Annotated in this window: 54 protein-coding genes and 2 pseudogenes; 29 read left to right on the forward strand and 27 right to left on the reverse strand. The window is 71.6% G+C overall.

Features of this window, described 5'->3' with window-relative positions:
• Window positions 1-199: 199 nt before the first annotated feature.
• The 4 genes from BMZ92_RS20125 to BMZ92_RS20140 are packed head-to-tail and all read right to left on the reverse strand — an operon-like array spanning window position 200 to window position 5,721.
• A complete protein-coding gene (locus tag BMZ92_RS20125) occupies window positions 200-1,474 on the reverse strand; it encodes a cytochrome P450 (RefSeq protein ID WP_245783155.1) in 1,275 nt (424 codons plus the stop codon).
• The gene (locus BMZ92_RS20130) at window positions 1,471-2,379 is read right to left on the reverse strand and encodes an alpha/beta hydrolase (protein ID WP_245783156.1); all 909 of its coding nucleotides are present in this window, start codon (window positions 2,377-2,379) and stop codon (window positions 1,471-1,473) included. Before BMZ92_RS20130 ends, BMZ92_RS20125 begins: the two co-directional genes overlap by 4 nt.
• A gap of 30 nt (window positions 2,380-2,409) precedes the next feature.
• Window positions 2,410-4,434: a CocE/NonD family hydrolase gene (locus tag BMZ92_RS20135; RefSeq protein WP_091509906.1), complete on the reverse strand. Its 2,025-nt coding sequence runs from the start codon at window positions 4,432-4,434 to the stop codon at window positions 2,410-2,412.
• Between the two features lie 3 nt (window positions 4,435-4,437).
• On the reverse strand, window positions 4,438-5,721 hold the full coding sequence (locus tag BMZ92_RS20140) for an ATP-grasp domain-containing protein (RefSeq protein ID WP_091509909.1): 1,284 nt from the start codon (window positions 5,719-5,721) through the stop codon (window positions 4,438-4,440).
• A 141-nt stretch (window positions 5,722-5,862) separates the two neighbouring features.
• Here BMZ92_RS20140 and BMZ92_RS20145 point away from each other — a divergent pair, with 141 nt between their 5' ends.
• The 4 genes from BMZ92_RS20145 to BMZ92_RS20160 all read left to right on the forward strand — a co-directional run bounded on the left by BMZ92_RS20145 (window position 5,863) and on the right by BMZ92_RS20160 (window position 11,233).
• Window positions 5,863-6,888, forward strand: a complete 1,026-nt coding sequence (locus tag BMZ92_RS20145; protein ID WP_245783157.1) for a DNA polymerase ligase N-terminal domain-containing protein — start codon at window positions 5,863-5,865, stop codon at window positions 6,886-6,888.
• Window positions 6,889-7,674: 786 nt separating this feature from the next.
• Window positions 7,675-9,150: an FAD-dependent oxidoreductase gene (locus BMZ92_RS20150; protein WP_091509915.1), complete on the forward strand. Its 1,476-nt coding sequence runs from the start codon at window positions 7,675-7,677 to the stop codon at window positions 9,148-9,150.
• Entirely contained in the window at window positions 9,069-10,220 is a 1,152-nt protein-coding gene (locus tag BMZ92_RS20155; protein WP_091509919.1) for a carboxylate-amine ligase, read from the forward strand. Before BMZ92_RS20150 ends, BMZ92_RS20155 begins: the two co-directional genes overlap by 82 nt.
• Before the next feature lie 29 nt (window positions 10,221-10,249).
• Window positions 10,250-11,233, forward strand: coding sequence for an iron-containing redox enzyme family protein (locus BMZ92_RS20160; protein WP_091509920.1), 984 nt, complete (start codon window positions 10,250-10,252; stop codon window positions 11,231-11,233).
• A gap of 42 nt (window positions 11,234-11,275) precedes the next feature.
• Here the strand turns inward: BMZ92_RS20160 and BMZ92_RS20165 are convergent, their stop codons facing one another.
• The 6 genes from BMZ92_RS20165 to BMZ92_RS20190 are packed head-to-tail and all read right to left on the reverse strand — an operon-like array spanning window position 11,276 to window position 15,200.
• Entirely contained in the window at window positions 11,276-11,479 is a 204-nt protein-coding gene (locus BMZ92_RS20165) for a CDGSH iron-sulfur domain-containing protein (protein WP_091509923.1), read from the reverse strand.
• Window positions 11,457-12,107: a HemK2/MTQ2 family protein methyltransferase gene (locus tag BMZ92_RS20170; protein WP_245783158.1), complete on the reverse strand. Its 651-nt coding sequence runs from the start codon at window positions 12,105-12,107 to the stop codon at window positions 11,457-11,459. The genes BMZ92_RS20165 and BMZ92_RS20170 overlap by 23 nt, the downstream gene beginning before the upstream one ends.
• 28 nt (window positions 12,108-12,135) lie before the next feature.
• A complete protein-coding gene (locus BMZ92_RS20175; protein ID WP_091509928.1) occupies window positions 12,136-13,155 on the reverse strand; it encodes a DNA topoisomerase IB in 1,020 nt (339 codons plus the stop codon).
• Between the two features lie 18 nt (window positions 13,156-13,173).
• On the reverse strand, window positions 13,174-13,368 hold the full coding sequence (locus BMZ92_RS20180) for a DUF2795 domain-containing protein (RefSeq protein WP_091509930.1): 195 nt from the start codon (window positions 13,366-13,368) through the stop codon (window positions 13,174-13,176).
• Between the two features lie 39 nt (window positions 13,369-13,407).
• Complete coding sequence (locus BMZ92_RS20185; protein ID WP_091509933.1) at window positions 13,408-14,655, reverse strand: carotenoid oxygenase family protein; 1,248 nt, start codon at window positions 14,653-14,655, stop codon at window positions 13,408-13,410.
• Window positions 14,652-15,200, reverse strand: a complete 549-nt coding sequence (locus tag BMZ92_RS20190; protein ID WP_091509936.1) for a DUF3159 domain-containing protein — start codon at window positions 15,198-15,200, stop codon at window positions 14,652-14,654. The genes BMZ92_RS20185 and BMZ92_RS20190 overlap by 4 nt, the downstream gene beginning before the upstream one ends.
• Window positions 15,201-15,287: 87 nt before the next feature.
• Here BMZ92_RS20190 and BMZ92_RS20195 point away from each other — a divergent pair, with 87 nt between their 5' ends.
• The 3 genes from BMZ92_RS20195 to BMZ92_RS20205 are packed head-to-tail and all read left to right on the forward strand — an operon-like array spanning window position 15,288 to window position 17,262.
• The gene (locus BMZ92_RS20195) at window positions 15,288-15,803 is read left to right on the forward strand and encodes a PadR family transcriptional regulator (RefSeq protein WP_091509937.1); all 516 of its coding nucleotides are present in this window, start codon (window positions 15,288-15,290) and stop codon (window positions 15,801-15,803) included.
• Window positions 15,804-15,831: 28 nt separating this feature from the next.
• A complete protein-coding gene (locus BMZ92_RS20200) occupies window positions 15,832-16,542 on the forward strand; it encodes a DUF427 domain-containing protein (protein WP_091509940.1) in 711 nt (236 codons plus the stop codon).
• Between the two features lie 9 nt (window positions 16,543-16,551).
• On the forward strand, window positions 16,552-17,262 hold the full coding sequence (locus tag BMZ92_RS20205; RefSeq protein WP_091509941.1) for an MBL fold metallo-hydrolase: 711 nt from the start codon (window positions 16,552-16,554) through the stop codon (window positions 17,260-17,262).
• A gap of 7 nt (window positions 17,263-17,269) precedes the next feature.
• Here BMZ92_RS20205 and BMZ92_RS20210 read toward each other — a convergent pair whose 3' ends face one another.
• Entirely contained in the window at window positions 17,270-17,866 is a 597-nt protein-coding gene (locus tag BMZ92_RS20210; protein ID WP_091509944.1) for a TetR/AcrR family transcriptional regulator, read from the reverse strand.
• 82 nt (window positions 17,867-17,948) lie between these two features.
• Between BMZ92_RS20210 and BMZ92_RS20215 the strand changes: the two genes are divergently transcribed.
• On the forward strand, window positions 17,949-18,662 hold the full coding sequence (locus tag BMZ92_RS20215; protein ID WP_177228784.1) for an LLM class flavin-dependent oxidoreductase: 714 nt from the start codon (window positions 17,949-17,951) through the stop codon (window positions 18,660-18,662).
• A 22-nt stretch (window positions 18,663-18,684) separates the two neighbouring features.
• Here BMZ92_RS20215 and BMZ92_RS20220 read toward each other — a convergent pair whose 3' ends face one another.
• From BMZ92_RS20220 to BMZ92_RS20235, 4 genes are read right to left on the reverse strand one after another with little or no spacing between them, the layout of a single operon-like run.
• The gene (locus tag BMZ92_RS20220) at window positions 18,685-19,767 is read right to left on the reverse strand and encodes a glycerate kinase (RefSeq protein WP_091509948.1); all 1,083 of its coding nucleotides are present in this window, start codon (window positions 19,765-19,767) and stop codon (window positions 18,685-18,687) included.
• Window positions 19,752-20,900, reverse strand: coding sequence for a glutamate--cysteine ligase (locus BMZ92_RS20225; protein WP_091509951.1), 1,149 nt, complete (start codon window positions 20,898-20,900; stop codon window positions 19,752-19,754). Before BMZ92_RS20225 ends, BMZ92_RS20220 begins: the two co-directional genes overlap by 16 nt.
• Window positions 20,901-21,386, reverse strand: coding sequence for a hypothetical protein (locus BMZ92_RS20230; protein ID WP_091509953.1), 486 nt, complete (start codon window positions 21,384-21,386; stop codon window positions 20,901-20,903).
• A complete protein-coding gene (locus BMZ92_RS20235) occupies window positions 21,383-22,138 on the reverse strand; it encodes an alpha/beta hydrolase (protein ID WP_091509956.1) in 756 nt (251 codons plus the stop codon). Before BMZ92_RS20235 ends, BMZ92_RS20230 begins: the two co-directional genes overlap by 4 nt.
• A 181-nt stretch (window positions 22,139-22,319) precedes the next feature.
• On the opposite strand from BMZ92_RS20235, the gene BMZ92_RS20240 reads away from it, so the two are divergent.
• Both BMZ92_RS20240 and BMZ92_RS20245 read left to right on the forward strand, forming a co-directional pair.
• Window positions 22,320-23,078: a lysophospholipid acyltransferase family protein gene (locus BMZ92_RS20240; RefSeq protein WP_091509957.1), complete on the forward strand. Its 759-nt coding sequence runs from the start codon at window positions 22,320-22,322 to the stop codon at window positions 23,076-23,078.
• A 13-nt stretch (window positions 23,079-23,091) separates the two neighbouring features.
• Window positions 23,092-23,580 carry a polyadenylate-specific 3'-exoribonuclease AS gene (locus tag BMZ92_RS20245; RefSeq protein WP_091509960.1) on the forward strand — a complete coding sequence of 163 codons (489 nt, stop codon included), beginning with the start codon at window positions 23,092-23,094 and terminating at the stop codon, window positions 23,578-23,580.
• A 333-nt stretch (window positions 23,581-23,913) separates the two neighbouring features.
• On the opposite strand, the gene BMZ92_RS20250 is transcribed toward BMZ92_RS20245, so the two are convergent.
• Entirely contained in the window at window positions 23,914-24,996 is a 1,083-nt protein-coding gene (locus BMZ92_RS20250; protein ID WP_091509962.1) for a 3-deoxy-7-phosphoheptulonate synthase, read from the reverse strand.
• A gap of 261 nt (window positions 24,997-25,257) precedes the next feature.
• Between BMZ92_RS20250 and BMZ92_RS20255 the strand changes: the two genes are divergently transcribed.
• On the forward strand, window positions 25,258-26,283 hold the full coding sequence (locus BMZ92_RS20255; RefSeq protein WP_091509964.1) for a 6-phosphofructokinase: 1,026 nt from the start codon (window positions 25,258-25,260) through the stop codon (window positions 26,281-26,283).
• On the opposite strand, the gene BMZ92_RS20260 is transcribed toward BMZ92_RS20255, so the two are convergent.
• A complete protein-coding gene (locus BMZ92_RS20260) occupies window positions 26,253-26,726 on the reverse strand; it encodes a group II truncated hemoglobin (protein WP_091509966.1) in 474 nt (157 codons plus the stop codon). The genes BMZ92_RS20255 and BMZ92_RS20260 overlap by 31 nt on opposite strands.
• Here BMZ92_RS20260 and BMZ92_RS20265 point away from each other — a divergent pair.
• The gene (locus BMZ92_RS20265) at window positions 26,712-26,990 is read left to right on the forward strand and encodes a winged helix-turn-helix transcriptional regulator (protein ID WP_091509969.1); all 279 of its coding nucleotides are present in this window, start codon (window positions 26,712-26,714) and stop codon (window positions 26,988-26,990) included. The genes BMZ92_RS20260 and BMZ92_RS20265 overlap by 15 nt on opposite strands.
• A 98-nt stretch (window positions 26,991-27,088) precedes the next feature.
• Complete coding sequence (locus BMZ92_RS20270; RefSeq protein WP_091509970.1) at window positions 27,089-28,285, forward strand: glycoside hydrolase family 18 protein; 1,197 nt, start codon at window positions 27,089-27,091, stop codon at window positions 28,283-28,285.
• A gap of 64 nt (window positions 28,286-28,349) precedes the next feature.
• On the opposite strand, the gene BMZ92_RS20275 is transcribed toward BMZ92_RS20270, so the two are convergent.
• Entirely contained in the window at window positions 28,350-28,544 is a 195-nt protein-coding gene (locus tag BMZ92_RS20275) for an antitoxin (protein ID WP_091509973.1), read from the reverse strand.
• A gap of 112 nt (window positions 28,545-28,656) precedes the next feature.
• Between BMZ92_RS20275 and BMZ92_RS20280 the strand changes: the two genes are divergently transcribed.
• From BMZ92_RS20280 to tesB, 3 genes are all read left to right on the forward strand, one after another.
• Window positions 28,657-29,322 carry a DUF2461 domain-containing protein gene (locus tag BMZ92_RS20280; protein WP_091509976.1) on the forward strand — a complete coding sequence of 222 codons (666 nt, stop codon included), beginning with the start codon at window positions 28,657-28,659 and terminating at the stop codon, window positions 29,320-29,322.
• 56 nt (window positions 29,323-29,378) lie between these two features.
• On the forward strand, window positions 29,379-30,803 hold the full coding sequence (gene pyk, locus BMZ92_RS20285; RefSeq protein WP_091510343.1) for a pyruvate kinase: 1,425 nt from the start codon (window positions 29,379-29,381) through the stop codon (window positions 30,801-30,803).
• A 63-nt stretch (window positions 30,804-30,866) separates the two neighbouring features.
• On the forward strand, window positions 30,867-31,769 hold the full coding sequence (tesB, locus tag BMZ92_RS20290; protein WP_091509978.1) for an acyl-CoA thioesterase II: 903 nt from the start codon (window positions 30,867-30,869) through the stop codon (window positions 31,767-31,769).
• A gap of 6 nt (window positions 31,770-31,775) precedes the next feature.
• On the opposite strand, the gene BMZ92_RS20295 is transcribed toward tesB, so the two are convergent.
• Window positions 31,776-32,132 carry a hypothetical protein gene (locus BMZ92_RS20295; protein ID WP_091509980.1) on the reverse strand — a complete coding sequence of 119 codons (357 nt, stop codon included), beginning with the start codon at window positions 32,130-32,132 and terminating at the stop codon, window positions 31,776-31,778.
• 229 nt (window positions 32,133-32,361) lie between these two features.
• Here BMZ92_RS20295 and BMZ92_RS20300 point away from each other — a divergent pair, with 229 nt between their 5' ends.
• The 4 genes from BMZ92_RS20300 to BMZ92_RS20315 all read left to right on the forward strand — a co-directional run bounded on the left by BMZ92_RS20300 (window position 32,362) and on the right by BMZ92_RS20315 (window position 37,002).
• Window positions 32,362-33,213: a helix-turn-helix domain-containing protein gene (locus BMZ92_RS20300; protein WP_091509983.1), complete on the forward strand. Its 852-nt coding sequence runs from the start codon at window positions 32,362-32,364 to the stop codon at window positions 33,211-33,213.
• A 58-nt stretch (window positions 33,214-33,271) separates the two neighbouring features.
• Complete coding sequence (locus tag BMZ92_RS20305; RefSeq protein WP_091509985.1) at window positions 33,272-33,463, forward strand: DUF397 domain-containing protein; 192 nt, start codon at window positions 33,272-33,274, stop codon at window positions 33,461-33,463.
• Between the two features lie 153 nt (window positions 33,464-33,616).
• Window positions 33,617-33,811 carry a hypothetical protein gene (locus BMZ92_RS20310; RefSeq protein ID WP_091509988.1) on the forward strand — a complete coding sequence of 65 codons (195 nt, stop codon included), beginning with the start codon at window positions 33,617-33,619 and terminating at the stop codon, window positions 33,809-33,811.
• Between the two features lie 149 nt (window positions 33,812-33,960).
• Window positions 33,961-37,002, forward strand: a complete 3,042-nt coding sequence (locus BMZ92_RS20315) for a helix-turn-helix transcriptional regulator (RefSeq protein ID WP_091509990.1) — start codon at window positions 33,961-33,963, stop codon at window positions 37,000-37,002.
• A gap of 854 nt (window positions 37,003-37,856) precedes the next feature.
• Here BMZ92_RS20315 and BMZ92_RS20320 read toward each other — a convergent pair.
• From BMZ92_RS20320 to BMZ92_RS20330, 3 genes are all read right to left on the reverse strand, one after another.
• The gene (locus BMZ92_RS20320) at window positions 37,857-39,461 is read right to left on the reverse strand and encodes a succinic semialdehyde dehydrogenase (RefSeq protein WP_091509992.1); all 1,605 of its coding nucleotides are present in this window, start codon (window positions 39,459-39,461) and stop codon (window positions 37,857-37,859) included.
• Window positions 39,462-39,527: 66 nt separating this feature from the next.
• On the reverse strand, window positions 39,528-40,289 hold the full coding sequence (locus tag BMZ92_RS20325) for a hypothetical protein (protein WP_091509994.1): 762 nt from the start codon (window positions 40,287-40,289) through the stop codon (window positions 39,528-39,530).
• Window positions 40,290-40,407: 118 nt separating this feature from the next.
• Entirely contained in the window at window positions 40,408-41,046 is a 639-nt protein-coding gene (locus tag BMZ92_RS20330; protein ID WP_091509996.1) for a TetR/AcrR family transcriptional regulator, read from the reverse strand.
• 70 nt (window positions 41,047-41,116) lie between these two features.
• Between BMZ92_RS20330 and BMZ92_RS20335 the strand changes: the two genes are divergently transcribed.
• The 7 genes from BMZ92_RS20335 (at window position 41,117) to BMZ92_RS20360 (ending at window position 46,469) form a co-directional block, all read left to right on the forward strand.
• Window positions 41,117-42,262: an acyl-CoA dehydrogenase family protein gene (locus tag BMZ92_RS20335; RefSeq protein ID WP_091509999.1), complete on the forward strand. Its 1,146-nt coding sequence runs from the start codon at window positions 41,117-41,119 to the stop codon at window positions 42,260-42,262.
• Window positions 42,263-42,273: 11 nt separating this feature from the next.
• Complete coding sequence (locus BMZ92_RS20340; protein WP_091510001.1) at window positions 42,274-43,416, forward strand: CaiB/BaiF CoA transferase family protein; 1,143 nt, start codon at window positions 42,274-42,276, stop codon at window positions 43,414-43,416.
• Window positions 43,417-43,623: 207 nt separating this feature from the next.
• Complete coding sequence (locus BMZ92_RS37455; RefSeq protein WP_177228787.1) at window positions 43,624-43,791, forward strand: hypothetical protein; 168 nt, start codon at window positions 43,624-43,626, stop codon at window positions 43,789-43,791.
• A gap of 294 nt (window positions 43,792-44,085) precedes the next feature.
• The gene (locus BMZ92_RS20345) at window positions 44,086-44,571 is read left to right on the forward strand and encodes a transcriptional regulator (protein ID WP_091510003.1); all 486 of its coding nucleotides are present in this window, start codon (window positions 44,086-44,088) and stop codon (window positions 44,569-44,571) included.
• Window positions 44,572-44,826: 255 nt separating this feature from the next.
• Entirely contained in the window at window positions 44,827-45,690 is an 864-nt protein-coding gene (locus BMZ92_RS20350; RefSeq protein ID WP_425425833.1) for a lysozyme family protein, read from the forward strand.
• A gap of 26 nt (window positions 45,691-45,716) precedes the next feature.
• Window positions 45,717-46,112: a hypothetical protein gene (locus tag BMZ92_RS20355; RefSeq protein WP_091510006.1), complete on the forward strand. Its 396-nt coding sequence runs from the start codon at window positions 45,717-45,719 to the stop codon at window positions 46,110-46,112.
• A 12-nt stretch (window positions 46,113-46,124) separates the two neighbouring features.
• Entirely contained in the window at window positions 46,125-46,469 is a 345-nt protein-coding gene (locus BMZ92_RS20360) for a DUF3817 domain-containing protein (RefSeq protein ID WP_091510009.1), read from the forward strand.
• Here BMZ92_RS20360 and BMZ92_RS20365 read toward each other — a convergent pair.
• The 5 genes and pseudogenes from BMZ92_RS20365 to BMZ92_RS20380 form a co-directional block, all read right to left on the reverse strand.
• Window positions 46,435-47,280 (reverse strand): annotated as a pseudogene (locus BMZ92_RS20365) (spermidine synthase); the annotation flags it as partial. The gene BMZ92_RS20360 and the pseudogene BMZ92_RS20365 sit on opposite strands and share 35 nt — an antisense overlap.
• A gap of 21 nt (window positions 47,281-47,301) precedes the next feature.
• Window positions 47,302-47,733, reverse strand: a pseudogene (speD, locus tag BMZ92_RS38225) (adenosylmethionine decarboxylase); the annotation flags it as partial.
• Window positions 47,633-48,739 carry a type III PLP-dependent enzyme gene (locus BMZ92_RS20370; RefSeq protein ID WP_091510014.1) on the reverse strand — a complete coding sequence of 369 codons (1,107 nt, stop codon included), beginning with the start codon at window positions 48,737-48,739 and terminating at the stop codon, window positions 47,633-47,635. The pseudogene speD and the gene BMZ92_RS20370, both read right to left, overlap by 101 nt.
• 13 nt (window positions 48,740-48,752) lie before the next feature.
• Window positions 48,753-50,351: a solute symporter family protein gene (locus tag BMZ92_RS20375; RefSeq protein ID WP_091510017.1), complete on the reverse strand. Its 1,599-nt coding sequence runs from the start codon at window positions 50,349-50,351 to the stop codon at window positions 48,753-48,755.
• Window positions 50,352-50,355: 4 nt separating this feature from the next.
• Window positions 50,356-50,655: a DUF485 domain-containing protein gene (locus tag BMZ92_RS20380; protein WP_425425835.1), complete on the reverse strand. Its 300-nt coding sequence runs from the start codon at window positions 50,653-50,655 to the stop codon at window positions 50,356-50,358.
• A gap of 901 nt (window positions 50,656-51,556) precedes the next feature.
• On the opposite strand from BMZ92_RS20380, the gene BMZ92_RS20385 reads away from it, so the two are divergent.
• The gene (locus tag BMZ92_RS20385; RefSeq protein ID WP_091510021.1) at window positions 51,557-55,819 is read left to right on the forward strand and encodes a sensor histidine kinase; all 4,263 of its coding nucleotides are present in this window, start codon (window positions 51,557-51,559) and stop codon (window positions 55,817-55,819) included.
• The gene (locus BMZ92_RS20390) at window positions 55,816-56,259 is read left to right on the forward strand and encodes a roadblock/LC7 domain-containing protein (RefSeq protein ID WP_091510023.1); all 444 of its coding nucleotides are present in this window, start codon (window positions 55,816-55,818) and stop codon (window positions 56,257-56,259) included. The genes BMZ92_RS20385 and BMZ92_RS20390 overlap by 4 nt, the downstream gene beginning before the upstream one ends.
• Window position 56,260: the final 1 nt, after the last annotated feature.

The following is a 56,260-nucleotide window of genomic DNA, read 5'->3' on the forward strand; positions in this document are numbered from 1 at the left end:
CTGCCTCAAACGCTACCTAGCCCGCGAAATCTACAACACCCTCCACCACCCCACCACCAGCACAAACATCCCTTGACAACCATAGGAGCATCCCGGTGAGCCAACCGCTAAGGCAGCTGGGGATCGGGGTCGGGGGAGGGCCGGGCGGTGGGCCTTTGCTCGCTTCGCATCGCCGGGTGTCTGTGGGTGCCGGGTGTCGCTATCGCTTCGGCCGCACCGAGAACGTCATGCCGAAGTTGTCCAGTGTGGACGGTAGGGGGGTGGCGGGGCCCAGTTGCTGTCCTGAGGTGAGCAGGTAGTCCCGCGTTTCCAGCATCTTCGCCAGGAAGACGCTCGTCACCATCAGCACCAGGTTCCGTGCGGGGCATTCGCCGGGGCCTGCGCTGAACGGGACCAGTGCCGGGTTCTCCTGCGCCCGCCCGTCGAGCCAGATGTCGGGGGCGAAGCTGTGTGCGTAGGGCAGGTTCTGGTCGTCCCGGTGGAAGAACGGGGCGAAGATCAGCAGGCCCGTGCCCTCCGGGAGGCCTTCGACCTCCTTCGTCGTGTCGCGGAGGATCGCTGGGGTTGTCGGCCACAGGCGGACCGTCTCCAGGACGCTCGCGCGCAGGTACGGGAGGTCTGGCGCGGACGGGACCTCCTCGAGCGCCAGCTGCCGGGCGTGCGGGTGCGTCGCCAGCATGCCGAGCGTGCGGAAGGTGACCATGCCCGCCGCGTCGAACGCGAACAGCCAGTGGCCGACCTGGTCGACTGCGTCTTCCTCCGTTGTCCCGGCCGCTTCGGCCAGGCTCCCGGCCTCGGCACGCGCGAGGTGGGCACGCACGCGTGCCAGTGTCCGCTCGCGCAGGCCCTTGTGCCTCGGCGAGAGGTAGGACCAGTTCGCCGACGACCGCAGCCGCCCCAGGAGTTCCGTCGTGGTGTCGTCGTCCCGTGCCGCGTCACCGAGGACGATGCGGCGCACCGCGCGCCACCAGACGCCCGCGAACTGGTTCCAGTCCAGCACCCCGGACGTGGGCAGCGCCGCGACCTCCTCCTGCACCTTCCGCAGCACGACCGGCGTGAGGTGGTGCAGCGGCTGCGGCGTCTCCAGCGCGCGCTCGGTGAACTCCCGCCGCCGGGCCCGCTCCGGTCCCTCCGAGATCAGCACGCCGTGCGGCTGGAACTTCTCCAGCGCCCGCCGCTTCTCCAGGTTCGCCGGGCTGAACGGCTCCGGCGACTCGGCCAGCACGTGCCCCACCTCGTCGGCGGACAGCACCAGCGCGAACGACCGCCCCGGCACCGCCAGCCGCACCAGCGGGGCCGCGTACTTCGCCCGCAGGTCCTGCAGGATCTGCACGGCCGAGGTGTCGGCCTGCGCCTTCTCCAGCAGCCCCATCACCTTCGGCCGCCGTTTGATGACCCCGCCGGCGAGCACCGGGCCGAGCACCCCGGTCGCCACTTTCAGGGTGTCGAGCCGGGAAGCGGTCGGTACCGTCACGTGCGTCCTCCTCTGACGACCAGGTCCGCGATCCGCCCCGAAGCCTGCTTCGCCTCGGGGAAGCTCGCGATCATCCAGGCGTGGAACATGTCCTCGTACTCCCAGTACTCCACCGGGACACCGTGTTCCTCCGCCTTCGCGCGGAACCGCCGCGCGTCCGACAGCAGCACGTCACGGGTACCGACGAACACGCTCAGCGAACCCAGCCCCGTCACGTCCCCGTTCAAGGGGCTGACCAGCGGGTCACTCGGATCCAGCCCGCCCGCGTACAGCCGTCCAGCCTCCAGCAGGCCGTTGATCGCCAGGTACGGGTCGTGCCGGTCGTACTCCTGCTGCGCCGGGTCGCTCATCGTGATGTCGAGCCACGGCGAAAGCAGCACGACCTCCTTCGGCTGCGGGCTGCCCTCGTCCCGCAGCGACTGCGCCAGCACCAGCGCGAGCCCGCCGCCCGCCGAGTCGCCCATGAGGATCTGGTCGTCGCCGGGCAGGCCGCTCAGCTTCTCCTTGTACACCGCCTTGACCATCGAGATCGTGTCGTCGTAGCGGTGGTCGGGCGCGAGCGGGTAGAGCGGTGCGGTCGCCGTGCAGCCCGTCGCGGTGACGAGTCGCGTGAGGAACGACCAGTGGTCCTTCTGGATCTGGTGCACGTACGCACCACCGTGGAAGTACAGCACGTGCCGCGAGGAGTAGCCCCGCCGCGGCCGCAGCGTGTAGACCGGGCGGTCGTGGATCTCCTGCTTCGTCACCAGGACCTGCTCCTGGACCGAGGCGGGCGGCTCCGCGTCCGCGGGCCGCTGCCTCGGCTCCAGGCTCTTGTGCAGCTTCGCGATGTCGGCAAACGTTTGCTTCCGCCGCGTCAGCCGCATCGCCGCGATCATCGCTCTGGCGTGCAAGCTCGGTTTCACAGCGGGTCGGGTACCCGAGCCCGCCGTCCGTCACACGTGGTCGCGCGGGAAGGTGTACCGCCAGTTCCGCGAGAACGCCCGGTGCGGGCCCTCGTACCCGTCCAGGCTCGCGTGCAGCACGAACTCCTCCGGCGTGCACGTGAGCAGGATCTTCGTGTCCGTCCTGGCCTCCCAGTCACCCCGCCGGAAGGTCATCGACCAGTCCGTCTGACCCGCCGGCGACGCGAAGTCGTCCGCCACCGACGTGTAGCGCTCGTACGCACGACGTGACACCTCCAGGTCGATGTCGTCGAACCGCTTGGTGCCCGAGTCCTTGAGGATCTCCAGCGTCTGCTCGTAGTTCACCAGGTCACGCGACACCTGCCACTTCTGCCTGCCGGGCCGGACCTGCGTCGTCGGCAGGGGCGGGGCGCCCTCCGGCTCGCCGAACACGTGCGCGCCCACCTCGTCGGCCTCGTTCGTCGGCCGGACCGGCAGGGTCAGGTTGCTCGACCCCGTGAACACCGTCAGCGTCGCGGCCTCCGGCGGCGGCCACGCGAGCGGCCAGTACGAAGTGGACAGTGACAGCCGGATGCGGTGGCCCTTGGGGAACCGTTGCGCCATCCCGTTCAAGGTCAGCTCGACGTGATAGCGCTTTCCGGGTTCCAGCGGCTGCGGGTCGTCGTGCCCGTCGCGGTGGGTCAGGTTGAGCAACCCGTACGTCACCCGCGTCGCGCGCCCGTCCGGCGCCACGTCGGACAGCCGCGCGGCCACCATCGCCACCGGCTTGTCCGCGCAGACGTCGAGGTGCACGACGGGTGCGCCGAGGATCTCACACGGTTCGGTCAGCTCGTCGGTGTCGAACACCAGCGAACCGCCGTCCTCCTCCCGCTGGTCGTAGGGCAGGTCCGGCGGGGCGTTGTAGGACGCCCACTTCCCGGCGAACTGGCCCACCGACAGCGGCGACTCGACGCTCAGCCCGCGTTCGGGGATCTCCTCGCCCGGCCGGGCGATCCGGTGCGGCGCCAGGCAGTACTTCTCCGGCTTGATGTGCGGTGACGGCCAGTGCGGCTCCCCGACCCAGCGGCCCGGCCGGTCCTCGTACGCGGTCGACGGCGGCACGCTGTCCTGCATCCAGGCCAGCAGCATCGGGCCGTCCAGCACGCCGTTGTCCGCGTCCTTGAGCCAGTGGTCCCACCAGCGCACGACCTCCTGCAGGTAGCCGATGGCCGGCCCGGGCTCGCCGAGGTGCGGGTACCGGTGCGACCACGGCCCGATCAGGCCCTTGCGCGGCACGTCGAGGTTCGCCAGCAGCCGGGTGACGGCGTTGGAGTAGCCGTCCGCCCAGCCGCTGGAGGCGAGCACGGGCACCTGGACGTCGGAGTAGTTCTCGCACACCGAGGCGTGCCGCCAGTAGTCGTCACGCCGCTGGTGCCGCAGCCATTCGTCGACCCACGGGCCGACCGCCTCGATCCGCTCGGCCCACATGTCGCGCCAGCGGTCCCCGACCAGCGCGGGGTCCGGCGGGAGCGTGCTGTAGGCGAACATCGTGCCGGCCTCGGCGAGGTTGTCCGACAGCATGCAGCCGCCCATGTAGTGGAAGTCGTCGTTGTACCGGTCGTCGGTGAACGACGAGATCACGATCGCCCGCAGGCTCGGCGGTTTGCGCGCGGCGACCTGGAGCGAGTTGAACCCGCCCCAGGAAATGCCCATCATGCCGGTCTTCCCGTCGCACCACGGCTGGTTCGCGATCCACTCCAGCACGTCCTCGGCGTCGCGCTGCTCCTGCTCCAGGTACTCGTCGACCAGCACGCCCTCGGACTCACCCGTGCCGCGGATGTCGACGCGCACGCACGCGTAGCCGTGCCCGGCGAGGTAGGGGTGGTGGATGGAGTCGCGCCCGGCGGTCAGATCCCTTTTGCGGTAAGGGATGTACTCCAGGATGCCGGGCACCGGCTGGTCGTCGGAGCAGACCGGCCGCCAGATCCGCGCGGCGAGGCGGGTGCCGTCCGAAACCGGTATCCAGACGTGCTCGGACTCGGCGATCTCGTACGGCAGTGAGCTGACCGCCCGCAAGTCTCAGACCTCCTCGAACTCGAAGTGCAGCGCGTCGACCGTCCGCTGGTACTTCTCCTTCAGTTCCGCCTCGCTGTCCGCGCCGACGTAGACGAACGCCAGCTCGTAGCTGTAGCTGTCCTGTGCGTCCATATCGGACAGTCGCTGACCCTCCCGCGGCACGAGGTCCACGACCACGCCGGGGATGTCACGCTGGATCCGCTCGATCTCCTCCCGCGTGGGCAGGCGGCGCACGATGCCGTCTTCGAACCGGCGGTGGTACCACTTGGCGCCGATCTTGTACTTCCCCTGCCCCCGCGGCATTTCCGGCAGGTTGCCCAGGCCCAGCTGCACCATGCAGTGGTGGTTGGGCACGCCGTCGACGAACTCGAACATCTCCGCGTGCGACTGCGAGTGCCGGGCGTTGACCTCCAGCACGTTCACCTCGCCGGTGTCGGGGCAGGCGAAGAACTCGATGGAGAAGGTGGAGTTGTTCATGCCGAGCTGCTCGATCACCTTCTTCGACACGTCGAGCATCTTGTCCACCACCTCCTCGGGCAGCTGCGAGGGGTACTGGTGGCGCAGGAAGCAGGGCGTGCCGGGGTAGTTTATCGAGTCGAGCGCCCCGTTGAGCACGACTTCGCCGTCGTGCACGTACCCCTCCGTCGCGGCCTGTTCGCCGACGAGCGATTCCTCGGCGAGGCACGCGAGCGCACCGGCGTCCGCGACCTCCGATGGCAGGTGCAGTTCCGGTGCGTGGTCGAGCACGTACTGGAACGGTTTGCCGACCCGGTCGATGCCCTCGCGGATCTTTTCCACGGCGTCGGCGAACTCCTGCTCGTCGTCGGCCTTGAAGGCCAGTTCGGAGGAGAACGACTTCACCGGCTTCAGCCACATCGGGAAGTCCAGGTCGGCGGGCGGTTTCTCGTCGCCGTCGAGGTCCACGAGCGCGAACTTCGGCAGGTTGTCGATCACCTTGGCCTGTTCGAGGCGGCTCCAGTACTTGTGCTCGGCGCGGATCACGCCTTCGAGGTCCGGGTGCGGCACGCCGTAGCGCTTGCTGAGGATGGGCACGATCGACGTGACGGGGAAGTCCCAGTAGCCGACGATCGCGTCGATGTCGCCGTCGAACTCGTCGAGCCGCTGGATGGCCTTGTCGATCAGTTCGGCGATGCGGATCTCCCCCTCCTGGATCTCCGACAACGTGAGCACCGGGTGGAACCGGTAGTTTTCGGCTCCCGGCACCCGCCGCAGCGTTCTCAGGTTGGGGTCGTCCAGGCCCACCACGAAAATGTTCTTGGTCTCCACTCGCTCCTCCTCCGTATCTCGGCCATTCGGGTCCCCGAGCGCGGAGAGGGATAAACCCTCCCCCCATTCGGTACTGTGCGTGCTGTGGCCGACCTCAGCGAGTACCGGAGGAAACGGAATCCCAGGCGGACTCCGGAACCGGTGCCTGCCGAAGAAGCTTTGCCACGCGGGAACGACGACACGTTCGTGATCCAGGAACACCACGCCCGGCGCCTGCACTGGGACGTGCGTTTCGAGCGTGAGGGCGTGCTGGTGTCGTTCGCCGTGCCGAAGGGGCTGCCGCCGCTGCCGGACACCCCGCGGCTCGCCGTGCACACCGAGGACCACCCGTTGGAGTACGCGACTTTCGAGGGCACGATCCCCGCCGGGGAGTACGGCGGCGGCGTGATGAAGATCTGGGACCGCGGGCACTACGAGACGCTGCACTGGGGAGACCACAAGGTCGAGGTGGTGTTGCACGGTTCGCGGGTGCGCGGCAAGTACGTGTTCGTGAACCGGCATTCGGCGGAGGAACAGCGGGACTGGATCGTCCGGCGCGTGGATCCGCCGCAGCGCAAGGACTTCGCCGCGTTACCCGTGTTCGTGCAGCCGATGCTGCCGCGCAAGGGCGGCCTGCCCCCGGATGACGACGGCTGGGCGTACGAGTTCCTCTGGGAGGGGGAGCGGGCGCAGGTCCGGGTGGAGGGCGGCCGGATCGAGGTGCGGCACGCCGACGGCCACGAGATCACCGACCTGTACCCGGAGTTGAAGGGGCTCGGCGAGGAACTGGGAGCCACCGAGGTGCTGCTGGACGGCGAACTGATCGCCATGGACGATGGCCGCCCCAGCCCCGACGCGCTGCGCCGCCGCACCGAGGCCCCGGACGCCCGCAGCGCGAAACGCCTGGTCAGCAGTGCCCCGGTGCTGTACCTGCCGTTCGACGTGCTGCACCTGGACGGGCGGTCGCAACTGGACCAGCCGTACTCGCGGCGGCGCCAGCGGCTGCGCAAGCTCCACCTGGAGGGCGAGAGCTGGCGCGTGCCGCAGCACTACGTCGGCGGCGGAGCAGACGTCCTGGCGGCGGCGCTGGACAACGGCCTCACCGGGGTGACCGCCAAGCGGCTGGATTCGGAGTACGAGCCAGGCAAGCGCAGCGCGAACTGGCGGGTGGTCAAACGCCGGAGGTGAGGCCGCGGTTGGCGGTGGGGCCGCGGCGCCGGGCGGGCCGCCCGCGGCGGCCGGGCCGCCGCGGAGTCCGGGCCGCAGCGTTCGCGCTGGGCTACGGCTGCTGGGCAGGGCGGGGTCTCGACGGCGCTGGGGGTGGGGCATGCCGCTGCGGAGGCCGGGTCTCGCCCGCACGGCTCGCGGTGGCCTGCCGCCGCCGGGCGGCGCGCGCGGAGGCGAGGCATGCCGCCGCGCGCGGGCCGGGTTCGGTCGCAGCGCTCGCCCTGGGCTACGCCGCTCCGGAGGCCAGGTCTGGCCCGTGCGGCTCGCCACGGGCTACCGCCGCTGGGCAGGGCGGGGGTCTCAGAGGCGCCCTGGTGAGGCCTGGCTCGCTGAGGCCGGGTCTCAGCCGCAGCCGTCCACGCTGGGCTACCACTGCCACAGAGGCCGGGGTTTCGGAGGCGCGGAGGCGAGGCATACCGCCGCGCAGGCGGGGGCGACGCCCGCCCTGGGCTACAGCCGGGCGAGCCGGAGGCGCCGAGACGAGGCGCGCCGCCCCGCGGCCCCCGCCCTGGGCTACCGCCCCCGGGCGGGCGAGGGCCTCGGAGGCGCCGAAGTCAGGCGCGCCGTCCCGGAGCCACCCCACCCGCCCTGAGCCCCCCGCCCCCCACCAAGACCCCACCCCACCGGCCCACCGGCCACCGAACCCACCCCACCCCACCGGCCGCCGAACCCACCCCCGCCCCGCGAACCCCCACCCCAGCCGCCCCGCCAGGTTTTCTCCCCTCCCGGCCTGGGCATTCCCCGGCCATGCAGCTGCCCCCGCCCCTGTCACTGTGGGTCGACACCGCCCCGTCGCCCGACCGGGCCACCCGGCCCCTGCCCACCGAGGTCGACGTGGTCGTCATCGGGGCCGGGATCGCCGGCCTGACCACGGCGTACGCGCTGCTCAACGCGGGCCGCTCGGTGCTCGTCGCCGAGGCGGGGCAGGTCGCGGGCGGCGTCTCCGGGCACACGACCGCCAAGGTCTCCGCCCAGCACGGCCTCAAGTACGCCACGCTCAAGTCCCGCAAGGGGACCGACGGCGCGCGCCAGTACGCCCGCAGCCAGTCCGACGCCATCGACTGGATCGAGCGCACCTCGGCGGAGCTGGGCATCGACTGCGACTTCGAGCGGCGGGACAGCTACGTCTACTCCACCCGGGACAAGCAGGTCGGCAAGCTCAAGGAGGAGGCCGACGCCGCACAGGAGGCCGGCCTGCCCGCGACCTTCGTGACGGACGTGGACCTGCCCGTCGACGTCGTGGGCGCCGTGCGCGTCACCGAGCAGGCGCAGTTCCACCCGCGCAAATGGCTGCTCGGCCTGGCCGCGGCGATCGAGGGCCTCGGCGGCACCATCCTGGAGCAGGCCCGGGTGCAGCGCGTCGACGAGCGCCCCGTGCCGACCGTCCACGTGCGCGGCGGCCAGGTGCGCGCCGCCGACGTCGTGATCGCCACGCACTACCCGATCCTCGACCGCGGGTTGTACTTCGCCCGCCTCGAACCGACGCGTGACCTCGTGGTGACGGGTGAGGGTGACCCGCCGCCCGGCATGTACCTGGACGCCGACACGCACCACTCCGTGCGTGGCTACGACGGCCTGCTGATCGTCGGCGGCGAGCACTACCGCACCGGCGAGCACGTGGACGTCGAGGCGCGGTACGAGACGCTCGCGGACGTGGCCACGCGCTTCGGCGTCCGCCGCGTGACGCACCGCTGGTCCGCGCACGATATGTCCACATTGGACTCCGTCCCGTACGTCGGTCGCTACCACCCGGGCACGCGCCACCTGTGGGTCGCGACGGGCTTCGGGCAGTGGGGGATGACCGGCGGCACGGCCGCGGGTCTGTTGCTGGACAAGGAGATCCGCGGCGAGGGTAGCGAGTACGCCGGCCTGTACGACCCCTACCGCTTCGACCTGCGGTCGTCGGTGAAGCTGGCGGAGAACAACGGCCAGGTGACCAAGCACCTCGTGACCGACCACCTGCGTGCCGTCACGTCGGGCGGGCTGCCGAGCGTCGGCGAGGGCAAGGTGACCCGGCGGGGCACCCAGTTCGTCGCCTCCTACCGCGACGAGGACGGCACCGTCCGCAGCGTCAACGCCCGGTGCACGCACCTGGGCTGCCTGGTGGCCTTCAACAACGCCGAAAGGACCTGGGACTGCCCATGTCACGGATCGCGGTTCGGCACGGACGGCTCGGTGGTCCAGGGCCCGGCGACGCGGGCGCTGCCGCCTGTGGCGGACTGACCCTCGGGGTCGAGGAGGAGTTCCTGCTCCTCGACCCCGCCACGGGCGCCACCGTGCCGCGTGCCGCCCGCGTGCTCGAAGGACATCCGCCGCTACCGGACGGCGCGAGCCTGCAACCCGAACTCCGTGCCACGCAAGTGGAATCCGCGACGGGGATCTGCACGACGGGACACGAACTCCGGGCGCAGCTCCGCCGCGGAAGGCGCTTTCTCCGCGAGGCCGCGAGCCTGCACGGCACCGCCGTCGCCGCCACCGGCACGTCCGTCCTTTCCGGACCCGCGGTGCTGGGCGCGAACGACGGCCGGTTCGCGCGCATCGACGAGCTGTACCGGGGGATGGTCGCCGACTACGAGGCGTGCGGCTGCCACGTGCACGTCGGGATGCCGGACCGGGAGACGGGTGTCGCGGTGCTCAACCACCTGCGCCCCTGGCTGCCCGCGCTGCTGGCGCTGTCGGCGAACTCGCCGTTCGACCACGGCCGCGACACCGGCTACGGCAGCTGGCGCATGGTGCAGCAGTCGCGCTTCCCGGGCTCGGGCGTGCCGCCCTACTTCGCCGACCTCGCCGCTTACGACGACGAAGTGGCGCGGCTGGTGGACTGCGGTGCACTGGTGGACGAGGCGATGTCGTTCTGGCTCGTCCGGTTGCCGAGCAGGCTGCCCACCATCGAGTTCCGCGTCGCGGACACCGCGCTGACCGTCGACGAGGCGGTCTTGCAGGCGCTGTTGTCCCGCGCGCTGGTGAGACGCGCGCTGGCCGACCTGGCGCAGGGGCTGGCCGCGCCCCGGCTGTCCGGACAGGTCGCCGCCGCGGCGGTGTGGACCGCGGCACGGGACGGCCTCGACGGCAGCGCCGTGCACCCGGCACTCGCCCAGCAGGTGCCCGTGGAGCGCGTCGTCGCGGCGTTGCTGGAGCACGTGCGGCCCGCGCTGGAGGACACCGGCGACCTGGAGTTCGTGCGCGAAGGGGTGCGGCGCCTGCTGCGGGACGGCACCGGCGCACGCCGGCAGCGCCACGCACTCGCCGCGGGGTTGCCCGCGTTGCTCACAATGCTGACGGGTGAGGCGTAGCAGCAGGAAAACGCGGGTATTCACCCGTTATGACGACTGCTGTTGCCGTGCTGCCCGAGGCCAGGGGCCCCTTGTCGGAAGCGGTGCTGGACTCGCTGCGCCGGGACGAGCGTGGCGACTTCCCGGAACTGCCCGTGACCGGCGACGCCGACCCGTTCGGCGAGGACCTGCAGCTGGCGCTGCACGTGTGCTACGAGCTGCACTACCAGGGCCTGCCAGGCGTGGACCCGGAGTGGGAGTGGGACCCGGAGCTGCTGCGGCTGCGCGGCGCGATGGAGCGCGTGTTCCTCGCCGGGCTGCGGGCGCACACCGCGGGCGGCGAGGACGTGCGCGGTGAACTCGACGAGCTGCTCGTCGAACCCATCGACGGCACCGGCATCAGCCACTTCCTCGCCGAGCAGGGCGAGTGGTGGCACATGCGGGAGTACCTGACCCTCCGCTCGATCTACCACCTCAAGGAGGCCGACCCGCACGCGTGGGTCATCCCGCGGCTGCGCGGCCGGGCGAAGGCCGCGCTGGTCGCCGTGGAGTTCGACGAGTTCGGCGGGGGCCGGGCGGAGCGCCTGCACTCCCGGCTGTACGCGGACCTGATGGACGCCGCCGGGCTGGACTCGGGCTACCTGCACTACCTGGACCAGGCGCCGGGCTGCATGCTGGCGGTCGTCAACCTGATGTCGTTGTTCGGGCTGCACCGGCGGCTGCGCGGCGCGCTGGTGGGCCACTTCGCGGCGGCCGAGATCACGACGGCGCCGAGCGCGATGCGCATGGAGAAGGCGCTGAACCGGCTGGCCGCGCCGGACGCGTGCAAGCTGTTCTTCACGGAGCACATCGAGGCCGACGCCGTGCACGAACAGGTCATGCGGCACGACGTGATCGGCGGCCTCCTCGCGGACGAACCGGAGCTCGCGGCGGACGTCGTGTTCGGCATCCAGGCCACGAACCTGGTCGAGGCCCGGTTCGCCACGCACGTCCTGTCGGCGTGGCACTCGGGCCGGTCGTCACTGCGGTCCTGAACGAAAGGAGGGGCCTCGCCGCAGTGGCGAGGCCCCGGACGGTCAACCGCGGACTTTCTTGCGGTGGCTGGTGTCGCAGAAGGGAAAGCGCTTGCTGCGGCGGCAGGCGCACACCGCCACGACGAACCGGTCCGAGGTCACCGTGGACCCGTCGGGCAGCCGCAGCTCCACCGGTCCCTCCACGAGCACCGGCCCGCCCTGTTCGATCGTGACGCGGCGTGGTTCAGCGTTCGATGCGGTCGGCACGGATCACCACCAGCTCTTCGGTCCGCTCGCCCGGTTCGATGAGGCCCGAGCTTTCCAGGTAGTCGATGCGGCTGCGCATCACGGGGCCGAACGGCTCCAGCGCACGCGCCACGACCGAGGACTTCAACCCCTTGTCCCGCAAGGATTCCAAGGTCATCGACACCCCGCACAGTGCGGAGTGGACGACGAGGAGGGTCCCGTTCGGCGCGAGCAGGTCCGCCGCCCGGTCACACAGCTCGTCGAGGCACCGGCGGCCGTCGAACCCCGCGTCCCAGGCCAGTGCCGCCCCGCGCGCGGGATCCGGCGACGCGCAGGGCACGTACGGCGGGTTCGCGGTGATGAGGTCGAACTGGCCCTCCACGGAGGACACCGAGCCGTGCCGCACCCGGACCGGCAGCCCGCGCATGCGCGCGTTGAACCGGGCGCTCAGCACGGCGGGCAGGTAGCGGTCCACCGCGGTCACCTGCCGGGCGCCGTGCCGCGCCGCGGCGATCGCCGCCACCCCGGACCCGGTGCACAGATCCAAAGCCCGGGCCGGCCGGCCCAGCCGGGCGTCCCGCAACGCGCTCAACAGCAACCGGGTGTCCGCCTGCGGGCGGTAGACACCGGGCAGTCTCAGCAACCACACCCGGCTGTGGTACCTCCGCCGGAGCGGGTCAAACATGGGGCCGCTTGTTCAGCAGCCGGATCACCGCGCGTTCCAGCACCTGCCGGTCCTCGTCGCCGTGGATGCCACGGTCACCCAGCCGGCGCAGGGCCGATTCCACGGTGAGGCCCTCCTCGTAGGCCTTCACCACCCGTGGATCCACATAGGATTTCCTCGCCACGGCAGGGGTGTTGCCGAGGTTCTCGGCGACCTCCCGCATGACCGCGGCCTGCGTGCGCTTGAGGCCACGCTGGGACTTCACCGGCCCCGCCGCCGCGAACGCCGCCGCCGCGAGCACGGTCGCGTGCCACGTGCGCAGGTCCTTCCCGGTGAACTCGTCCCCGGCCAGCTCCTTGAACCGCTCGTTGATGGCCTCGGCGTGCACCTCGTGCCAGCCGAGCCGGTCGCGGTAGACCAGCAGCCGGTCCGAACCGGACTTCACCCGCAGCAGCCCCCTGATGACCTTCGCCAGCTCGGGGTCGGTGATGCTGTGGTTGCGTTCGATGCTGCCCTTGGCGTTGTAGCAGAAGGTGATCTCGTCGCCGCGCACGCTGACGTCTTCCTTGAGCAGCGTGGCCGCACCCCGCGTGCCGTTCGCCTCGGCGTACTCCTCGCTGCCGGTGCGGAACACGCCCCGGTCGAGCATGCGCAGCGCGGCGGCGAGCACGCGGGTCCTGGTGTACCCGCGCTCGTCGAGGTCGGCCGCCACCCGCTCACGCCACTTCGGCAGGCACCTGGCCAGGCGCAGCACGCGGTCGTGCTTCTGCTCGTCGCGCTCCCGCCGCCACTGCTCGTGGTAGAGGTACTGCTTGCGGCCCGCGTCGTCGATGCCGACCGCCTGGATGTGCCCGTTGGGCCGCGGTGAGATCCACACCTTGCGCCAGGCAGGCGGGATCACCAGGTCCTGCACGCGCTGCAGCGTCTCCTCGTCCCGCAGCGGCTCGCCCTCGGGCGTGAAGTAGCGAAAGCCCTTGCCGCTGCGGCGCCGCCGGATGCCGGGCTTCGCGAGATCACTCCTGGCCAGGCGCATCCTGACCTCCGACCGCTCTCATCCGGCCTCGGTCAGTGCGCTCGTCACGGCACCGAGATCGCGGTAGGTGCGGTCGGGCAGGCCGCCGAGGTGGCCGAGGGTGCCGTCGTCGGCGCCCTGCGCGGCGGCCTGCCGCAGCAGCTCGGCCCTGTCGCACGGGAAGTCCACATCGGACAGCAGCGTGCGGAGCCGGTCCTCCTCGGGCAACGTCATGCCCCGGAAGTACCCGGTGGCCGGGCGGGCAAACCGGGCTCAGTCCGCGATCCAGTTGCCGTGGAACCCTTCGGGCACGCGGGCGGGCAGGTGCACGGTCGCCACCGGTTCGCGCAGGTCCGTCGCGTCGAGGACGACGACGTCGCTGGCGTCGCGCGCCCGGTCGTACACGTAGGTGATCAACCAGTTCGGCGGCGCGAACACCGCTTCGCCGGGCTTGCGGCCCGGCCCGAACTCGTGCGCGGTGGCGCCGCCGCCGTGCAGGTCGTAACGCACGAGCGCGTCGTCCGCCGTGACGTGGCCGTAGCGGACGTCGAGCCCGGCGAGCCGGTCGTCGATGCGAGGGAACTCGCACGGCCGGTCGTCGAGCTGCTCCTCGCGGACGGTGCCCGTGCGCAGGTCCACGGTCCACCGCCACAGCGTCGCGGGCCCGTCCTCGTGCCCCGGCCACCACAGGTGCGCGTACCGCACGACGTGCAGCACGATCGCGTCTCCGGCCTCGTGGGCGTTGAGGGTGTGGAAGACGTAGCACGGCTCGACCGGGAACCAGCGCACCTCGCCGTGCGGGTCCTGCCGCGACAGCACACCGATGCGTGCCCCATAGCTTTCGCTCCACTCGTACGGCATGCCCTGCCCCGGGCTGAACACCACGGGCAGGTCGAGGAACACGACGTGCCTGCTGGTGAGGGTGAAGTCGTGCATCATCGTCGCGCCCGGCACGTCGATGGGACGGGACAGCTGGAGCTCGCCGTGGGCGTCGGCCCGGTGGTAGGTCACGTACGGCTCGCGCACGTCGTAACCGAAGAAGTGCAGTTCGCCGGTTTCCGGGCAGATCTTGGGGTGCGCCGTCATCGCGGTGGTGAGCTTGCCCGAGAAGTCGTAGGGGCCCACCGTGTCGAGTTCGTGCGTGATCTCGTACGGCAGCGAGGACTCGACGAGCGCGAGGGTCTTCCCCGCGTGGTTCACGACGTGGGTGTTGGCGAGAGACGCCGTGCGGTCGACCGTGCCGTCCTCCCGGTAGAGGCGCACCGATGGGTCCTCGAAGCTGCGGGTGCGGACCCAGCGGTTGCGGTACCACGCCGCACGCCCCTGCTCGAACCGGACGCCGTGGATCATCCCGTCGCCGACGAACCAGTGCGCGGACTCGTCGCGCGGGTTCGGGCCGTTGCGCAGGTACCAGCCGGTCAGCTCCGGCGGGATCGAGCCGGTGACGGGCAGGTCGAACTCGGTCAGCTCGTCGGTGACGGGCGCGTAGTTGCCCTTGAGGTGGAAGGTCGTCCGGGTCATGACAGCTCCTTCAGCGCGCGGGCGCGCACGATCGCGGGGTAGCGGATGGTGAACACGGCCGGCACCGCGAACCCGATGACCTCCACCACGATCACGCCCACCGTGCCGTGCACGAGCGACAACGCGACGGCGTGGAAGGTGAACCCGCTTGCCCACACCGCGGTGATCACGGCGTTGGTGCGGCGGAAGAGCGGGTTGTCCCACATCTCGGGCCCGATCATCGTGCGGGCGATGCCGAGCGTGAACGGCTTGCCGACGGCGAGCGAGCCCCAGGCGGTGAGGGCGAGCCAGATCGACGGCAGCGCCACGATCTCGTGGCGCAGCGGGGAGTCCGGAGCGGCGAAGGCGAACACCGTCAGGAGTGTGAAGAACAACGCGCCGCTGAGTTCGATGACCAGCGCGTCCCAGGGCGTGCGGCGACGGCGTTGCCAGACGACGAGCACCGCCGACACCAGGAGGCCCGCCAGAGCGCTGTAGCGCCAGTCGACCTCCTTGGCCAGGACCGCGTACGCCAGCCAGGGGGCGAAACTCCGCAGAAAGTGCATCGACCACTCCTCAACATTCCAAGATTGACAGGTCGAAGTTAGAAGGTGAGACTTCGACCTGTCAAGAGTGGAAGGTAGGATCTGCCCATGAGTCTCCGACACGCCGTGCTGGGTCTGCTGGCGGAGGGTCCGGCCAGCGGCTGGGACCTGATGCAGAAGTTCGACCTCGCGCTGACCGACGTCTGGCCCGCCACGCAGAGCCAGGTCTACGGCGAGCTGAACAAGCTCGCCGCCGCCGGGCTGCTGGAGGTCGTCGCCGAAGGGCCGCGCGGGCGCAAGGAGTACGCGATCACCGGCGAGGGGCGGGCGGAGCTGCGGCGGTGGCTGATGGAGACCCCGCCGCGGAACCGCCGGAACGAGGTGCTGCTGCGGGTCTTCTTCCTCAACGCGGTCGAAACGGGCCAGGCGAGGGAGTTCCTGGCGCGCTGGACGGAGACGGCGGCCGAGGAGCACGAACGCCTGCGCAAGCTCGACGACCAGGTGGACTGGGGCGACGACGCGTTGTCCGTGTACGGCAGGCTCGCGCTGGAGTGGGGCCTGCGGTTCACGCAGATGCACCGGGAGTGGGCCGAATGGGCGCTGGAGCGGCTGCCGGAGAAATAAGCGCGGCCGGGTTGTGGTTGCGCTCACCATGAGCCTGGTGAAGGTGGAACGTGGTGCGAAGCGGGTGCGGGTGGTCTTCGGTGGCAAGGTCGTCGCCGACACACTGCGGCCGCTGCTGGTGTGGGAGGTGCCGTACTACCCGGCGTACTACCTGCCGAAGGAGGACTTCGCCGAGGGCGTGCTCGTCCCCGGCGACGGCAAGGCGCTGACGGTCCGCGTGGGCGAGCGCGAGGCCGTGGATGCCGGCGTGGAGTACGAGGACGAACCCGAGGTGCGCGGCCACGTGCGCCTCGACTTCGAGGCGATGGACAGCTGGTTCGAGGAGGACGAGGAGATCTTCGTCCACCCCCGTGACCCGTACAAGCGCGTGGACATCCTGGGCAGTTCCCGGCACGTGAGGGTCGAGATCGACGGCGTCACGGTCGCCGACTCGCACAGCCCCCGCCTGCTGTTCGAGACCGGCCTGCCGACGCGGTACTACCTGCCGAAGACCGACGTGCGCCTGGACCTCCTGGAGCCGAGCGACACGATCACGCGCTGCCCGTACAAGGGCTCGGCGGAGTACTACTCGGTGCGCGTCGGGGACAAGCTGCACCAGGACGTCGTCTGGTACTACCGCACGCCGCTGCCGGAGAGCCAGAAGGTCCAGGGCCTGGTCTGTTTCTACAACGAGAAGGTCGACATCTACGTCGACGGTGTGAAGGAGGAACGGCCGAAGACCCCGTTCTCGGCCGACTAGGCTTTCCCCATGCAGGATCGCCTCTACTTCCGGCAGTTGCTGTCGGGCCGCGACTTCGCCGTCGGGGACCCGGTCGCCACGCAGATGGTCAACTTCGCCTACCTGATCGGCGACCGGGAGACGCGGGAGGCCGTGGTCGTGGACCCGGCCTACGCCGTGGGTGACCTGCTCGACGTCCTCGCCGCCGACGACATGCGGCTCACCGGCGTCCTCGCCACGCACCACCACCCCGACCACGTCGGCGGCAGCATGATGGGCTTCACCCTCGCCGGGCTCGCCGAGCTGCTCGCCCGCGAAGCCGTGCCCGTGCACGTCAACCGCAACGAAACCGAGTGGGTCCAGCGCGTCACCGGCCTGTCCGCGACCGACCTCACCGGCCACGACCACGACGACGTCGTGCACGTCGGCGAGATCCCGATCCGGCTCCTGCACACCCCCGGCCACACCCCGGGCAGCCAGTGCTTCCTGCTCGGCGACCGGCTCGTCGCGGGCGACACGCTGTTCCTGGAAGGCTGTGGCCGCACCGATTTCCCGGGCGGCGACGCCGAAGCGATGTACCACAGCCTCTGCGCGCTGGCCGACCTCCCCGGCGATCCCGTGGTCTTCCCCGGGCACCAGTACTCCGCCGCGCCCTCGGCGCCCCTGTCCTCGGTGCGGGAGAACAACTTCGTCTACCGCCCCAAGAACCTCGACGAGTGGAAGACGATGTTCGGGGGCTGATGAACAGTCAGGGCATGAAGGAGTGGACGTAGGCGAGCGCCGCCTTCATCGACGCCCGCAGGGGTTCGGCGGTGCGCAGCGTCCGGCTGAGGAGCCCGCCGCCCTGCAGCGCCGCGAGCAGTGCCATCGACAGTTCGTCCAGATCGGCCTCGGCGCGCAGCTCGCCCCGTTCCCGCATGGCCTTCAGGCCGTCGTGCAGCAGCGACTGCCAGCGTTCGAACACGTTGCACAGGTCTTCGCGGAGCTGGTCGTCGGCCGGACCGAGCTCGCCCGCCAGTGAGGTCAGCGTGCAGTCCCCGCGGCCGTGGTTGTGCTCCTGGTGCTCGACCGCGGCGTCGGCCCACGCACGCAGGGCCTCGAAGCTGTCCAGCGGGCCCATGACCGGCTCGCCGGGCACGAGCGGCGCCTCGGCCTGGCGGAGGATGACCGCCCTGATCAGGGCCTGCTTGCTGTCGAAGTAGTGGTAGAGCTGCGACCCGCTGATCCCCGCCGCCTTGCGCACGTCCTCGGTGCTGGTGCCCGCCACGCCGCGGTGGGCGATGAGCTCGGCCGCCGCCTCCAGGATGCGTTCCCTGGTCGCCTGGCCTTTGCGGGTCAACGTCACGACGCCAGTCTACCGGACTGGGTTGCGCAACCCAGATTTGGCGAGTACGAATTGGGTTCATCAACCCAGAAAGGATCCCCGCGTGAAACTGGGACTGGGACTGCCCCACTACAGCGACGAAGCCGCCCCGGACCGGATCGTCGCGTTCGCCCAGCGCGCGGAAGCGCTGGGGTACGACTCGGTGTGGGCGCTCGAACGCCTGCTCCGTCCCGTCGAGCCGCGCAACCCGCCGTGGGAAGGCATGCGGCCGCCGCAGTACTACGCCCGCGTATTCGACCCGATCGAGACCGTGACCTACGTCGCGGCCCACACGCGGACCATCCGGCTCGGCACCAGTGTCATCGATCCCGTGAGCTACCAGGGACGCTTCTACCGCATCCCGCCATCAGAGGTCGGGCCGAAGCCGCTGCGGGAAGGCGGTGTGCCGGTCCTCATCGGCGTGCTGCCCCAGGCCGAAGCCTCCGTCGAACGGGCCGGCCGGATGGGGCTCGGCCTGCACCCCATGGCCTTCGACTGGAAGAGCCTCGAACACCAGCTCACCCTCTTCCGCGAGACGACGCCCAGCGGCCGCGAGCCCGGCCCCGTCGTCGTCCGGGTCAACAACCCGGTCACCGAAACCCCGCTCGACGAGGCCGACCGCACGCCGTTGTCCGGCTCGGTGGAGCAGGTGAGGGCGGACCTCCAGCGCGCCGCCGAGCTGGGCATCGACTACGTCATGTGGGACCTCACGGCGGGCTTCGTCCCCTACGACGTCCAGCTCCGCCTCCTCGAACCGCTGATCGAAGCGAAGCCCTGACCGGGAACCGCAGCGGCCCGGGCTAGAGCCAGTCCTCCGCGACCCGGGCCGCGAGCTGCTCCAGCAACGCCGCGGTCTCCGTCATGCACCGCTGGACGTCCGGCTCGATGTCCGTCAGCCCGTACCCGGCCGAAAACCCGTGCTGCCGCAGGGTTTCCCGGTCGAGCGTCACGCGTCCGGCGACCGCGACCACCGGCGTCCCGGCCGCTCGTGCCGCGATGCCGGCCGGGCCCTTGCCGCGCAGCGTCTGCTCGTCGAACGACCCCTCGCCGGTGATCACCAGGTCGGCCCCGGGCAGCTTCTCCGCGAACCCGGTCAGCTCCAGCACCACGTCGATCCCGGAGCGGAACGTCGCGCCGAGGAGCGCCAGCGCCCCGAAGCCCGTGCCGCCCGCCGCTCCCGCGCCGGGCGCGTCCGCGAACTGCGTGCCGACGACCTCGGCGAAGTGCGCGAGCGCCCGGTCCAGCAGCTCGATGTCCTCGGGCGTGGCGCCCTTCTGCGGCCCGTACACCGCGGCCGCGCCGTGTTCGCCGAGCAATGGGTTGTCGACGTCGCTCGCCAGCACGATCTCCGCCTTGCGCAGACCGCTGAGGTCGATCGTCGCCAGGTCCAGCAAAGCCTTGCCGCCCAACGGGAGTTCGCGCCCCTCGGCGTCGAGCAGGCGCGCGCCGAGCCCCTGCACGAGGCCCGCACCGCCGTCGGTGCTCGCGCTGCCGCCCAGCCCGAGCACGACCTTCGTGCACCCGTTGTCGAGCGCGTGCGCGATGACCTCGCCGACGCCGAGCGTGGTGGCCGTCAACGGCGCGAGTTCGGTCATCATGCTCAGCCCGGACACCGCCGCCAGCTCGACGATCGCCGTGTCGTCCTTGCGCGCGTACCCCGTGCGCACCCGCTCGCCCGTCGGCCCGGTCGCCTCGGCCGGCACGAACTCGAACCCCGCCGCGACCGCCGCCGCCACCGTGCCGTCCCCGCCGTCCGCGATCGGGCACTCCAGCGTCTCGACGCCGGGCACCGCCCGCCGCAGCCCCGCCGCGATGGCGTCCGCGACCTCCTCCGCGGGCAGCGTTCCCTTGAACTTGTCCGGCGCGATCACGACTCTGGGCACCGCGGACTCCCTTCCCGCATCTCCGCCACCAGAGACGCGACCACTGCCTTGAGGCTGCCGTTGTGCTCCCGCGCCACCGCGCGCTGCCGCTGGTAGCTCGCCCCGTGCTTGAGGATCGTCTCGATCCCGCGCAGCTCCGCGACGCAGTCCAGCCGCCGGGCCACCGGTTCCAGCCGGTCGAGCAGGTCGGCGACGTCGTCGGTCACCAGCCGTTCGCGCCCGGCCGCGTCGAGGATGACGATCGCGTCCAGCCCGTACCGCGCGGCCCGCCACTTGTTCTCCTGCACGTGCCACGGCGGCAGCCGCGGCAGCTCCTCGCCGCGGTCGAGCCGTTCGCTGAAGTCGTCGACGAGGCACTGCGTGAGCGCGGCGATCGCGCTCACCTCCGCCAGCGTCGGTAGCCCGTCGCACACCCGCATCTCGATCGTGCCGAAGTGCGGGGCGGGCCGGATGTCCCAGCGGATCTCCGAGAGGTGGTCGATCACCCCGGTGGTGAACATGTCGTCCACGTAGTGCTCCAGCTCGGCCCACTCGCGGAACTGGAACGGCAGCCCCGCCGTGGGCAGCTGCTGGAACATCAGCGCGCGGTTCGACGCGTACCCGGTGTCCTCCGCGCCCCAGTACGGCGACGACGCCGACAGCGCCTGCAGGTGCGGCGCGTAGTTCAGCAACGCGTCGAGCACCGGCAGCACCTTGTCGCGGGAGTCGAGCCCGACGTGCACGTGGACGCCGTAGATCAGCATCTGCCGGCCCCACCACTGCGTGCGGTCGATGAGCTTCTGGTACCGCGCCTTGTCGGTGACCTTCTGCTGGTACCACTGGGAGAACGGGTGCGTGCCGGCGCAGAACACCTCGACGCCCAGCGGGTCGATCACCGAGTGCACGGTCTCCAGCGACCCGCTCAGGTCCGCCGCGACCTCGCCGACCGTCTCGCACACCCCGGTGATGATCTCGATGGTGTTGAGCAGCAGCTCCTGCTTGATCTTCGGGTGTTCCCGCTGCCCGTCCGGCCGCACCGCCTCCAGGATGCGCTCGGCGACCGACGAGAGCTCGCCGCTGCGGCGGTCCACGAGGGCGAGCTCCCACTCGGCCCCCACCGTCGAGCGCCGCGACGGTGTGAAGTCGATCCGCATTCAGACCTGCGCGCCGTTGCTCGGATCCGCGCCGTCCGGCGGCCCCTGCTTGACGCGCAACAGCAGCAACGCGATCGCGGTCGCCAGCGCCAGGATGCCGAGCGGGGTGCCGACCGTGGCGTTGATGCCGACGAGGCCGGGCGCGATCAGCAGGAACAGGCCGATCAGGAACAGCAGCAGGACGACGAACGCGCCCTTGCCGGGCCGGGGGAGCGGCGGCGGCTCCGGCGGCACGTAGTGCTCGTCGTCGTCGGCCGGGTCGTCCCCGAGCACGGTGTCCTCCCACGCCGTGCCCCCGGTCCGCCACTGCGGCTGCTCGGGCTCGGCCGGCGGTGCTTTTTCGGCCTTCTCGGCGCGCTCCGCCTTCTCCGGCCGGGGCTCCACGGGTTCGTCGAGGAACTCGCCGACGCCCTCGGCGCGCAGGTCGGCGACGATGGCCGCGAACGTCGCGTCCACGTCCTCCGGGTCGGTGCCGTGCGAGTTCATCGCGATCCCACCTGCTCGTGTGCGAACTCGACGCTGCGCTCGAAGATCAGCGGGGCGTCATGGTCGAGGGTAGCCACGTGGAAGCTGTTCTCCAGCACCACCTCGGTGACGTTTTCGCTGCGCACCCCCGCCAGCACGAGCTCCGCGTTGACGGGCTCGACGACGTGGTCGGCGCGGGAGCGGAACAGCAGCAGCGGCTGCGTCACCTTGTCCAGGTCGGCGCGCACCAGGCGCCACAGCTGCGCGAGGCTCGCGGCGGCGCGCACCGGGGTGCGGGGGTAGGCCAGCTCGGTCACCCCGGGCTTGGCGATGTCGTTCGCGATCGCGGGCACCGACGGCAGCACGCGGCCCAGCAGCGGCAGCAGTTTCGCGTCGCGGCGCAGTGTCGTGACCGACGGGTTGACCAGCACGAGCCCGGCGACCTGCTCGCCGAAGTCCTCGGCGAGGCGCAACGCGAGCGTGCCGCCCATCGACAGGCCGAACACGAACACCGACTCGCACGTCTCGCGCAACGCGAGCAGCTCGGTGCGCAGGCAGCCGTACCAGTCGTGCCACGTGGTGCGGTTGAGCTCCGGCCAGGACGTGCCGTGGCCGGGCAGGCGCGGGCAGCGGACCGTGAAGCCGCGCTCGGCCAGGTACTCGCCCCACGGCCGCATGCTCTGCGGCGTGCTGGTGAAGCCGTGGCACAGCAGCACGCCGGCCTCGACCGACCCGGTGTGCGAGAACGGCTCCGCACCGGCGAGCACGGGCATGATCCGTCCGCCCTTCTCCGCTGACCTGACCCGCACCATCGTCGCACGCGCGAGCCGATCAGCACATGCCCGCCGGACCTGTGAGATGCCGCGCACCTCGCGGAGGCGCCGTTGTGCTCGGCCGGTCACGGTTCGTACCCTGGGGGGAAGCTGGTCGGGCGGGTCGGAAGGGCGAAGCGCGGTGTTGTACCGGTTGCTCAAGTGGGTGCTGCTCGGGCCTGCACTCCGGTTGCTGTGGCCCACGAAGGTCACCGGCACCGAGCACATCCCCGCCACGGGTGGTGCGATCCTCGCCAGTAACCACCTCGCGGTCGCCGACTCGTTCTTCATGCCCCTGCGGGTGCCCCGCCGCGTCACCTTTCCCGCGAAGTCGGAGTACTTCACCGAAAAGGGGGTCAAGGGCCGGCTGAAGAAGTGGTTCTTCACCGGCGTCGGGCAGATCCCGATCGACCGCTCCGGCGGCACCGCGGCCCAGGCGGCGCTCGACACCGCGATCCGGCTCCTGCGTGAGGGCCACCTGCTCGGCATCTACCCGGAGGGCACGCGCTCGCCGGACGGGCGGCTGCACAAGGGCAAGACCGGCGTCGCGCGCATCGCGCTGGAGGCGAAGGTGCCGGTGATCCCGGTCGCGATGATCGGCACCGACGAGGTCAACCCGATCGGCTCGAAGATGTGGCGGCCGCGCCGGCTGGAGATCCGGTTCGGCAAGCCGCTGGACTTCTCCCGTTACGAGGGGCTGCAGGGCGACCGGTTCGTGGAGCGCTCGATCACCGACGAGATCATGTACGCCCTGATGGAGCTGTCCGGCCAGGAGTACGTGGACATCTACGCCGCCCGCGCCAAGGAGCTGATGGCGGCCGAGGCCGCGGGCGTGCGCCCGGCGGTGCCCGCCCAGTCCGCCCGCGAGATCGACCGGGTCCCGGAGTCGAAAGCGTCCTGACTAGAGTTTCCCGGTGCGATTCTTCTACGACACCGAGTTCATCGAAGACGGCGTGACGATCGATCTGGTGTCGATAGGGGTCGTGGACGAGCGGGGCCGGGAGTTCTACGCCGTGTCCACCGATTTCGACCCCGGCAAGGCGGGGCCCTGGGTGCGGGAGCACGTGCTGCCGAAGCTGCCCTCGCCGGCGGATCCGGCGTGGCGCAGCCGGGAGCGGATCCGCACCGACCTGCTGGACTTCTTCGGTAAGCCGCCCGGCGGCATCGAGCTGTGGGCCTGGTACGCGGCGTACGACCACGTCGCGCTGGCGCAGCTGTGGGGCCCGATGCCCGCGCTGCCGCGCCAGCTGCCCCGCTTCACGCGCGACCTGCGCCAGCGCTGGGAGGACGCGGGCAAGCCCAAGCTCCCCTCCCCACCCGCCGACGCACACGACGCACTCGCCGACGCCCGCTTCAACCTGGAGCGGTGGCGGATCATCGAGGCCCAGCGCACCCGCCGCTGAGCCCTGACGCCCACCACGCGCGACGGCTGCGGTGCCCGCGCTCACCGGCGCGCGACAGGCCCCGGCCAGCACCAGGTCTTGGCGGCCTGGCCCGCGGAAGCTCTCCGCACCACGCCGAGGCCCAGCGCACCCGCCGCTGAGCCCCGATGCCCGCCACGCGCGACGGCTGCGGCGCTCTCCGGCCCACCACGCGCGACGGCGCGGCGCTCCTCGGCGCGCCACCTCCCACCGCGCTCACCGGCGCGCGACGGCGCGGCGCTCCTCGGCGCGCCGCGCCCGCCGCGCCCGCGCTCCCCGGCGCTCCTCGGCGCGCCGCGCCCACCGCGCCCGCGCTCACCGGCGCGCGACGGCCCCGGCCAGCTCGTCCAGCAGCTCCGCCGTCGTCGGCCAATCGAGGCACGCGTCCGTGATCGACTGCCCGTAGGTCAGCTCGGACGCCTGCCCCAGCACCAGATCCTGGCGGCCCGCCTCGAGGAAGCTCTCCAGCATCACGCCGACGATCCCGCGCTCGCCGTCGCCGATCCTGGCCGCCAGCTCGCGGACCACGCCCGCCTGCCGGACGTGGTCCTTCCCGCTGTTGCCGTGCGAGGCGTCGACGATCAGCCGCTCGGGCAGGCCGCTCGCCCGCAGCCGCGCGAGGGTGTCCCGCACGGTTTCCGCGTCGTAGTTCGGGCCGCCGCTGTGCCCGCGCAGGATGACGTGGCAGTCCGGGTTACCCGCCGTCGTGACGAGGGCGGCCAGGCCGTCGGCGTTGATCCCGGGGAACACGTGGCTCGCCGCGGCCGCGCGCGTCGCGTCCACGGCGACCTGCACGTCGCCCTCGGTGGAGTTCTTGATCCCCACCGGCATGGACAGCGCGCTGCACAGCTGCCGGTGCACCTGGCTGGCCGCGGTCCGCGCGCCGATCGAACCCCAGCTGACGGTGTCGGCGATGTACTGCGGGGTGATCGGGTCGAGGAACTCGCAGCCCACGGGCAGGCCGAGCGCGGAGATGTCGAGCAGCAGCTTGCGGGCGATCCGCAGCCCCTGGTTGACGGCGTAGCTGCCGTCCAGCCCGGGGTCGTTGATCAGGCCCTTCCAGCCCAGCGTCGTGCGCGGCTTCTCGAAGTACACGCGCATCACGACGTGCAGCTGTTCGCGCAGCGCGTCGGCCTTCTCGGCGAGCCGGATGGCGTAGTCGACGGCCGCTTCCGGGTCGTGCACCGAGCACGGGCCCACGACGACGAGCAGCCGGTCGTCGTCACCGTTGAGGATGTCGACGGTCGCGGCGCGCCCCTGCGCGACGGTCTTGGCGACGGCCGCGTCCATCGGGTGCTCCTGGCGGAGCAGGGCGGGGGAGAGCAGCGGGCTCATGCTCACGGTGCGCTGGTCGTCGAGCGCGACCGGGGTTTCCGCGGGGCCTGCGGCGATCTGCATGGCGGTTTCGGTCCTTTCGCGACCGGCCCGCCGTGTGCTGCCACCGAGCCGGTCTTCGTTCTCCGGCTCGTGGGTGGCTGGTTCAGCGCGCGGCGATCTCGCCGGCTGGCCCACCCAGGGCCGGCCCGCTAAACCAGAAATACCGCTGCACGGACACGACCCTACCAAAGCGGTGCACCGCTTGACCGATCAAGGCCGGGCTTGGCTACGCTGGCGCCCACAAGTGTGATCCAGGACAAACTTTCGAAAGGGCTGGTTCCCATGCGAGTGGGGGTGCTGACCGGTGGCGGCGACTGCCCCGGCCTGAACGCGGTGATCCGGGCGGTCGTCCGCAAGGGGATCGAGGCCAACGGCTGGGAGGTCGTCGGTTTCCGCAGCGGCTGGCGCGGCCCGATGACCGGCGACTCCAGGCCGCTGGGCCTCGACGACGTCGAGGAGATCCTCACCCGCGGCGGCACGATCCTCGGCTCCTCGCGCACCAACCCGTACAAGGAGGAGGGCGGGGTCGACAAGATCAAGGCCACGCTCGCCGACCAGGGGATCGACGCGCTCATCGCGATCGGCGGCGAGGACACCCTGGGTGTCGCGAAGAAGCTGACCGACGACGGCGTGGGCGTCGTGGGCGTGCCCAAGACGATCGACAACGACCTCGCGGCCACCGACTACACCTTCGGCTTCGACACCGCGGTGCACATCGCGACCGAGGCCATCGACCGCCTGCGCACGACGGCGGAGTCGCACTACCGCGCCATCGTCGTCGAGGTCATGGGCAGGCACGCGGGCTGGATCGCGCTGCACTCCGGGCTCGCCGGCGGCGCGAACGTGATCCTGGTGCCGGAGCGGCCGTTCTCGGTCGACCAGGTCGTCGAGTGGGTCGAGCGCCGGTTCGAGCGCATGTACGCCCCGATCATCGTGGTCGCCGAGGGCGCGCTGCCCGAGGGCGGCGAGGAGATCCTGACCAGCGGCGAGAAGGACGCGTTCGGGCACGTCCGGCTCGGCGGCGTCGGGACCTGGCTCGCCGACGAGATCGCCAAGCGCACCGGCAAGGAGTCCCGCGCGGTCGTGCTCGGCCACGTCCAGCGCGGTGGCACGCCGACCGCGTACGACCGCGTGCTGGCGACGCGGTTCGGGCTGCACGCGGTGGACGCGGTGCAGGACGGCGACTTCGGTGTGATGGTCGCGTTGCGCGGCACCGACATCGTGCGCGTGAAGCTGGCCGAGGCGACGGCCGAGCTGAAGACCGTGCCGCAGGAGCGCTACGAAGAGGCCGAGGTCTTCTTCGGCTGAGGCGCCCAGGGCGGCACAGCCCAGTCCCGGCGCGGCACCGGCTCGTCCGTGGCCGGTGCCGCGCCGGGGGCGGAGAACACGACCGCGAGCCTGCTGCCCCATTCCACGTAGCCCGCGAACGCCGCCCGGAACTCGGGGTCGGCGGGCAGGCCCGTCTCGTCCGCGGCGTCCATCAGCAGCGAGACCCACCGCCGCCGCTGCGGTTCGGTGATGCCGCGGCCCTGGTGCCTGCTGATCATGTGCGCGTGCCCGCCGCGCGTTCCGCTGTAGCGCGCGGGCCCGCCGAACACCTCGCCGAGCCAGTCGGCCACGTGCCGCGGGTGGCCGGGGTCCATGTCGCGGAACACGGGTTCGAGCAGGTCGTCCGCGAGCACCTTGGTGTAGAACGTCTCGAAGAGCCGGAAGTCGTCGGCGGCAAGTGGAAACCGGTGATCCTCGCGCACCTCAAGGAGGGCGTGCACCGGTACGGCGAGCTGCGGCGGCGGATGCCGGACGTCAGCGAGAAGGTGCTCACGCAGCAGCTGCGGGAGCTGGCGGCCGACGGACTCGTCGCCCGCACCACGCACGACGAGCGCCCGCCGCGCGTCGAGTACCGCCTCACCGCCGAAGGGCTTTCGCTCGGCCCGGCGTTGCAGGCCCTCTACGAGTGGGGCGAACGCCGTGCCGCCGCCACCGGCGTGGAGTTCGAGCCGGTACCGGAAAACTGACCCGACTTTCGTCGGGAATTCTGGTTCGGACCATTGAGCTAATGGTCTAGTCCACTTAACGTGCTGTTCGTCCCTGCTCGTCCGGCCGGGGAGGATGCATGTTCCGGAACCGCAAACTGTTCGCCGCCGCGGGTGTGCTCGCGGCGGCGCTGATGACCGTCACCTTCACCCCGCCCGCCTCGTCCGCCCCGGTGGGCAAGGTGCTCGGCTACTTCACCGAATGGGGCGTGTACGACCGCAACTACCACGTGAAGAACGTCGAGACGAGCGGCTCGGCGGCAAAACTGACGCACCTCAACTACGCGTTCGGCAACGTGACGAACGGCCAGTGCGCGATCGGCGACACCTACGCCGCCTATGACAAGGCCTACACCGCGGACACCAGCGTCGACGGCGTGGCGGACACGTGGGACAACGGTGCGCTGCGCGGCAACTTCGGCCAGCTCAAGCGCCTCAAGGCGATGCACCCCGGGCTGAAGGTGCTCTACTCCTTCGGCGGCTGGACGTGGTCGAGCGGGTTCGCCCAGGCCGCGCAGAACCCCGCCGCCTTCGCCGAGTCCTGCTACAACCTGCTGAACGACCCGCGCTGGGCGGGCGTCTTCGACGGCATCGACATCGACTGGGAGTACCCGAACGCGTGCGGGCTCTCCTGCGACACCAGCGGACCCGACGCCTTCCGGAACCTGATGGCGGCGCTGCGGGCGAAGTTCGGCGGCAAGCTGGTGACGGCCGCGATCACCGCGGACGGCACGTCGGGCGGCAAGATCGACGCGGCGGACTACGCGGGCGCGGCCCAGTACGTCGACTGGTACAACGTGATGACCTACGACTACTTCGGCGCGTGGGCCGCGAGCGGGCCGACCGCCCCGCACTCGCCGCTGACGTCCTACAACGGCATCCCCACCGCGAACTTCTACTCCGACGCCGCGATCCAGAAGCTCAAGTCGAAGGGTGTGCCGTCGAGCAAACTGTTGCTGGGCATCGGGTTCTACGGCCGCGGCTGGACGGGCGTCACGCAGTCCGCGCCGGGCGGCAGCGCGAGCGGGCCCGCTCCGGGCAAGTACGAGCAGGGCATCGAGGACTACAAGGTGCTCAAGACCCGCTGCCCCTCGACGGGCACGGTCGCCGGCACGGCGTACGCCTTCTGCGGCAACGAATGGTGGAGCTACGACACCCCGGCCACGATCGCGGGCAAGATGACCTACGCCCGCAACCAGGGGCTCGGTGGCGCGTTCTTCTGGGAACTGTCCGGTGACACCGCGAACGGCGAACTCATCACCGCGATGAGCAGCTGAGCGGTGCACCGCGAGCGGGCCGGAAGACCTTCGGGACGTCTTCCGGCCCGCTCACCCTCGGCACTCACGCGGGTGGCGGCTGCTGCCCCTGCTCACCCTGGCCGCGGGCGAAGTCCTTCGCCTTCTGGGCGGCCTGGTCGATCTGGTCGCCGTGCTCGCCCCACTTGCCCTTCGCGGCGTCGGCGGCCTTGTCGATCCCCTGGTCGGCCTTGTCCGGGTGCTGGCCCAGCGCTTCCTTGGCCTTGTCGAACAGATTCACTCGTCCGCTCCCTTCCGTTCGGTTCGGACCCGCAAGCAGTTCCCGCCGTGCGGGGGAGGCGAAACCCCGCGTCCCCCGACCCGGTGACTGTCGGAGTGACTACGGTGTCCGCGTGGAGTTCGTGGGATTCGGGGAGCACGCGGTCGAGTTCTACGACGGCCTGCTCGCCGACAATTCGAAGGCCTACTGGGAGGACCACCTCGCGCTGTACCGCGAGCACGTCCGCGCCCCGATGGAGGCGCTGCTCGCCGAGCTCACCCCCGAGTTCGGCCCCGGCTTCGGCGAGGGCAAGGTCTTCCGCCCGTACCGCGACGTGCGGTTCGCCAAGGACAAAACGCCGTACAAGACGCATTGCGGTGCGGTGGTCGAACAGGGCCGGGGCGGCGGCGCGTACTACGTCGAGCTGTCGTCCGAGGGGCTTCGCGCCGGCGGCGGCTGCTTCCACCTCCAGTCAGACCAGCTGGCGCGCTTCCGCCAGGCCGTGGACACCGAGGTGCACGGCGCGGCGCTCGAACGAATTCTCGCCAAACTCCGCCGGTCCGGCTGGCGGATCGCGGGTGACGTCCTGCGGACACGGCCTCGCGGGTTCGCCGAGGACCACCCGCGGCTCGAACTGCTCAAGCACCGTTCGCTGTACGCCATCCGCAGCTGGGAACCCGACGACACGCTGCACGAACGGGCGTGCCTCGATCGGGTGCGCAAGGCGTGGCGGCAGCTGCGTGACTTCAACGAGTGGGCACGCGACCACGTAGGGGTGAGCGAAAAACCCCGGCGCTGACTCGATCTCGGGATCGGTACAGACGGATCGGCCACAAGGGGCTACGCTGTATGAACGTGACCCGACGCGCGAAGATCGTTTGTACACTAGGCCCCGCCACCGCCACTCCGGAAAGAGTGCGGGCCCTCGTCAACGCCGGGATGGACGTCGCGAGGATGAACTTCAGCCACGGCAGTCACGGTGACCACAAGCAGGTCTACGACATGGTGCGTGAGGCCGCCGCGGCGACGGGCCGCGCGGTGGGCATCATGGCCGACCTGCAGGGCCCGAAGATCCGCCTCGGCACGTTCGCGGGCGGTCCGGTCGAGTGGCGCACCGGGGACGTCGTGCGCATCACCGTGGAGGACGTGGCCGGCACGCACGACCGCGTCTCGACCACCTACAAGGGGCTGGCGAAGGACGCCAAGCCCGGTGACCGGCTGCTCGTCGACGACGGCAACATCGGCCTCGTCGTCAAGTCCGTCGAAGGCCCCGACGTGGTCTGCGAGGTCACCGAGGGCGGCCCCGTCAGCAACAACAAGGGCGTTTCGCTGCCGGGCATGGACGTGTCCGTGCCCGCCATGTCCGAGAAGGACATCGAGGACCTGGAGTTCGCCCTCGAACTGGGCGTCGACTTCGTGGCGCTGTCATTCGTGCGCTCGCCGGCCGACATCGACCAGGTGCACCAGGTGATGGACCGCTCCGGCCGGGGCAGGCTGCCGGTCATCGCGAAGCTGGAGAAGCCCGAGGCGGTCTACAACCTCGAGGCGATCGTGCTCGCGTTCGACGGGGTCATGGTCGCCCGCGGTGACCTGGGCGTCGAGCTGCCGCTGGAGCAGGTGCCGCTGGTGCAGAAGCGTGCGATCCAGATCGCGCGGGAGAACGCCAAGCCGGTCATCGTGGCGACCCAGATGCTCGACTCGATGATCAACAACTCGCGGCCGACCCGCGCGGAGGCGTCCGACGTCGCGAACGCCGTGCTCGACGGCGCCGACGCGGTGATGCTGTCCGGCGAGACCAGTGTCGGGCGCTACCCGATCGAGACCGTGAAGACGATGGGCCGCATCGTCGAGGCCGTCGAGACCGACTCGCCCACCGTCCCGCCGCTGTCGCACGTGCCGCGGACCAAGCGTGGCGTGATCTCCTACGCCGCCCGCGACATCGGCGAGCGGCTCAACGCCAAGGCGCTGGTCGCGTTCACGCAGTCCGGTGACACGGTGCGCCGCCTGGCGCGGCTGCACACGCGGCTGCCGCTGCTGGCGTTCACGCCGGAGGAGAGCGTCCGCAGCCAGCTGTCGATGACGTGGGGCACGGTCACGCAGATCGTGCCGAAGGTCGACTCGACGGACCAGATGATCCAGCAGGTGGACCACGCGATGCTGGAGATGGGCCGGTACCAGCCGGGCGATCTCGTCGTCATCGTGGCCGGTTCCCCGCCCGGGACCGTCGGCACCACGAACCTGATCCGGGTCCACCGCCTGGGCGAGGACGACCACGCTTAGGCCAGCCCCTTCCCCGCCACCGCCCTCAACGGAGGCGCTGCCGCGCCCAGTTACATTCCAGCTATGACCGAACTGGCCAAGGACGCCGCCGCGGGGCTCGACAGCGCCGGGGGGCTGGGCGGGCAGGCCGTGCTCGACCAGCTCATCGACCTGCTCGACCTCGAGAAGATCGAGGAGAACATCTTCCGCGGCGTGAGCCCCGCGCACTCGCCCGTCCGCGTGTTCGGCGGGCAGGTCGCGGGGCAGGCGCTGGTCGCCGCGGGCCGGACGGTGCCGGAGGAGCGGAAGGTCCACTCGCTCCACGCGTACTTCATCCGGCCCGGCGACCCGAGCATCCCGATCGTCTACGAGGTGGACCGCATCCGCGACGGCCGCTCGTTCACCACGCGGCGGGTCGTCGCCGTCCAGCGCGGCAAGGCGATCTTCGCGTTGTCGGCGTCGTTCCAGAAGGCCGAGCCCGGCCTGGAGCACGCCGACGAGATGCCCGACGTGCCCGCGCCCGAGACGCTGCCGACGTACGCCGAGCGGATCGCGCAGCTGCCCGGCACCGAGATGCTGCGCCGGCCGCGTCCCATCGACATCCGGTACGTGAACGACCCGCCGTGGCTGACCCGCGGCAAGGGCACCACCGAGGCCCGCAACCAGGTGTGGATGCGCGCGGACGGCACGCTGCCCGACGAGGACCTGCTGCACGTCTGCGTGCTGACCTACGCCTCGGACATGACGTTGCTGGACTCACCGCTGGCGCGGCACGGCGTGTACTGGGAGCTCGACGACGTCCACGGCGCGAGCCTGGACCACGCGCTGTGGTTCCACCGCCCCTTCCGCGCGGACGAGTGGTTCCTGTACGACACGGCCTCGCCGTCGGCTTCGGGCGCCCGCGGGCTGGCCACCGGCCGCTTCTTCGCCGCGGACGGCACGCTCATCGCGACCGTCGTGCAGGAGGGGCTGCTTCGCGTCCGCTGATCTCGTTCAGCTGACGGAGTGAAGATGCGTCGCCCGATGGCGGCGCGGCCGCGCCCGCCGTCCCGCCATCGACTCCAGCTTGCCCAGCCGGAGCTGCACCGCCAGGTACGCCCGGCAGGGCGTCGGCGTGCGGCGCCGGAACGACAGCCGTGCGGGCCCGGCGCACACCGGGCAGCGGCCGGACTGGTCCGGCTCGTGCGCGGCGAGCACGGACCGTAACGCCTGCACCAGAAGAGGGATCTCCCGACGGGCGAGTGCGATGGCCCTGTCCGCGTCGGACTGCCGCGCCAGCCGCGCCAGTTCGTCCAGCCGCTGGTGCACGGTGGCGGGCAGGGGATCGGTCGGGGTTTCGGTGTCGGGCACGCCGCCTCCTGGGGGAGCCGCCTCGTCCCGGTGTCCTGGATCACCCGAAACGGACGCAGGATGCCACCCTACATCCGCAGAGTGCAAATTGCAGTACACCGATCCGGGGAAAGTAACCCGTTCGGGTAGGGGTCGGGCTCCGGCTCCGGGGAGAATCGGCTGGTTAGATGTAGTACGGCGCTGACGACAAGACCGGGGAATGGCGCGGACTCAAGCGGAGGTGCGACAGGTGAAACGGGGTCAGGGTCCCACCATTCGCCGCCGGCGGCTGGCGAGCGAGTTGCGCCGGTTACGCGAAGCCGCGGATCTGACCATCGACGAGGTGGGCGAAAAGCTGGAATGCTCCGCGTCGAAGGTCAGCCGGATCGAAACCGGCCACGTCGGTGTCACTCCTCGTGACGCCAGGGACATGCTGGAGCTGTACGGCATCACCGGCGACGAGCGCGAGGCGCTCGTGCAGCTGGCGCGTGAAGCCCGCAAGCCCGGCTGGTGGCACGCCTACAAGGAGGTGTTCACCGGGACGTTCGTCGGGCTGGAGGCGGACGCCAGTTCCCTGCGCGCCTTCCAGGCGCTGCTCGTACCGGGGTTGTTGCAGACCGAAACGTACGCGAGGGCCGTCATCCGCGCGATGCGCCCGGACGCCGACGAGTCCGACATCCAGCGCCGCGTGGCCGCGCGCACCGCGCGCCAGCAGCTGCTGTCCGACCCCAACCCGCCCGAGTACTGGGCCGTCATCGACGAGGCCGTGCTGCACCGCGAGGTCGGCGGCAAGGACGTCATGGCCAAGCAGGCGCAGCGGCTGCTGGACCTGGGGCAGTTACCGCACGTGACCATCCAGGTCGTGCCGTTCACGGCCGGGGCGCATCCGGGTATGGAGGGCCCGTTCCTCATCCTCGGTTTTCCGGAGCAGGCCGACCCCGACGTCGTCTACGTCGACAGCACGTCCGGCGGTTTCTTTCTCGAACTGCCCCCCGACGTTCGACGTTATTCACTCATGTTCGATCATCTGCGTGCCGCGGCGCTCAAACCGGACGACTCGCTAGCCTTGATCGCCCAAGCCGCGGAACGATATTCCGCCTGACGGCGGGGTATTCCAGCCGGAGAAACACCACCGCGTGAAAAGTGAGGAGCGGGGAGCTATGGCGAAAGTTGAATTTCCCGGGGCAGCCTGGCGCAAGAGCAGCTACAGCGGCGGCGGCAACGACTGCGTCGAGGTCGCACTGCTCGCCGAGCGCGTCGGCGTGCGGGACTCGAAGGACCGTGACGCGGGCGCGCTGAGCGTCTCCCCGTCGGGGTGGCGTGGCCTGCTGACCGTCGTCGGCCGCGCCTGAGCCCTCCAGAGACCCCTTACACCGCCGAGCAGGGGCAAGGCGGGGTAAGGGGTCTTTTTCGTACCCGGACTGCGTGATCGACCGATGCCGCGCCACCGGCCTCAGGACGACTCTGAAGCTCACCGGAAGTACGACGAGTGGAAGAGGGACCCCATGCGCAACGACTGGATCTTCGACGCGGTGCAGGCCGAGGTGGCGTACCGGACCGAGGAGCTGCACAAGGCCTGGCCCGCCGGTGGCAAGCGGCGCCGGTGGCGGCTGGGCAGGAGGATGCCGGAGGTGAAGGTACCCCAGCAGCGGCGCCCGAGCCGGGACGAAGCGGTGCTCTCCGGGGCTCGGGCGCGTTAGACCACCGCGACGACGTGCGAGAGGGAGGCCAAGGGGTGGGCGAGAACACTTCGCGGCGGTACCGCGGAGCGGGACGTTCCGGACATCTCCCGCTGTTCGCTGACGGCGGGACGAAAACCGTTCCGGAACTGTCGGTGGGGTAGGACAGAATGCGTCTTGTGCCCCGTCTTGGTTCCGGAATCCCCCTGGTCGCACGTGTCGACGAGCTGCGCAGGCTCCGCGCCGGCTTCACCCGCGCCGAACGCGGTGAGGCCGGCGCCGTCCTGCTCTCGGGTGACGCGGGCGTGGGCAAGACGAGGCTGCTGACGGAGCTGGCCGAGTTCGCGGACGGCCGCGGGGCGCTCGTGCTCACCGGCCGCTGCCTCGACGTGCGGGAGGGCGGTCTGCCGTACCTGCCGTTCGCGGAGGCGCTCGGCCCGCTGGCCACCGCGGAGGACCCGGTCGTGGCCGAGGCCGTGCGCAGCCGCCCGGCGCTGGCCAGGATGCTGCCGCTCGCGCAGCCGGGGCCGCTGGCGCACACGGAGTACGTACCGGTCACGTCCGAGCACGAGGTGCCGTACCGGCCGCGCCCGGAGCAGGACCTCGGGCAGCTGCAACTGTTCGACGCGGTGCTGGGGCTGCTCACCGACATCGCCGCGCACCGGCCGGTGCTGCTCGTGCTGGAGGACCTGCACTGGGCGGACGGGTCCACGCGGAACCTGCTGTCCTTCCTGCTGTCCCGGTTGCGGGCGCAGCGGTTGCTGATCGTGGCGAGCTACCGCGAGGAGGACGTGCACCGGCGCCACCCGCTCCGGGGCATGCTCGTGGAGCTGGTCCGGCTGCCGGCCGTCACGCAGGTGGAGCTGCACCCCCTCAAGGAGGCCGACGCGCGGGCGTTCGTCGAGGCGCTGGCCGACGGGCCGCTGAGCCCCGAGGTGATCGCGAGCGTCGTGGAGCGCTCGGAGGGCAACCCGTTCTTCGCCGAGGAGCTGCTGGCCTCCTGCGAGGACCACGAAGACCTCCCGGCCGGGCTCGCCGAGGTCCTGCTCGCCCGGCTCGAACGCCTGTCGCCCGACGCCCGCCGGGTGCTGCGGGCCATCTCGGTCGCGGGCGAGTCGGTCTCGCACGCCGCGCTCGCCGAGGTGGCGGCGCTGGCGGAGGACGAGCTGGACGAAGCGTTGCGCGAGGCCGTGCAGCACCACGTGCTGGTGGTGGAGAAGGGTGGGTACACGTTCCGGCACGCGCTGCTGCAGGAAGCGGTGTACGGCGATCTGCTGCCGGGCGAGCGCACGAGGATGCACGCCGCGTACGCGGCCCGCATCCAGCGCATCCCGCAGGGCCGTGGGCACGACGCGAAGCTGGCGTACCACAGCCTGCAGAGCCGTGACTTCACGACGGCGCTGCCCGCGTTGCTGCTCGCCGCCGACGAGGCGGAGCGGCTGGGCGCGCCCGGCGCCGCGCTGCGGCACGTCGAGCAGGCGCTGGAGATCTGGGACGCGGTGCCCGCCGCGGCGCGCCCGCAGGACGTGGACGAGCTGCGCCTGCTCGCCGAGGCCTCCTACTTCGCGGGCACGTCCGGGGAGCCCGACCGGTCGATCGCGTACGCGCGCTCGGCGGTGGGGGAGCTGCGGGCGGACACCGATCTCGAGCGTGCGGTCAAGACGTGGCGGCGGCTGGCCGAGTCCCTGATGAACGTCGAGGGCCGGATCGACGAGGCGGTCGAAGCGATCGGGCAGGCGTGGGAGCTGGTGGCGGACGCGAAGCCGAGCAAGACCAGGGCGTGGGTGCTGGCGACCAGGGCGGCCATCCTGCGGGCGATCGACCGGTACGAGGAGGCGCGGCAGAGCGCGGAGACGGCGGTGGCGGACGGGCGCGCCGTCGGCTCGGCGGGGGCGGAGGCCTCGGCGCTGATCACGCTCGGCGCGCTCGACGACAACGCGGGCGAGTTCGAGGAGGCACGGGCCCGCTTGCGGGACGCCGGGCGCAAGGCGCGCGAGGCGGACGCGCCCAACGTCGAACTGCGCGCGCTGTGCCACCTCGGGTTCAGCTACGAGGACCACGGCGAGATCGGCCAGGCGATCGGGACGTACGAGCGCGGGATCAGGCGCGCCGAGGAGACGGGGCTGACGTGGAGCGCCTACGGGCTGGAGCTGCGGGCGCGGCACCTGCTGCTGCGCTACCAGTCGGGTGACTGGCCGTCGGAGTCGGTGACGGGGGCGCCGGCGCGCGGGGTTTCGAGCGTGCTGACGGCGCGGATGACGGCGTCGTGGCTGCCGATCGTGGTGGCGCGCGGGCAGTTCGGGCCCGCGGGGAAGTTGCTGGCGGAGTTGCGGCCGCACTGGCGGGCGGAGCCGCTGACGGCGATCGCGGCCGGCGGTGCGGGCGCGGAGCTGGCGTACTGGCAGGGCGATCACGAACTGGCGGTCAAGCGGGCCCGCGAGGCGATGGACTTCCTCGACGCGCTCGACCAGGGGTACCGGCTGAGCGGGATCCGGCTGGGTGCCGGTGCGCTGGCGGCGGTCGCCGCGCAGGCGCTCGCGGGGCGGCTCAGGGGTGACGAGCCCGCCGTGTCGGCCGCGGTGGAGCTGGGGGAGGAGCTGATCGCGCGCGTGCGCAAGGCGGTCGCGCTGGGCAGGCCGCGGTCGGGTTCGCTCGGGCCGGAGGGCCGGGCGTGGCTGGCCCGCGCCGAGGCGACGGCGCGGTGCGCGGTGGGCGAGCCGGATCCGGAGCTGTGGGCGCGGGCGGTGGCGGAGTTCGGCTACGGCGCGGTGTACGAGCAGGCCGTGTGCCGGTGGCAGTACGCCGAGGCGCTGCTCGCGGTCGGTGAGCCCGGGCGCGCGGCGGAGGAGCTGGCCGGCGCGCACGAAACGGCCGAGCGGCTGCGGGCGCTCCCCCTGCGTGACGCGGTCCGCGACCTGGCGCGGCGGGCGCGGATCGAGCTGCCGGGTGTGGCGGTGGAGGCGCCGGCGCCGCGGCGGGACACGGTGGACCCGCTGACGGAACGCGAGCGCGCGGTGCTCGAGCGGGTGGCGCTCGGCCGCACGAACCGGCAGGTCGGGGAGGAGCTGTACATCAGCGAGAAGACGGTGAGCGTGCACCTGTCCCGCGTGATGGCCAAACTCGGCGCGACGCGCAGAGCCGAGGCGGTGGCCATCGCCTACGACCGTGGCCTGCTCATGCGCCCGGCGGGGCAGTCGGTGGTGCGCACGTAGACCGCCCGCCGCTCCGGTACCCGCCGGGTGGGGTGCGGCGGGCACCGGAGCGACGGGCTCACCCGGATTTCGGTTTGGTGGGGGTTGTGGCGGGACGCGGGGGCGGGGGGCGTGCCGGTCCTGTCGCGGGGGTAGGCGTGGCCCGCAGGGCGGCTCGGGCGGGCGGCGGCTAGCCGCAGCCCGGGTTGGGTCGTGCCTGCCTCAGCCGTGCCGGGCTGCTCCCGCCTCAGCCGGGCCGTGACTGTGCCCCCACAGCCCCGCGTGACGGGATCGCGTCCGTCGGTCGCGACCCCACCGGCGCAGCCCGGGCGAGGCTGGGCCGCCTCCACCGGGCGAGGCCGCTCCTGCCGCAGCCGGGCGTGATCGTGCCCGGCGAGCCGCGCCCGCCTCCACGGGGCGAGATGGTGCCTGCCGCAGTCGCGCGAGGTCGTGCCCGCCTCGGCCGGGCGTGACCGTGCCGCCGCTGCCGGGAGGACTGTGGCCGCCTCAGCGCGGGTGCGATGTGCCGTCTCGGCCGGAGATCGTGCCTGCTCAAGCCGCGCGGGCTGTGCCGCCGCTGCCGGGCGTGACCGTGCCTGTCGCGGCTGGGAGTGACCGTGCCTGTCGCAGCCGGGCGAGACCGCCGCCGCCGGGCGTGGCCGTGCCTGCCTCCGCCGCGCGAGCCCGCGCCCGCCTCCGCCGCGCGTGATCGCACTGCCGCCGCTGGGCGAGACTGCGCCGCCGCAGCCGCGCGAGGTCGTGCCTGCCGCAGTCGCGCGAGACCGCGCCGCCGCTGCGCGAGCCCGCGCCGCCACCGCCGCACCGCCGCGACGGCGGCCCGCGGCGACCACCCCACCCCCAGCGAACCCCCGCCGTCAGCGGATGCGGCGGAGCAGGCGCAGCCCCGCGGTCATCCCGCCGGTCCACAGCTTCGGCGGCACCAGGCGCGGCGGGCGCAGCCGCAGGCCGCGTTGCACCGCGATCGACTGGGATTCCGTGTACTTCAGCAGGCCCTCGGCGCCGTTGCGCCGCCCGTAGCCGGACTCCTTCATGCCGCCCATCGGCAGCGCGACGGAACCGAAAGTCGCCGAGTAGCCCTCGTTGACGTTCACCGTCCCGGCCTTGATGCGCGAGGCCACCGCCCAGCCCGCGGCCTGGTTGCCCGTCCAGATGCTGGCGTTCAGCCCGTACGTCGTGTCGTTGGCGCGCTCGATCGCGTCCTCGATGTCGGTGTAGCCGTAGATCGACACCACCGGCCCGAACGTCTCGCCCGCGAACAGCTCCGCGGTCTCGGGCACATCGGTCAGCACGGTCGGCTCGTAGAACAACGGCCCGAGGTCCGGCCGGGGACGCCCGCCCGTCAGCACCGTCGCGCCCTTCTGCCGCGCGTCCTCCACGTGCGCGGAGATCGTGGCGAGCTGGCTTTCCGACGTCAGCGAACCCATGTCCGCGCCGTAGCCGAGCTCGCCGCCCAGCCGCAGCGCTTCGGTCTTCGCGACGAACGCGCGCGTGAACTCCTCGCGGATGCTCTCGTGCACGTAGATCCGCTCCACCGACACGCACAGCTGCCCGGCGGAGGAGAAACACGCCGTCACGGCACCGGCGGCGGCCTTGGCGACGGGCGCGTCCGGCAGCACGATCATCGGGTTCTTGCCGCCCAGCTCCAGCGAGTACCCCGTCAGCCGCCGCGCGACCTTCGCCGCCAGTTCCTTGCCCGTCGGGGTGGAGCCGGTGAAGCACAGGTAGTCCGACTCCTCCACGAGCGCGTCACCGATCTGCGAGCCGCGGCCCAGCACGATCCGCCACACGCCCGCGGGCAGCCCCGCCTCCTCGGCGAGCTCGTGCAGCCACAACGCGGACAACGCCGTCTGGTTGTCGGGCTTCTGCACCACCGCGTTCCCGGCGACCAGCGCGGGCAGGACGTCCATCGAGGTGAGCGCGAGCGGGTAGTTCCACGGGGAGATCACCCCGACGACTCCCTTGGGGTGCCGCAACTCCCCGGCCTTGGTGAGCAGCGGCAGCACCCCGGCGACCCGCCGGTCACCGAGGATGCGGGCACTGTGCTTCCCGTAGTAGCCCGCGACGAGCGCCGTCGAGGCGACCTCGTCGAACGCGTCGAGGCGCGCCTTGCCGGCCTCCAGCTGGACCAGGTCGAGGATCTCGTCCTGCCGGTCCAGGATCAGGCGGTGCAGCCGCGTCAGCACCTGCTGCCGCTCACGCACCGGGCGCGCCGCCCACGACCGCTGTGCCTCCCGCGCCTCGCCGAACACCTTGCGCACGTCGGGGTCGGTGGCCTGCGGCAGGGTGGCCGTGACGAGCCCGGTGAACGGCGCGGTGATCTCGACGGGTGCCGAGTCCTGGCCACCGGCCGCGCGGCGGGCCAGCTGGGCGGCACGCGCGGCGGACGGTGCTCCGACGACTCCGCCGACCGTGGTCGGTTTGCCTGGTTCGTGGCCCGTGGTCGCGGCAGTGCTCGTCATGGCCCCTCCGGTGGCGCAGCTACGTTACTGACGAGTACACCATACCGGCGGTATGCGAAACCAGTGTTACCTCGCGGCGGGGAGGTCGTCCTCGCCGTCGAGCGCGGAGGCTCCCGGCGCCGGCCACCGGGCGCCGGTAACCCGTGGCGGGCTCGGTTCCGGGGCGGCGCCTTGCGGTACCGGTGGGGTTGCCTCCGGGGCGCTGGGCCAGCCCCTCTCGGGAGCGGCCGTCGGCCCCTCGGACGGGCCGGGCTCCGGGTCCGCGGACAACATCGACACCTGGACCTCGTCACCCTCGTCGTCCGCCTCGGTCTCCACCCGCCGGCGGTGGGGCAGGAGCACGGCCGCCGCCGCGAGGGCCGTCGCCGCGGCGGCCACGACGAACCAGAAACCCGGTTGGATGCTGTAGACCGAGAGGTTGCCGGTGCTCGGCTCGGCGGGCTGGGCGTCGTTGAAGTTCAGCGCCGATTCGATTTCCATCCCGAGCATCAGCGCCACGACGACCGCCCCCGCCACCGCGGCGGACACCGCGAGAGCCGCCCGGCGCCCCACCCGCAGGGCGAGAACTCCCGCGAGGACCAGCCCCACGGCGACCACCAGCACCGGGATGCCGTAGAGCGGCGAGTGGATCTTCCCGTCGTCGCTGATCGTCGGTTCTCCCGGACCGGGAGCCAGGACCTGGCCCCAGCCCGTCCGGTCCATCTGCAGCAGCGGGACCCCGTTGACGGACTGCACCAGGCGCACGAGCGGCAGGAAGCTGCTCACCAGCAACAGGCCGGCGGAAGCGAGCGTGAGCACAGCGCCGAAGATGCGGGGAAAACGCGCCATTTGAACAACGTACCAGCGTCAGGGCCTCAGCTGGAGCGTCGAAAACCCGCCGAGGTACAGACCATTTCCGCACCCGAACGGGTCAAGCGAACCGCGTCATCCGCACCAGTCCGCGTCGTCACCCCTGTGTCGCGGGCCGGCCCGAGTGAGGGCCGGGCCGGCCCGCGTGCCCTACCGCGATCCGCTTCCACTCCTCCAGCAGCTGCTTGCGCCGTGCCGGCGCCCCGCCCAGCTCGGCGTCCAGCGCCAGCCCGCGCGCCAGGTTCACCGTCAGCCAGAACAGGGTCTCCACCTGCTCGGCGGGCAGGTCCCCGACGATCGACCGCACGCGCCGCAACGCGGTCCGCCCGAGCGCCCGGTCGACCGGCCGGATCGCTTCGCGCAGTGCCGGATCCGTGCGCGCGGCTATCCACAGCTCGGTCGACGCCGTGGCGAGCGCGCCCGAATACCCCTCCCACAGCAGGTCCACCGCCGCGGGGATCGCGTCGAGCCCGCCGGGCAGCGCTTCGAGGGACTCGGTGAGCGCGGCCATCCGCTTGGTCGTCAGGTGTGCCACGGCCGCCGCCATCAGCTCCGCCTTGTCCGCGAAGTGGTGCTGCGCGGCGCCTTTCGACACCCCGGCCCGCGAACAGATCTCCTGCATCGACGTCCGCGCGTAGCCGAGCTCGACGAGGCAGTCGATCGTCGCGTCGAGCAGGGCCGTGCGGGTCTGCTCGCGCCGCTGCGCCTGCGTTCGGTGTCCTCGGGGCTCGACCACGGTGCCTCCCGGATGTACATTCCGATCAGAACTTACCTTCCACGCGTAATGTTTTCTAGGAGGCCGCGCCGTGCCACTGCCACCCGCGAAGAGCGCCTGGGCCGAGGGGCTGGACGACGTCCGGGAGCTCGCCAGGACGTTCTGCCAGAAGGAGCTCGCGCCCAACCAGGAGCGCTGGAGCGCCCAGAAGCAGGTCGAGCGCGAGCTGTGGAACAAGGCGGGTGACGTGGGCCTGCTCGCCCTGTCGATCCCCGAGGAGTACGGCGGCGGTGGCGGCACCTTCGCGCACGAGGCGATCCTCTACGAGGAGCAGGCCCGCTCCGGCGACAGCGCGTGGGGCGTCACCGTGCACAACGGGATCGTCGCGCACTACATCCTCGCCTACGCCTCCGAGGAGAAGAAGCGCGAGTGGCTGCCCAAGTTCGCCAGCGGCGAGATGGTGGGCGCCATCGGCATGACCGAACCGGGCACCGGCTCGGACCTGCAGGGCATCAAGACCCGTGCCGTCCGCGACGGGGACTACTACGTCATCAACGGCGCCAAGACGTTCATCACCAACGGCGGGCTGGCCGACCTCGTGGTGCTCGCGGTGAAGACCGACCCGGACGCCGGGGCGCAGGGCGTCTCGCTCATCGGCGTGCCCACCGACACCCCGGGGTTCCGGCGCGGCCGGGTGCTGGACAAGGTGGGGCTCAAGGGCCAGGACACCGCCGAGCTGTTCTTCGACGACGTGCGGGTGCCCGCGGCCAACCTCCTCGGCGAGGAGGGGCAGGGCTTCATCCAGATGATGCAGCAGCTGCCGCAGGAACGGCTGATCATCGCCGTCACGGCGGTGGCGGGCATGGAGGCGGCGATCGACCAGACCATCGCCTACACCAAGGACCGCACCGCGTTCGGCCGCCCGATCTTCAACTTCCAGAACACGAAGTTCACGCTGGCCGAGGCCGCCACCGAAGCGGTCGTCGCGCGGGCCTTCCTCGACCAGTGCATCGAGCGGCACCTGCGGGGCGAGCTGGACGTGCAGGGCGCGGCGATGGCGAAGCTGTGGACCACCGAGCGCGTGAACAAGGTCGTCGACGACTGCCTGCAGCTGTTCGGGGGCTACGGCTACATGACCGAGTACCCGATCGCGCGCGCCTGGACCGACGTCCGGATCAACCGGATCTTCGGTGGCACCAGCGAGATCATGAAGGAAATCATCTCCCGCACGCTCTGAGGAGGACTGCTGTGAAGTCAGGTCCCCTGCGGGGGCTGCGGGTCGTCGAGCTGGCCGGGCTCGCGCCGGCGCCGTTCGCCGCGACCCTGCTCGCCGACCTCGGTGCCGACGTGGTGCGCGTGGACCGCGCGAAACCGGGTGCCGACGTGCTCGGGATCGCCGGTGACCCGCTGATGCGCGGGCGCCGCACCATCGGCGTCGACACGAAACGGCCCGAGGGCGTCGAAGTCGTGCTGCGGCTGGCCGAGCGGGCGGACGTGTTCATCGAGGGCTTCCGGCCCGGCGTCGCCGAGCGCATGGGCCTCGGGCCGGAGGACGTGCACGCCCGCAACCCGCGCGTCGTCTACGGGCGGCTGACCGGCTGGGGCCAGGACGGTCCGCTGGCGACGGCGGCCGGGCACGACATCAACTACGCCGGGATCGCCGGTGCGCTCGAACCCGTCGGGCGCGCCGGCGAACGTCCCGTGCCGCCGCTCAACCTGCTGGCCGACTTCGCCGGCGGCGGGATGCTGCTCGCGCTCGGGATCCTGGCGGCGCTGCACGAGCGGACCGGGTCCGGGCGCGGGCAGGTGGTGGACGCGGCGATGGTCGACGGCGCCGCGCTGCTCACCACGCAGCTGCACGGCATGCGGGCGGCGGGGATGTGGCCGGGGGAGCGGGGTACGAACTTCCTCGACGGCGGCGCACCGTTCTACGACACGTACGAGACGGCGGACGGCAAGTACGTGGCTGTCGGCGCGATCGAGATGCGGTTCTGGGCGGACCTCGTGAAGGTGCTGGACCTGGCGGACGAGGACCTCCCGGTGCACGTGAACCCGGCGGAATGGCCGCGGCTGCGGGAGATCCTCGCGGAGGCGATCGGCAAGCACACGCGGGACGAGCTCGTCGCGAGGGCCGAGGGCACGGACGCCTGCCTGACGCCCGTGCTCAGCCCGTGGGAAGCGGCGGAGCACCCGCACAACGCGGCCCGCGGCACGTTCGTCGACATCGGCGGCGTGGTCCAGCCCGCTCCGGCGCCGCGGTTCGACCGGACCCCGCCGGACGTTCCGGAGCCGCCGCACGAGAAGGGCGCCGACACCGCCGAGGTGCTCGCCGAACTCGGGTACGACGCCCCCACGCTGGACTCCCTCCGCGCGTCCGCCGTCATCGCGTGACCGATGCCGGGGAGACCGGAGCCGGTCTCCCCGGCATGTCGGCGGGGGTGGCGCGGCCGCGCGATTTACGCTGCAATGGACACGGAGAGTCAGCGGTGGCCGCCGACAGGGTGAAAGCCTGTCGTAAAGCCTTGTCGCCGGGCAGGATGGCGGGGTGTCCGGGCGTGGCCGCCGGAGCGGCCCCCGCGAACCGATCGGATGGAGCGTATGTCGGCGAACACCAAGAAGATCGTCATCGTCGCCGTCGTCGCGTTCGTGTTGTTCTTCCTGATCAGCAGGCCCACCCAGTCCGCGGAGGTCGTGCAGAACGTGCTCGGCTGGCTGCGGGACGGCGCGGAGGCGATCGTGACCTTCGTGCGGACCCTGTTCTCCTGACCCCATCAGCGGTTCGCCCGGTGCCGGACGGCATCGGGCCCACTGCCGTGTCCGCGTGTTTCGAGATCACGGAAAGTCACCATTCCCGGCGTTTGGGCGGGGTCGTTCGACCATCCGGGTGGATCAAGAGGATTAACGCCCTGGTCGCCGGATTCCCGGGGAAAAGGGTCTGGCGTCCAGGCCGGAATTGGCTCTACGGTGCTCACATTGCGTGACCAGCGCGTTCTGGCACGCTCCATCGCTCGATATCGCGGTTTCAGTCAGGCTTGTCGGTTGGGGCACGAGGAGGCAGGGATGACCGGAGATCCCGGGGTTGATGCGGTTATCGCCCAGTGGGCGGCCGAGCGGGAGAAGACGCCGGAGGAGCAGGAGATCGACCGCATCACGTCCGCCTGGCTCGCCGACGTCCCACAGCAGCAGCCGCCAGGGATCCCCGGTCAGCGCGCGCGTTCCGGTGCCCGTGGCTGGGCGCAGGTCGAGTCCGCCGACCCCGACTACCTCGACGCGATGCGCGCCCGGCTGCCCGGGGTGCCGCACGAACTGCTCGTCGCCGCCGCGGGCTGGTGGCAGATGATCGGTGACGTCAGCGAGGCCGAGCGGTGGTGGGACGCGGGGATCAGCCCGCTGGACCAGCGCGCGCTCGACTACCGCGCCGCGGGCCTCACGCCGGGCGACCTCAGCCGCCGCCTCGGCCCGATGACCGTCCTGCAGCACCTCCGCCGCGGCAGCGCCCCGGCCTGGTGCGTCGCCCGCCTCGCCCGCCAGCAGAAGGCCGGTTAGTTCTGGATTCGGCCTGCCGACCGGTGCGGGTAGCGGAACCTGAGGCGGCCCCTCGCTCCGGGATCGCCTCCTCATGACCGCCAGGTCACCACGGAGGCGCTGTCCTCGCGAGGAACCGCCTCAGAACCCGCGGCGGTGCCGGTTGCTCGGGTGGTAAAGCGGCTACGCCGCCGCAACAAAGTCGAATACACGCCCGTAACGTAGGTGTCCGTATGGTCGTTGGTGGTACGGAGACCGTTGCGGGAGGCAGGATTCTTGGGCACTGAGCAAGCCGAGCAGGAGACGGCCGCGGTGCCCGGAAGGGCGCGGCCCGGTCTCGCGGCGCTGGGGCGGCTCGGGATCGTCGCGGCGGTGCTGGCCGTGGGCGCGACGGCGGTGTTCGTCACCACCAAGGTCACCACCCCCGAGGCGGGCCGCACCACCACCGACATCCCGGCGCTCTCGGTGCCCGCGGTCGACGTCGAACCCGGGTCGACCGCTCCGGTCAACGCCACGGTCGCCGGTAGTCCCGTTGCCAACACCCAGCCCGTCCAGCAGCAGCCGCAGCCCCAGAGCAACAAGACGCCGCTCGCGGTGTGGGCGGACAAGGTTTCAGCGGTCACGAACATCCCCGCGCGAGCGCTCGTCGCGTACGGCAACGCGGAGCTGGCGCTGCGTGACAGCCAGCCCGCCTGCCGGGTGTCCTGGGCCACGCTCGCGGGTATCGGGCGCATCGAGTCCAACCACGGGCAGTACGCCGGAGCGGTCCTGCAGGCCAACGGCTATCCCTCCAAGGCCATCGTCGGGGTACCACTGGACGGCTCGGCGGGCGTGCGCGCGATCGGCGACACCGACGGCGGCCGGTTCGACGGCGACCCGAACTACGACCGCGCGGTCGGGCCGATGCAGTTCATCCCCAGCACGTGGGCGAAGTGGGGCGGCGGCTACGACCCGCAGCAGATCGACGCCGCCGCGCTGGCCGCGGCGAAGTACCTGTGCGCGGGCGGCCGGGACATGTCCAGCGCCGCCGGCTGGTGGCAGGGCATCCTGTCCTACAACAACTCCGTGGAGTACGCGCAGAAGGTCTTCGGCCTCGCCGACTCCTACGCCAAGGCCGCGCAGGCGGTCAAGGTCTCGTGAAGCCGGGCGAGTGCTAGCGTCGGGGTGTGCCAGCCGGGTTCCTCACGCCACGCCGCATCGCCATCGGCGTGCTGTGCCTGGTCAGCCTCGTCGTCTGCTGCGGGCTGGCCTGGTGGCAGTGGAACCGCTTCGAGTCGGCCAGCGGCACGTTCCAGAACCTGGGCTACGTGCTGCAGTGGCCGCTGTTCGGCCTGTTCCCGGCGTTCATGGTGCTGCGCATCCGCAAGCTGCGCCGGGAGGCCGCGGCCGCCGACGACGCGCCCGAGCCTGAGCCCCGCCAGGAGTGGGGCCGCAAGCCGGTCGCCGAGGTGCCCCGGCCGCGGCCCGCGCGCCCGGCCGTCACCGACGACGAGGACGAGGAACTGGCCGCCTACAACCGCTACCTCGCCGAACTGCACGCGCGAGACCAAGAGGAACGCTAGGAGAACCCGCAGATGGTGAGCAGCACTGAAGGCACCGCCAAGGCGAGCGTGTCCCTGAAGGGACCGCTGCTGCGCTACCGGGTGCTGGCCTACGCCACCGGTGTCGCGCTGCTGTGCCTGACCGCAGCGTTCATCCTCAAGTACGCCGCAGACTCGCCGGGCATGATGAGCTGGGCGGGCGTCACGCACGGCGTGTTCTACATGGTCTACCTCGTGATGGCCGTCGACCTCGCGCTCAAGGCCCGCTGGTCGATCAAGGGCACGATCCTGGTGCTGCTCGCCGGCACCATCCCGTTCTTGTCGTTCGTCGCCGAGCGGGCCGTCACGCACCGCGTCCAGGAGGGGCGGAAGCTCTGACCCGCAGCGGCGGCACGGTGTTGCCGCGCAGCGCGGTCGCGTCGATCGTCTCCGGGCGGTAGGCCAGCTCCTCTAGGCGCAGGTCCGGTTCGCCCGGTTCGCGGCGGCCGGACAGGAACGCCCACTCGTGCTCGTCCGAGCCGTAGTAGACGACCGTCCCGAACGCCTCGGTGAACCGCCGCCACGCGGTGATCAGCGTGTCGTTGCGCCACATCGTCGGACAGCCCGCCTGGCTGGACACGACACCGCCGGGCGCGAGCACCGCGGCGCAGCGCGCCAGGAACTCCGCCCCGTAGAGCCGGTTGTGCTGTGCCGCCGGGTCGTCGTTCTCGTCCGGCAGGTCGATCACCACGACGTCGTAGCCCGGTTCGCAGTCGCCGAGGAACTCCCAGCCGTCGCGGTAGTGCACCCGCACGGCCCCGTCGCCGCGTTCGGCCGCCGCCAGTTCCTCGGGCGTGTAGCCGTAGGGCAGGTGTTCGGCGCACGCCCGCACGGCCTCGCGGTCGATGTCGACGTGGTCCACCAGTGCCCCCGCATCGGCCGCGATCCGACTCGCCACGCCCTCGCTGGAGCCGATGATCAGCACCCGCCGCAGCCGCTTCGCGAGCAGCATCGGCGGCACCATCAGCGCCTCGTGGTAGGTCAGCTGCGTGGCCTCCGTGCTCTGCCGTTCCTCGTCGCAGAACAGCGAGACGCCCTGCGCGGTCCGCCCGATCAGCACGTGCTGGAACGGGGTGCGCGTCTCGAACAGCACCTCCTCGACCGTCCACGACCGGCTGAGCCCGCGCCCGACCGGCTCGACGAGCTGCCGCGCGCCGTGCCCGCGGTGGGCCGTGGTGGTGCGGACCGATTCCGTGCCGAGCGCGCGGGCGAGCAGGCGCACGGCGAGCTCGGGGTCGGCCCGTTCGCCGCAGGTGAACACGTCCGCGAACGCGGCCCCGATCTCGGGGTAGGCGTGCACGGACGCGTGGGACTCGGCCAGCATCGCCAGCACCGTGACCCCGTGCGGCTCGAACCGGTGGGCCAGCACGTCGATCACCTTCGCACCGGCCTCGGTGACCGCGGTGCGCAGCGCCTCGCGCAGGAACTCCGGGTCGTCGAGCAGCCGGGGCTCGACGCCGTCGAGTTCGGCGAGCACGTGCCGTCCGGAGAAGGTGCCGATCTCACTCAAGGCAGTACGTCCGCAGCGGCTCGATCCCGTTGAACGCCACCGAGGAGTAGCTGGCCGTGTAGGCCCCGGCGTCGAGGATGCCGAGCTGGTCACCCGGCGCCAGCGCCAGCGGCAGTTCGCAGGGCGTGTGTTGGTAGAGCACGTCGTCACCATCGCACGTCGGTCCCGCGAGGATCACCGGCCCCCGCTCACCGCCGCCGTCCTCGAACCGGTACGGGATGGCCTCGTTCTCCGTCTCGGCCAGCCCGTTGTAGCGGCCGATGTCGAGGTAGACCCACCGGTGCTCGCCGCGCCACGCGACCAGCACGACCTCCGTGCGGATGAGCCCGGCCTCGGCGACGACGGCCCGGCCGGGTTCGAGCACCAGCCGTGGGGGTGTGGGGAAGTGGGCCGCGAGCGCGGCGCGCACGACCGCCGCGTACTCGGCGAGCGAGGGCACCGGATCGCGGTAGCGGATGCCGAACCCGCCGCCGATGTTCAGGTGCGCCAACGGGATTCCGGCCTCGGCGGCGACCTTCGCCGCGGTCGCGATCCCGGTGTCCCACGCCGACGGGTCCGGCTGCTGCGAGCCGACGTGGAACGCGAGCCCCGGCGTCAGCCCGAGGTCGGTGGCCAGGCGCAGCAGGGCGACGGCCTCGGCCGGGGTGCAGCCGAACTTGCGGCCGAACGGGGTGGCCGACGCCGGGGTCTCGACCAGCATCCGGACCGAGACCGCGGAACCGGGGGCGTGCCGCGCGATCTGCCGCAGGTCGCTCTCGGCGTCGGTGGTGAACTCGCGCACCCCGTGCTCGAAGGCGAACGCGATGTCCGCGGCCTTCTTGATCGGGTTGCCGTACGACAGGGACTCCGGCGCGGCACCCTCCGCCAGGCAGGCGGTGATCTCCGCGGGCCCGGCGACGTCGAACCCGCCGCCCGCGGCCAGCACGGCCCGCAGCACGGCGGGTTCGGGGTTCGCCTTGACGGCGTAGCACAGGCGCGAGTGCGGGAATTCGGCTGCGAACTCCCGCACCCGCGCGGTGACCAGTGCGGTGTCGACGACCAGGAAGGGCGTCGGCGGGGCCTGCCCGGCCAGGAAGCGGCGGATCCTCTCCGAACTCACGCTCCCCAGGTTGTCAGGTCCCGATGCCGGTCAGCGACCGGACCTCCATCTCGGCCTGCTTGCGCTCGTCGGCCTTGTCGCGGCCGATCAGCGTGCCGACGAACCCGCACAGGAACGAGAACGGGATCGACACCAGGCCGGGGTTGGACAGCGGGAACCAGTGGAAGTCCACGCCCTTGATGATCGACGTCGCCCCGCCGGACACGACCGGCGAGAAGATCACCAGCACCACCGAGCAGATCAGGCCGCCGTACATGCCCCACAGCGTGCCCGTGGTGTTGAAGCGCTTCCAGAACAGCGTGTACAGCAGCGTCGACAGGTTCGCCGACGCGGCGACGGCGAACGCCAGCGCCACCAGGAACGCGACGTTCTGGCCGTTGGCGAGGATGCCGCCGAGGATCGACAGCACGCCGATGCCGAGCGCGGCGCGGCGCGCGACGCGCACCTCGTCCACCGGGTCCGCCTTGCCGCGCTTGAAGATGTTCGCGTACACGTCGTGCGCGAAGGACGCCGAAGCGGTGATCGTCAGGCCGGCGACCACGGCGAGGATCGTCGCGAACGCCACCGCCGCGATGATGCCGAGCAGCACCGTGCCGCCGATGTGCAGCGCCAGCAGCGGCGCCGCCGAGTTCTCGCCACCGGGCGCGGCCTTGATCTCGTCGGCACCGACGAGCGCGGTCGCGCCGAAGCCGATGACCAGCGTGCACAGGTAGAACACGAACACGCACGCCGTCGCCCACACCACCGAGCGGCGCGCCTCGTGCGAGTTCGGCACGGTGTAGAAGCGCATCAGCACGTGGGGCAGGCCCGCCGTGCCCAGGATCAGCGCGACGGCCAGCGACAGGAAGTCCAGCTTCGTGACGCCGCTCTTGCCGTACTGCGCGCCCGGTTCGAGCAGCCGCTCGCCCAGCGGGCTGTGGTAGGCGGCCTGCGACAGCAGGTTCGACAGGCTGAAGCCGAACTTGCCGAACAGGAACACCGTCATCAGCACGACGGACAGGATCAGGATCGCGGCCTTGATGATCTGCACCCACGTCGTGCCCTTCATGCCGCCGACCAGCACGTAGAACACCATGACCAGACCCACGACGGCGATCACGATCGACTGGCCGAACCGGCTGTGCACGTTGAGCAGCAGCGCGATCAGCGCACCGGCACCGGCCATCTGCGCGAGCATGTAGAACAGCGAGATGACCAGCGTCGACGTGGCCGCGGCGGCGCGGACCGGGCGCTGCTTCATCCGGAAGCTGAGCACGTCGCCCATCGTGAACCGGCCGGTGTTGCGCAGCAGTTCCGCCACGAGCAGCAGGTCGACCAGCCAGGCGACGAGGAAGCCGATCGAGTACAGGAAGCCGTCGTAGCCGTTGATGGCGATCGCGCCGGCGATGCCGAGGAACGAGGCGGCGGACAGGAAGTCACCGGACAGCGCGACGCCGTTCTGGCGGCCGGTGAACGCGCTGCTCGCCGCGTAGTAGTCGGCCCGGGACGACTTCCCGCTGCTGGCCCGGTACACGACGAACAGCGTGATCGCGACGAAGATCGCGAACACCGAGGTGTTGAGGATCGGGTTGCTGCTGTCGGGGCTGCTGCCCGCCGCGAACGTGGTGAACATGGGGTTACTGGACTCCTGCCTGCTGCCGCACGACCTCGACCTGGGGGTCGAGCCTGCGCTTGGCGAACCGCAGATAGGCGATCGTGATCAGGGCCGTCGAGACGAACTGCAGGATGCCCAGCACGATCGCGACGTTGATCTCGCCGTAGACCTTGGTGCTCATGAAGCCGTGCGCGTACGCCGCGAGCAGCACGTACCCGAGGTACCACGCGATGAACAGCAGGGTCATCGGGAACGCGAACCGGCGGAACCGGCCGCGCAACGTCGTGAACTCCGGACTCCGCTGGATCGCTTCGTAGTCCACGGTCGTGGCACGCGGGCGAGGCTGTGGGGCCTCTTCGCCTGCCCCGAACAACGCCGGCGCCTGACCGGGGCCCGGGGCGGAGGTTCTCGTCGCTGGATTCTGGACGACGTTCTGCATGGCTGCCTCCCAGCGAGCTGGCGAACCTTTGAGCCGCACATGCTAGCCACGGCTTACTACGGCTCTTGCGGGAGGCTGGGTTCACTGCGTGAGCACCGATTAGTGCTTTCACCAGGAGGAATGGGCCGTTCAGGCTAGCCGCGGCAGAAAGCGCTTGCTGGCGGTCTCACTGTTAGTAGTCAGAAAGCGCTACCACCACCGAATCGAGTGACAGGTGAGTTGCTCACCAATTCGGAGCGTGAAGTGGAGAATTATTGTCCGATTTGCCCTGTTGGCGGGGAAATCCGGCCTGTTCAGCAGCCCGCGGAAGCCACAAGATCGGGCGTTATTCTTCTGTAACTCCGGCGCCCGGCGTACGGTCAGTGCGCCTTTTCCCCGCTCTCCCGGCCACCCCTGGGCTATGTGGGTGAAAGCGGAGGAAAGCGGTCTCACCAGGGCCGTCACGCAATCGGAGGCTCCGGGCGCCGACCCGCGCACCCGGCGGTCAACCCCCTGTCACAACGGGTATTTCCGCAGGTCGGCGCCCCCTTTTGCGGGAGGGTCCCGATGCTACCCATTGGTGTAAGCTCCTCTGGCCACGTTGACTCGCTGTGATCGAAGGTAACCGATCTTGTCCGGGCATCGGTGCACATCGCATCATGCAGGGGCACCGGGAGCAGCAGGTCGACGCGGCCGGGGACGGCGTCCGTCGGCCCGCGGGCCACGCACAGACGAACGTCGCAGGACGCGCACACGAGATGCCGGACAGGGAGTCACCTTCGTGACCGTTGCAGGACAAGGCCAAGTGCCGGTGGGACAGCTCCTGGGTCAGCAGCCGAGGCGGCCCGCCAAGTGGCGCGCGATCACCAGATGGCGGGACTGGAGCATCTCCGTCAAACTGGCCGCCGTCACGCTGGTCCCCATCGTCATCGCGCTCGTGCTCGGTGGCATCACCATCAGCAACCAGGTGCAGCGGTCCACCGACTTCGAGCGGATCGACCGGCTCGTCGTGCTCAGCACCGACGTGCGCGCCCTCGTCGACGCGCTGCAGCAGGAGCGCACCCGCACCGCGGCGCTGCTCACGCAGGGCACGGTCGGCAGCTCCCCCGAACTCGACGCGGCCCGCGCCGCGACCGACACCGCGCTCAAGCCGCTGGCCACCGACACCGCGCGGGTGACGCAGGTGGACAACGCGGTGGCGGCGCCCGGCACCGCGAGCAACAACGCGCTGGCCCGGCTCGGTGAGGTCCGCCAGCAGGTCGCCGCGGGGCAGCTCGACTCCGTGCAGGCGCTCGACGCGTACTCCGCGATGACCACCGCGCTGCTGGGCCTCGACACCTCGCTCGTCGCCGGGATGGGTGACCCGTCGATCAGCGGCACCGCCAACGCGCTGCACGACCTCCAGGTCGCCAAGGAGGAGGTCTCGACCTCCCAGGTGCTCGTGACCTACGGCATCGCGCGCAGCAGCCTCACCCCGACCCAGCTGAACCAGCTCCGCACCGCGGAGGTGCGCCTCGCCGACCGGCTCGAGGACTTCCGCGCCGCCGCGACCGGTGCGCAGGGGCAGGACTTCGACCGCACCGTCACCGGGCAGGACTTCGACACCCGCAGCAGGCTCGTGAGCACCGTGCTCGCCGCGCAGGGCGTCACCGTGGGCGACGCGCTCGAAGCGATCTCGGGTGAGCAGTGGACGGCGGTCTCCACCGCGGTCGTCGACTCGCTGCGCGCGGTCAGCGGCCGCCTCGGCGACCAGGTCGCGACCACCTCCGCCGACCTGGTGGACAGCTCCGGCACCGACGCCGGCCTGCTCGCCGTGCTGCTGTTCGCCGCGCTCGTCGTCACCGCCGCGGTCGTCTTCCTCATCACCCGCCAGCTGCTGCGCTCGCTGCGGCTGCTGCGCCGCAGCGCGCTGGACGTCGCCGACCGGCAGCTGCCCGCCGCCGTGCAGAACATCCAGGAGGGGCGCGAGCAGAGCGCCGAGGTCACACCCGTCGAGGTCGGCACCGGCGACGAGATCGGCCAGGTGGCCAAGGCGTTCGACGCGGTGCACAGCCAGGCCCTGCGCCTGGCGATCGAGCAGGCCGCGATGCGGACCGGCTACTCGAGCGTGTTCGTCAACCTCTCGCGCCGCAGCCAGAGCCTCGTGCAGCGGCAGCTGCAGCTGATCGAGCGGCTGGAGCGGGACGAGGAGGACGCCGACCAGCTGGCGACCCTGTTCCAGCTCGACCACCTCGCCACCCGCATGCGGCGCAACAACGAGAACCTGATGGTGCTCTCCGGCGCCGAGCCGGGCCGCCGCTCCGGGCAGCCGATCTCGATCGCCGACGTGCTGCGCGCCGCGGTGTCGGAGATCGAGCAGTACCAGCGCGTCGTGGTGCAGCCGCCGCCCGAGGGCCGGATCGTCGGGTACGCGGCCAGCGACCTGATGCGCCTGATCGCGGAGCTGCTGGACAACGCGACGGCGTTCTCGGCGCCCGAGACGCAGGTGACGGTGTCGACGCGGGTCGCGGACAACGGTGCCGTGGTCGTCGACATCATGGACAAGGGCATCGGCATGAACGAGGCCGAGGTCGCCGAGGCGAACGCCCGGCTGACCGAGGCCGCGACCGTCGACCTCGCGACCTCGCGCCGGATGGGCCTGTTCGTGGTCGGCCGCCTCGCGGGGCGGCACCGCATCGGCGTCGCCCTGCACGGTGGCAAGGACATCGTCGGTGTGCGGGCGACCGTGACCGTGCCGGCGGAGCTGGTGATGGGCCTGCCGCAGGCCGAGCCCCCCGCGCCGCTCCCACAGCCGCAGGACCCGGCGCTGGCGCGGCGCCGCACCGTCAACGGCACGGGCCGCGCGGGTGCGCTGACCAGCCTGGCGGGGACGTCGGGCACCCTCGGCGACGGTGCCGCCGTGCCGGGGCCGTGGAGCCAGAACGGGCACACGGGCATGCTGCCGCCGCGGCCGCCGTCGGACCTCGAGGTGTCGGGGACGGCGCTGTTCAACCCGATCCCGGCGGACGAGCAGGACCTGCCCGAGGCGCCGTCGTCCCCGGCCGACCTGCCGGGTGGCGCGCTGCCCGCGGGCAAGGCGCTGTTCGAGGCGAACACGAGTTCCGGCGCGCTGACGGAGTGGTGGAGCGCGGCCGCGGCCGAACCCGCGCCGCCGCCCCCGCCGCCCACCCCGCGTGAGACGACCCCGATCTTCGACGAGACGCTGTCGGCGTGGTTCCGCAGCGACAAGCCCGCGCCGAAGCCGGCCGAGAAGGCCGCCGAGTCCGGGAAGTCCGAAGCGGCCGAGGAAACCAAGGCGAACACCGGCTGGGACTTCGCGGTCGACGAGAACTTCCGCGCGGTGCAGGCCGCGGCTCAGGCCGAGCCCACGAGCTTCACCGAGTCGGGCCTGCCGAAGCGCCGCCGGGGCGAGCAGCTCATGCCGGGCAGCGTGGCGCCGGGCACGGCCGCGCCGCGCTCGCCGGAAAGCGCTTCCCCGGAGGCGCCCGCACTGCCGACCCGCGACCCCGCGGACATCCGCGGTCGCCTGAGCAGCTTCCAGCAGGGCATCAGCCGGGCCCGGCACGCGGCCCGCGAGCAACCTGCCGAGACCGGGGACGCGCAGTCGGCGGCGCCGTCCGCCGGGGCCACGGGGTTGCAGCGCCGGCCGCAGGCCGAGCAGGGTGGCCAGGCGTGGCCGGACGCCGACCAGGCGGCCGCCGCCGAAGCGGATGCGCTGCCCCAGCGCCGTCAGGGCGGCGAAGGCGCGGCCGAAGGTGGGCTGCCGCAGCGGCAGCGCCGTGCAGAAAGCGCTTCCCCGGAGGGCGAGCTGCCGCAGCGCCGTCCGGGTGGGGATGCGTCCTTGCGGCAGGCCGGCGCCGAGAGCGGTGCGTCCGAGCAGCAGGAGAGCGGCTTGCCGCGGCGGCAGCCGGGCGCCGAGCGTCAGCAGGGCGCGGAAGGCGGCCTCCCGCGGCGGCAGCCCGGCGCGGCCCCGCACGAGGGCGCCGAAGCCGAACGCCAGGGCGCCGAGGGTGGCTTGCCGCAGCGGCAGCAGGGTGCCGAGGGCGGTCTGCCGCAGCGGCAGCCGACGACGGACAGTGGCCTGCCGCGTCGGCAGCCCGGCGGGGAGCTGCGGAGTCAGCCCCCGCAGACCGGGGGTGGCAGCAGCCTCTTCGGCGGCCAGCCGGGCGAGGACGGCTCGCTCCCGCGCCGGCAGCGTGGTGAAAGCGTTTTCTCGCGTCAGCGTGGCGGGGAGAACGGCCTCGACCAGCGGCGCCGGCCCGCCGACACCGACCCCGGTGCCGCGGAGCGCCGGCCCGCCGCCGACTCCGGTCTCGCGCAGCCCCAGCCGGGCGTCGCTCCCGGTTTCCCGCAGCGCCAGCCGGGCGGCGACTCCGGCCTCCCGCAGCGCCAGCGTGGCGGTGAGAACGGCCTCGCGCAGCGCCAGCCGGGTGCGGACGCCAGCCGCCAGCCGGGCGGTGACACCGGTCTTCCGCAGCGCGGGCGTGGCGGTGAGAACGGCCTCGCGCAGCCCCAGCCGGGCGACTCCGGCCTCCCGCAGCGCGGGCCGGGCAGTGACGGCTCCCTGCCCCGCCGCCAGCCGGCGGCCGCGCAGGCCGGGACCGACGCCGACCAGCTCCCCCAGCGCCGCCCCGGCGTCGAGCCGCCCCGGCGGCTCGAACCGCCGGAGGATCCTGCCGAGACCTCGGGTGCCTTCCTGTGGCGCAAGCCGCAGTTCGGCAAGGAGGGCCAGCCTCCGCTGCCCAGGCGGCAGGACGAGGCCGAGCCCGTCCCCGGTGCCGGGGAGTCCGCGTGGTCCTTTGCGGCGGACGAGAGCTGGCAGGCGGTGCAGGCGCTGTCGCAGACGGCTCCTGCGAGCTACACGGCGGCGGGACTGCCGCGCCGCCGTCGTGGTGAACAACTCATGCCGGGCAGTGCGTCTTCCACGGGCGGGCTGGGCCCCCGAACCCAGCGCGACCCGCAGGATGTGCGCGGCAGGCTGAACAGTTTCCAGCAAGGTGTCCGGCGTGGACGGCACCGCACGGGTCAGCCGGCCGAGTCTGATCACGAAACGATGGAGGGTGAATGACCTCGCCGCAGCCACAACAGAACCAGTTCGGATGGCTGGTCAACGACTTCGCCGAGCGCGTCCCCGGTGTCGCGCACGCGGTGGTCGTGTCGGCCGACGGGCTGCTGCTGACCGCGTCGAACCGCTTGCCCCTCGACCGTGCCGACCAGCTCGCCGCGGTTGCCTCCGGTCTCGTCAGCCTCACGCAGGGGGCGGCGCGCTGCTTCGAGGCCGGTGCGGTCAACGAGACCGTGGTGGAGATGGAGCTGGGCATCATGGTGCTGATGTCCATCAGCGACGGCTCGTGCCTGGCCGTGCTGGCCGCGCCCAACTGCGACATCGGGCAGGTGGCCTACGAGATGACGATGCTGGTCGACCGCGTCGGCCAGATCCTCACCCCGGAACTGCGCGCGCAGCTGCAGGGTTCCGGGGGTCCCCTGATCGGCGAACCGGTGGGATGAT

This window comes from Amycolatopsis sacchari (genome assembly GCF_900114035.1).
GTDB lineage: Bacteria > Actinomycetota > Actinomycetes > Mycobacteriales > Pseudonocardiaceae > Amycolatopsis_E > Amycolatopsis_E sacchari.

Excerpts from the sequence above, each read along its gene's own strand:
- BMZ92_RS20235 (WP_091509956.1), bottom strand. The coding sequence starts at position 22,138 with ATGCCCGTGCTCGCCGGTGCGGAGCCGTTCTCGCACACCGGGTCGGTC.
- BMZ92_RS20185 (WP_091509933.1), bottom strand. The coding sequence starts at position 14,655 with ATGACCCGGACGACCTTCCACCTCAAGGGCAACTACGCGCCCGTCACC.
- tesB (WP_091509978.1), top strand. The coding sequence starts at position 30,867 with ATGACCGAACTGGCCAAGGACGCCGCCGCGGGGCTCGACAGCGCCGGG.
- BMZ92_RS20195 (WP_091509937.1), top strand. The coding sequence starts at position 15,288 with ATGAGTCTCCGACACGCCGTGCTGGGTCTGCTGGCGGAGGGTCCGGCC.
- BMZ92_RS20375 (WP_091510017.1), bottom strand. The coding sequence starts at position 50,351 with ATGTTCACCACGTTCGCGGCGGGCAGCAGCCCCGACAGCAGCAACCCG.
- BMZ92_RS20270 (WP_091509970.1), top strand. The coding sequence starts at position 27,089 with ATGTTCCGGAACCGCAAACTGTTCGCCGCCGCGGGTGTGCTCGCGGCG.
- BMZ92_RS20175 (WP_091509928.1), bottom strand. The coding sequence starts at position 13,155 with ATGCGCCTGGCCAGGAGTGATCTCGCGAAGCCCGGCATCCGGCGGCGC.
- BMZ92_RS20180 (WP_091509930.1), bottom strand. The coding sequence starts at position 13,368 with ATGACGTTGCCCGAGGAGGACCGGCTCCGCACGCTGCTGTCCGATGTG.
- BMZ92_RS20190 (WP_091509936.1), bottom strand. The coding sequence starts at position 15,200 with ATGCACTTTCTGCGGAGTTTCGCCCCCTGGCTGGCGTACGCGGTCCTG.
- BMZ92_RS20360 (WP_091510009.1), top strand. The coding sequence starts at position 46,125 with ATGGTGAGCAGCACTGAAGGCACCGCCAAGGCGAGCGTGTCCCTGAAG.
- BMZ92_RS20345 (WP_091510003.1), top strand. The coding sequence starts at position 44,086 with ATGACCGGAGATCCCGGGGTTGATGCGGTTATCGCCCAGTGGGCGGCC.
- BMZ92_RS20205 (WP_091509941.1), top strand. The coding sequence starts at position 16,552 with ATGCAGGATCGCCTCTACTTCCGGCAGTTGCTGTCGGGCCGCGACTTC.
- BMZ92_RS20305 (WP_091509985.1), top strand. The coding sequence starts at position 33,272 with ATGGCGAAAGTTGAATTTCCCGGGGCAGCCTGGCGCAAGAGCAGCTAC.
- BMZ92_RS20325 (WP_091509994.1), bottom strand. The coding sequence starts at position 40,289 with ATGGCGCGTTTTCCCCGCATCTTCGGCGCTGTGCTCACGCTCGCTTCC.
- BMZ92_RS20250 (WP_091509962.1), bottom strand. The coding sequence starts at position 24,996 with ATGCAGATCGCCGCAGGCCCCGCGGAAACCCCGGTCGCGCTCGACGAC.
- BMZ92_RS20390 (WP_091510023.1), top strand. The coding sequence starts at position 55,816 with ATGACCTCGCCGCAGCCACAACAGAACCAGTTCGGATGGCTGGTCAAC.
- BMZ92_RS20150 (WP_091509915.1), top strand. The coding sequence starts at position 7,675 with ATGCAGCTGCCCCCGCCCCTGTCACTGTGGGTCGACACCGCCCCGTCG.
- BMZ92_RS20160 (WP_091509920.1), top strand. The coding sequence starts at position 10,250 with ATGACGACTGCTGTTGCCGTGCTGCCCGAGGCCAGGGGCCCCTTGTCG.
- BMZ92_RS37455 (WP_177228787.1), top strand. The coding sequence starts at position 43,624 with ATGTCGGCGAACACCAAGAAGATCGTCATCGTCGCCGTCGTCGCGTTC.
- BMZ92_RS20230 (WP_091509953.1), bottom strand. The coding sequence starts at position 21,386 with ATGAACTCGCACGGCACCGACCCGGAGGACGTGGACGCGACGTTCGCG.
- BMZ92_RS20315 (WP_091509990.1), top strand. The coding sequence starts at position 33,961 with ATGCGTCTTGTGCCCCGTCTTGGTTCCGGAATCCCCCTGGTCGCACGT.
- BMZ92_RS20255 (WP_091509964.1), top strand. The coding sequence starts at position 25,258 with ATGCGAGTGGGGGTGCTGACCGGTGGCGGCGACTGCCCCGGCCTGAAC.
- BMZ92_RS20155 (WP_091509919.1), top strand. The coding sequence starts at position 9,069 with ATGTCACGGATCGCGGTTCGGCACGGACGGCTCGGTGGTCCAGGGCCC.
- BMZ92_RS20320 (WP_091509992.1), bottom strand. The coding sequence starts at position 39,461 with ATGACGAGCACTGCCGCGACCACGGGCCACGAACCAGGCAAACCGACC.
- BMZ92_RS20200 (WP_091509940.1), top strand. The coding sequence starts at position 15,832 with ATGAGCCTGGTGAAGGTGGAACGTGGTGCGAAGCGGGTGCGGGTGGTC.
- BMZ92_RS20225 (WP_091509951.1), bottom strand. The coding sequence starts at position 20,900 with ATGCGGATCGACTTCACACCGTCGCGGCGCTCGACGGTGGGGGCCGAG.
- BMZ92_RS20310 (WP_091509988.1), top strand. The coding sequence starts at position 33,617 with ATGCGCAACGACTGGATCTTCGACGCGGTGCAGGCCGAGGTGGCGTAC.